We start from the raw sequence: 57,671 nt of genomic DNA, 5'->3' as shown, positions 1-57,671 counted from the left end.
AGATGTTAAAAAAGCTATTTTAGGCAATATTTGTCGTTGTACAGGTTATGTGAAAATTGAAGAAGGCATTATGCTAGCAGCAAAAATGATTCGTGAGAATTTACCTGTTCCGGAAAAGGATACTAATGCTGCTGTAGGAGCTCGTTTACATCGTGTCGATGCGGAGGAAAAAGCTTTAGGTACGGGAAAATATGCCGATGATATTCATATGGATGGTATGATTTACGCTAAAGCATTGCGTTCTAAATATCCACGGGCTAGAGTGGATCGCGTTGATGTGTCTAAAGCTCTTGAACACCCAGCCTGTGTAACGGCTTTGACTGCTGCTGATGTACCATTCAATAAAACTGGTCATTTAGTGCCGGATTGGGATGTACTTATCGCAGAAGGTGATATTACACGTTATGTAGGCGATGCAGTTGCACTTGTTGCAACTACAGAAAAGAAATATTTAGACGAAGTATTGGCTCTAGTTGAAGTTGATTATACTGAATTAGAACCCGTATTAGATCCATTGGAAGCACTAAAACCAGATGCTCCTCAGTTACATCCAGACGGAAATGTATTATCTCGTCAAACATTATCTCGTGGCGATGTAGATAAGGCTATTGCAGAGGCTGCTTTTGTAGTAACAAATCATTATTCCACACCTCAAACCGACCATGCATTTATGGAACCAGAATGTGCCGTTGCATATCGTGAGGGAGATGAAATTCATCTGCATTCAGGTAGCCAAAATGTTTATGATGATCGTCGTGAAGTTGCTCGTATGCTTGGTATTCCGAATGAGGCTGTAAAGGTTCACAGTATGCTCGTAGGTGGTGGCTTTGGTGGTAAAGAAGATATGACCGTACAACATCATGCATCACTCGTAGCTTGGCTTACAGGTAAACCAACTAAGGTTCTATTCTCTCGTCAAGAAAGTCTCAATATCCATACTAAACGTCATGCGATGGAAATGGATATTACAACAGCTTGTGATGCGGAAGGTAATTTGGTAGCAAGTAAGGTAAATATCGTTTCTAATTGTGGCGCGTATGCATCTTTAGGTGGTCCTGTACTTCAACGTGCTGGTACCCATTCTTGTGGCCCTTATCACTTTGATAATTTTGCTTTTGATGGTGTATGTGTTTATACAAATACTGTTCCTGGCGGTGCATTCCGTGGATTCGGCGTAACACAAACTATCTTTGGACAAGAACAAAATATTGATGAATTAGCTGCGTTGGTAGGCATGGATCCTTGGGAGTTCCGCTATAAAAATGTTGTGCGCCCTGGTGACTCATTACCAAACGGACAAATCTGTTCCAAAGAAACCGCTTTAGTAGAATGTTTGGAAGCCGTAAAAGACGCATATTATGCATCTAACCGTACCGGTCTTGCGGTATGTTTGAAAAATAGTGGTATTGGTGTAGGATTACCTGATACGGGTCGCGTTATTTTAGAAGTACGTGATGGTAAAGTTCGTATTCGTACGGGTGCCGCTTGTATTGGTCAAGGCATGGCTACTATGGCAACACAAGTACTTTGTGAAACGACAGGCTTAACGGCGGATAAAGTATTTGTAGAACGACCTGATACAGTACGTACACCAGATTCTGGTACAACTACTGCATCTCGTCAAACACTCTTTACCGGTGAAGCAACTCGCAAAGCAAGTCTTCGATTAAAAGAAATGTTAGATACTAAAACATTAGAAGAACTGAATGGTGTAGAGATTTATGAAGAGTTCCTCGGTGAAACAGATCCATTCAATTCTGATAAACCACATCCAAAAAATCATGTTGCCTATGGTTATGGTGCATGTGTAGCAACAATCGGTGAAGACAATAAGGTTGCTAATTTACATGTAGCATACGATGTAGGCCGTGTAGTGAACCCTCAATCCTGTACAGGTCAGGCCGAAGGTGGTGCCATTATGGGAATGGGGTATGCCGTTACAGAAGACTTCCCTTATAAAGAAGGGTATGTAACATCTAAATACGGTACGCTAGGACTTCTTAGAGCTACCCAATGTCCTCCAATTCATGTAAGTCTTATCGAAAAAGGGACACCAGAACAATATGCATACGGTGCTAAAGGTATTGGCGAAATCTCTAGCATTCCGATTGCACCGGCTATTGCAAATGCGTATCGTCGTATCGACGGAGAACCACGTAGGTCCTTGCCGATTAAACATACAGGTTATAAAAAATAGAATATTTGCTTAATGGTAGGGGCTTTTGCCCCTAGCCATCAAGGTTCCCACGTGAAGTCGATGAGATTTCTAAACTCTATCATGTACGATAGTATGACTATATTGTTTAACTAGTAACTAAAACGTAAGATATGAGGTGATTCTTATGAGTAAAGGTGCATCTGGTGTCGACCATGTAGATGGTATGCTGCCAATCCCGCAGTTATTCGCTTATGGTTTACAGCACGTTCTGGCTATGTATGCTGGGGCAGTAGCTGTACCAATTATTATTGCACAAGCTATGCATTTGCCAATTGAAGATTTAATTCGTTTGATTACAGCTGACTTATTTACATGTGGTGTAGCTACATTGATTCAAACATTAGGGTTCGGACCTGTCGGTGGTCGCATTCCTCTTATTCAAGGTGTAACATTTGCTTCTGTAGGTCCAATGATTCTGATTGGTCAGCAGCATGATATTACTACCATTTACGGTGCGATTATCGTAGCTGGTCTCTTTACATTCCTTGTGGCACCATTCTTCAGTCGTTTGATTCGGCTATTCCCACCTGTAGTAACAGGTACTATCATTACTATTATTGGTATCAACTTGATGCCAGTAGCTGTTAACTGGATGGGGGGTGGCGTAGGCAATAAAAACTTTGGCGATCCACTATACATAGCTCTTGGTGTAGCTACATTTGTTCTCGTTGTATTAACTTATCGATTTGGTAAAGGTTTCCTTGGTAATTTGGCAATCTTAGTTGGGCTTATTCTCGGTACAGCCTTAGCTATGATTGTTGGTATTACAGATTTTTCAGAAGTAGGGCGTTCTCAATGGATTTCTGTTGTGACACCATTCTATTTTGGCCTTCCAACCTTTGACTTTGCTTCTATTGTATCTATGATTATTGTAATGCTCGTAGTTATGGTAGAAACAACTGGTGATAGTATTGCAGTTGGAGAAATCGTAGATAAACCTATTGGTCAAAAAGAGTTGGCTGCGGTACTTCGTGCGGATGGCTTGTCCACTATTATTGGTGGTATCCTTAATAGTTTTCCGTATACAGCATTTGCTCAAAACGTAGGTCTTATTGCTGTAACACGTGTTAAGAGTCGTTTCGTTGTAGCAGCATCTGGTGTAATTTTAATTTTATTAGGCCTTTTCCCTAAATTAGCCGCTATCGTAGCTTGTATTCCAAATGCTGTATTAGGCGGTGCTGGGATAGCTATGTTCGGCATGATTATCGCCAGTGGGATTCGTTCTCTTGGTAAAGTTAGTTTCGATGGTAACTATAACCTGATGCTAGTTGCCATTAGTATTGGGGTATCCATGATTCCTCTTGCAGCACCTCAATTCTATACACACTTTCCAGCATGGGCTCAAATTCTTTTGAAGTCTGGTATCACAGCTGGTAGTATAGTCGCTGTTATTTTAAATGTAATGTTTAATGGTTTTGGTTATAAAACTGTTAACGAACCTAATCGTGCGACTCGTAAATATCGTCACTTTACACGATTCAAAGGTTATCCTAAACATTTCTACCAATAAGATATAGTTAGACGAGTTTACTCTCATACGATTATATGTATTGTCTCTCACAGTAGAAACCTTGTTAGTATAGGTAAAACATCAATATATATGTTTTCGTTTGTTAAAAAGACCTCACTCTAATTTGGAGTGAGGTCTTTTTTTATGGAATCGTATACTACTTTGGTATATAATTAAATAATATTATTGCAAAGGAGACGCATTATGAAAGACGAGCGATTTATAGTTACATATAGAATAGAAGCGAGTACATATGAAGAAGCAAAATCAATTGCTTGGGCGGTTCAAGTAGAGCAAACCATAGAATTTCCCTATGAGTTTGTAACGGATCCATACATTAAGGAAACTATTACTGGTCGACTAGAATCTCTTGGACCTATGGTGGAAGATTCTCCATATATCAATGTAGGTGTGATGTCAAATGCTGTAATTGATACCTCTCGTTACTATTTGGCTCGTATTTCATATCATGTAGATACTACAGCTTTAGAAGCAACACAATTTTTAAATGTTGTCTTTGGCAATTCTTCGTTACAGCCTCATATTTGGGTGGTGGATATTGAGCTATGTCCAACACTTTACGATGTGTTTAAGGGCCCACGATTTGGCTTACAGGGGATTCGTCGTTTAGTGGAAACTCCGACGCGCCCAATGATTCAAGCCGTTGTAAAGCCGATGGGAACACCAAATGAGGAATTGGCTCGCATGTGTGGAGCCTATACACGTGGTGGGGCAGATGTCATAAAGGATGATCATGGTATTTCTAATCAGTCCTTCTCTCAATATAAAGATCGTGTAAAACGATGTGCTGCTATGGTACAGGAAATGAATGCTGCACATGGTACACATACTTTATATGCTGCAAACGTATCTGGTGATGGTACAGATGTGTTAGAACGTGCTTATTTTGCTAAAGAGGTTGGTGCTACTGCTCTCATGGTGGCCGCAGGTCTCGTTGGTTTCGGTTGGTTACACAAATTAGCTACTGATGAAAAATTACGATTGCCTATTATTCATCATCCCGCTTATTCTGGTGGATTTGTGAGCTCTGGTGTATCTGGTGTAGCCGATTACTTACAACTAGGTTTATTACCTCGTATTTTTGGGGCTGATATGCCAATCTTCGTATCTTATGGTGGACGCTTTACTTTTACAGAGAAGCAATGCAAGAGAATTTCCTCTTACATTAAACGACCAATGGGCTTGATGAAAGCGGCTTGCCCTGCACCAGGTGGTGGCGTTACAGATGCTCGTCTTAATGAACTTGTTGAGCTGTACGGAAATGATACGATGTTCCTTGTTGGAGGCGATATGTTCCGCAGAGGGCCAGATATTGAGGTTAATATGTCGTATTTTGTAGAGCGTCTGACTAAATTATCTGAAAGAACGTAATAATAGCTTGAATTTAAATGAGTTAATACAATATTTAACTAAATAAATAAGCTATTGACTTTTACAGAAAAAATAGATTTATGATTAAGTATATGGAGTGTTTTGATGAGTGAATCCTCACCGTTGGAGGTCCATGTCCTTGCCAGTGGTAGTAAGGGTAATTGTACAGTGATAAAAAAAGGGAACTCCGTAATATTGCATGATGTAGGCATCAGTTGTCGGCGCATTGTCAATGGGTTAAAAGAATTACATATTGATATGGCACAGGTAGAGGGTATATTTGTCAGTCATGAACATAGTGATCACATTGCGGGACTACAACAATTACTAAAACGATTTGATATTCCTGTGTATACGAAGCAAGGCACCTGGCGTGAAATCCAAGATAAGTTAATCGTACCAAAGAATCGATTAATCGAGCTTACAAAGGGCAGTTTAACGTTGGGGAGTCTAATTGTGGAACCTTTTTCGGTAAGTCATGATGCGGCTGATCCAATTGGTATAAATGTGTTTGCTGGGAACAATAAGGCAACTATTGTCACTGATACAGGCGTGATTTCAGATAATATTTTACGTAGAATTGATGATACGACTCTGTTAGTGCTAGAGGCGAATTATGATCCTCATATGTTGCGATTCGGACCATATCAGCCGTTTTTGAAACAAAGGGTGGCTAGTGATGAAGGTCATTTGAGTAATGAAATGGCTGCGCAAGCACTACTCATGATGAAACGTCCTGATTTTATGCAAGTTATATTGGCCCATCGTTCTGAAAATAATAATAACGCTGTCCTCGTTACCCAAACCATTGGCAAAATGCTTGTTGATGGTGGTGTTCGTATTGGACCTGAAATGAAGTTACAACATGGTCAGCCTAATGAAATTGTGTCCATCCAATCTGTGGAGAGGTAAAAATGAGATTTTATGTAGTCTGTATCGGCAAATTGAAGGATGCTTATTTACGTGAGGGCGTAGCAGAGTTTGTGAAACGTATGCGCCCCTATGGTGGCATTACAATTACAGAGCTGAATGAAAGTAAAATTGGAGATAAGCCGAGTGATGCGGATCGCAAACAAGTCGTTGCAGAAGAAGGAGACCGTTTATTAAAAGCGGTCCCTAAAAATGCGTATACTGTATTACTTGACGTGTATGGCAAACCAATGTCCTCTGAAGAACTCGCTAAGACGGTATCTAAGCTTGAGGTGGATGGTATTAGCGATATGGCTTTCATTATTGGTGGTGCCTTTGGGGTGAGTGATACATTACGTCAGGCTGTAAATTATAAATTATCTTTTAGCCCTATGACTTTTACTCATCAAATGGTTCGATTGCTACTTGTAGAACAAATTTATCGAGCATCAAAAATCAATCGTAATGAACCTTATCATTGGTAGAAGACGTAGACTTAAAAATTATTTGTATAATACTTTCAGAAAAAAAGGAGTTTTATTATACTGTGGCGAATAGTATAATAAAGCAAGATGTATTTGTAAGGAGGAATTCACTATGAAAATCCAAGAAGTAATGAATAAATACCCTGTTACTGTTGGCAAAGATGCGCCGATTTCTGATGTAGCTGATTTATTGGTTAAATATAATTTAACAGCTGTGTCCGTAGTGGATGATGATAATAAGTTGTTAGGTATTATCTCTGAAGGTGATTTACTTTATAAAAAAGTACGTCCTCATGTGCCTCATTATGTTAATGTATTAGGCGCTAGCATCTATTACAATGGCATCGGTGAATATAATGCTCAATTTAAAAAATTATTGGCATCTCACGTTCATGAGTTGATGACTGATGAAGTAATTACAACCACACCGGATAAAGATGTAGAAGAAATTGTATCTGTTATGCTTGATCAACATTTGAAAAATGTGCCAGTTGTAGATAAAGAGTACCGTTTGATTGGAATTTTGTCTCGTCGGGACATTATCAAATTGATTGCTAAAGATAACTAATTGGCATAATTATGTAAAATATGTAAAGACCACCCGTTTTGGGGTGGTCTTTTAGTGCATATTGAGAAGAATTGCATTGACCTTGCATTTATGTTATTATTAGGAGTGCATAATATACTACAGAAATTTGGGCATATTGCCCTTCAAGGAGGACATATTTTAAATGAAAGCAACTGTAAATCCTGTTGATCAACACGTAGTAACGTTAACTATTGAAGTACCTGCAGCAGAAGTAGATAAGGGCATTAAACAAGCTGTAAAACGCATTGCAGGTCAAGTGAACATCCCTGGCTTCCGCAAAGGACATGCGCCTCGCCGTATTTTGGAAATGAACTTCGGTAAAGAAGCTATCTTGGAAGAAGCGTTTGAAGTATTGGCTAGCCAAAACTATAGTACTGCACTTCGTGAAAATGATATCGTGCCTGTATCTGAACCTGAAATCGAACGCGAACAATTCGAAGAAGGCAAAGATTTGATTTTCAAAGCTACTGTAACTAAACGCCCTGAAGTTAAACTTGGCGATTACAAAGGCTTAGAAGCAGATAAACAAGATGCTACAGTATCTGATGAACAAATCGAAGAACAGTTGAACAATATTCGTGAACAACAAGCAAAAATGGTTGTTGCTGAAGAAGGCGCTACAATTCAAAAAGACGACTTTGCAGTAATCGACTTTGCTGGTTCCGTTGATGGTAAACCATTTGATGGTGGTGAAGGTAAATCCTACCCATTACAAATCGGTTCTGGTAGCTTCATTCCTGGCTTCGAAGATCAATTGATTGGCGCTAAAGCTGGTGATGATGTAACTGTAAAAGTAACATTCCCTGAAGACTACTTTGTAGCAGAACTTGCTGGTAAAGAAGCAGAATTCAAAACTCATATCCATGATATTAAACGTAAAGAATTGCCTGAGTTGAATGACGAATTCGCCAAAGAAGCAAGCTCTTACGAAACTATTGAAGAATTGAAAAAAGATCTTCGCACTAAAATGGAAGAAGAGGCTTCCCGTCGTGCAATCGATACTTACAATGCGGACTTGATTCAAACAGCTGTTAAAAATGCAACTGTAGAAATCCCAGAAGTAATGATTGAAGATCGCGTAGAACAAATGATTCAAGAGTTGGCTATGAATATGGAAGGCCGTGGCTTGAAACTTGATGACTACTTGAAATTCTCCAACAAAACTATCGAAGATTTACGCTCTGAATATAAAGATTCCGCAGCTGAAAACGTACGTGCTGATTTAGTATTGGACGCTATCGCAACTGCTGAAGGTATCGAAGTAACTCCAGATGATATGAACCGTGAAATCTTCATTATGGCTCAAAACTTTGGAGCAGATCCTAAAGAAGTTTGGGATATTATTGCAAAAGAAGGTCGTGTAGCTATGTTGGCAGGCTCTGTAGCTCGCAAAAAAGCAGCTCGATTCATTATTGATAATGCAAAAGGCGCTGAAGCGGCAGAATAATAGTTTGCTCAACTAGGTACATGAAAAGGTGATTATATGTATGTACCAATTGTAGTTGAACAAGGTGAACGTGGAGAGCGTTCCTATGATATTTACTCTCGCTTGTTAAAGGATCGCATTATTTTCCTTGGTGGGCCCATCGATGATAATGTGGCAAATGCGGTTATTGCGCAAATGTTATTCTTGGAAGCAGAGGATCCTGATAAGGATATCCATTTGTATATCAATAGCCCTGGCGGTGTTGTAACCGCAGGTATGGCTATTTATGATACAATGCAATATATCAAACCAGATGTGTCTACTATTTGTGTAGGCTCTGCGGCGAGCATGGGTGCTGTACTTTTAACAGCTGGCACTAAAGGTAAACGCTATGCGTTGCCTCATGCACGCATTATGATTCACCAACCATTAGGTGGTGTGCAAGGACAAGCATCTGAAATTGAAATCCATGCCCGTGAGATTCTTCGCATGCGTGAAGAGTTAAATGGTATCTTAGCTTCTCGCAGTGGACAAGATATTGAAGTAGTAGCTCGCGATACAGATCGCGATAACTTCATGAGTGCTCAGGATGCCGTTGAATACGGCTTAATCGATGAGGTACTCACAAGAGAATCTGTAGAAAGCAAGTAATGGAGGCGCCCCTTGGCAAAAGATAAAGATACTATGCGCTGCAGTTTTTGTGGACGCACAAGCGAAGAAGTCCGCAAATTAGTGGCGGGTCCTAACGTGTATATTTGTGACGAATGCGTTGAAGTTTGTGAACGCATCATTGCAGATGAGTTGGGTGCGGTTGAGACGGACGACTTCAATTTAAAAGAATTGCCAACGCCTAGAGAAATTAAAGCTCATCTTGACGAATATGTCATTGGTCAAGATGATGCTAAAATCTCTTTAGCTGTGGCCGTATATAATCACTACAAACGCTTACAAACAGATAATGTAGTAGATGATGTAGAATTACAAAAGGCTAATGTATTGTTCATTGGTCCTACTGGTAGTGGTAAAACACTATTGGCTCAAACCTTAGCGAAAATGCTAGAAGTACCATTTGCTATTGCAGATGCTACAAGCTTAACTGAAGCTGGGTATGTGGGGGAAGATGTAGAAAACATCTTACTCAAAATTATTCAAGCTGCAGATTATGATATAGCTCGGGCTGAACGGGGCATTATCTATATCGATGAAATCGATAAAATTGCTCGTAAGTCTGAAAATCCTTCTATTACACGTGATGTGTCTGGTGAAGGTGTACAACAAGCATTGCTTAAAATCTTAGAAGGTACCGTTGCTTCTGTTCCTCCTCAAGGTGGTAGAAAGCATCCTAATCAAGAAATGCTTCAAATCGACACTACGAATATTCTCTTTATTTGTGGTGGAGCATTTGATGGTATGGACAAGGTTATTACTAAGCGTACCGCTAAGAAAACACTTGGTTTTGGTGCAGATGTACAGCGTAAAGAAGAACGTAATGTATCGGCTATCTTAAAAGATGTTGTACCTGAAGATTTATTAAAATTTGGTTTGATCCCTGAGTTTATTGGACGTTTGCCTGTAATGGTGACATTAGATCAATTAGACAGAGATGCATTAATTCAAATTTTGACAAAGCCTAAAAATGCATTAACAAAACAATATGAAAAAATTCTATCCCTTGATGGTGTAGAGTTAACTTTCACTGAAGATGCATTAGAAGAAATCGCTGATGAAGCATTACAGCGAAAAACAGGTGCTCGTGGTTTGCGTGCTATCATTGAAAAGGTGATGAAACGCGTAATGTTTGAGGTTCCTTCCATGCCGGAAGTAACTAAGTGCATTGTGAATCGTGAATCCGTATTAAGCACAGGTGAACCTATACTCAAAAATGAGGCAGACCAAGACATCCAGTTGAAATCGTAATTCGAAGAAACTCATTTCTGTGTAGGAATGAGTTTCTTTTCATAATATATATACCTGGAGGAAGTATGAATTTACTCGAAGTTGGGATCCCTACCGTACCTCTCAGAGGCATGGTAGTATACCCGAATATCGTGATTCACCTCGATATCGGTCGAGACAAATCCATTAAGGCGGTGGAAGCCGCAATGAATGAGGACCGCATTTTAGCCGTCGTAACTCAAAAAGATGATGCTGTAGATGCACCAACAGTTCATGATTTAGCCCAAATGGGTACATTAGTAAAAATTAAACAAATGTTGCGCTTACCAGGTGGTATAGTACGTGTTCTTGTAGAGGGTATCACTCGTATTCGTCTTATGAATATTACTAGCATGGACCCTTATTATATAGGAGACTATGAACGAGTGGCGTCTGAATTTGAAGACGATGTAGAGCTTGAAGCTTATCGTCGTTTGGTTCAAGCTAAATTTGGCGAATGGGCAGAAGAAGCTAAATCAGTTACTGATGAAGGTGTAACGCGCGTTATGGAATTACGCAATCCTTGTGAATTAGCTGACCAAGTTGCATTTCTATTGCCTATTAATAATTTGAAACGTCAAGAGTTACTTGAAGAATTATCTGTGGCTCGTCGTCTTAACATGATTGTAGGCATTTTAAATATGGAATTACAAATCTCTGATTTGGAAAATTCCATCAATAATCAAGTGCGTCAATCTATGGAAAAAGCGCAGAAGGAATATTTCTTGCGCGAAAAAATCCGCGTTATCCACGATGAGTTGGGTGATAAAGGAGATCCTGAGGAGGAGGCAGAAGAACTACGAGTTAAGTTAAAAGCACTTAACCTAAGTGAAGACGTACATACGCGTATTGATAAAGAAATTTCTCGTTACAGCCGCATGCCTCAATTGATGCCGGAAGCAACAATTTTGCGCAATTACCTAGATTGGGTATTGGCATTACCGTGGAACGAATTAACGGAAGACCGTTTGGATATTAAGGGCGCTCATGCTATGCTCGAGACCGATCATTATGGCCTTGAAAAGGTCAAGAAACGCATTTTAGAATTTTTAGCGGTTCGTAAATTAACTGGTAAAAATAGTGGCTCTATTCTTTGTTTAGTAGGCCCACCAGGCGTTGGTAAAACCTCTTTGGCTACCTCTATTGCTAAAGCAATGAATCGTAAGTTTATCCGTGCATCCTTAGGTGGTGTTCGTGATGAAGCTGAAATTCGTGGACATCGACGTACTTATATTGGTGCTTTACCTGGTCGTATGATTCAGGGGTTAAAAAATGTAGGTACTAAGAATCCTGTATTTTTATTGGATGAAATTGATAAATTAGCATCTGATTATAAAGGCGATCCATCTTCAGCGTTATTAGAGGTATTGGATCCAGAACAAAATAGCACATTTAGTGATCACTTTATTGAAGTACCGTTCGACTTCTCTGAAGTTTTCTGGATTACTACGGCTAACGTAGCATCTAATATTCCTGGTCCATTGTTAGATCGTATGGAAATTATTGAGTTGTCCAGCTATATGGAAGAAGAAAAACTAGAAATTGCTAAGCGTTACTTAACACCTAAGCAAATTAAGAAAAATGGCCTTGAAGATTACAAGGTTAAATTATCTGATGCTGTGTTAAGAAAGGTAATTTCTGAATATACTCGCGAAGCAGGTGTTCGTACTTTAGAGAAAACAATTGCTAAGATTTGCCGTAAGATTGCTTTCAAAGTAGTTGAAGAAGGCGGAGACGCACCAAAAGTCACTACTAAGAATCTTCACGAATTCTTAGGCGCACCAATCTTTGTTGACCAAGAGCGAGAAAAGAAGGCACAAGTTGGCTATGTAAATGGATTAGCTTGGACATCTGTTGGTGGTGTAGTATTACCATGTGAAGCTACAACTATGAATGGTACCGGCAAATTGGCTTTAACTGGTAGTCTCGGCAAGGTTATGCAAGAGTCTGGTCAAGCGGCTATGAGTTATATTCGCCATAATGCAAAAGCCTTAAAGATTGAAGAAGATTTTTATAAAAAGCTTGATATTCACGTTCACTTGCCAGAAGGGGCAACCCCTAAAGATGGTCCTTCTGCAGGTATTACAATGACATTAGCTATGGTATCTATTTTGACTAACCGCAAGGTTCGTTCTGATATTGCCATGACTGGTGAAATCACATTGCGTGGCCGCGTATTACCAATAGGCGGCTTAAAAGAAAAATTATTAGCAGCCTTGTCTCATGGTATTAAAGAGGTGTTGATTCCAAAAGGCAATGAAAAGGATATTGCAGAATTACCTGACATTGTGAAAGAAGGCCTCATCATTACGCCAGTTAAGACAATGGATGAAGTATTAGCAAAGGCACTTGTGTAATGCAAAAGAAGAAAAAATCCACTAAACCAATGGGCCCCAAACCACAATATATACGAAAAGAAGCAAAGGGGCCTCGTATTATAGCTGCAAAATATAATACTTCCTGTGTGAAGGCGGATCAATATCCTGAAGGGGATACCGTAGAAATCGCCTTCCTTGGACGCTCTAATGTGGGCAAGTCTTCGTTGATTAATTCTTTATGTAACTATCGTGGGTTAGCCCTCGTTAGTGGTCAGCCAGGTAAGACTAAGACGATAAACTACTTTGATATTGAATCAAAAGAGGATATTTCTGAAACCGAGGAACGCAGATATAACTGGTTTCTCGTTGACCTTCCTGGTTATGGTTTTGCAAAGACAAATAAAGGAAACCGCAATCTGTGGTCTTCCTTTATTGCCGATTATATTTTACATTCTGAACGATTGATGTTGTTGTGTTTACTTATCGATGGTCGCCATCCTGAAATGGCCATTGATAAGGTGGCCTTTGATTGGCTCGTCGAAGCCGGTGTTCCGTTACAAATTGTAGTGACCAAGGCCGATAAATTGACGGCTAAAGAAAAGTCTGTAAACTTGTCTATTATTAAAGAGCTATATCCAACGGCTACCCCGCCGATTTTGTACAGCTCTTTAAAGCATACTGGACGTGAGCTTTTACAACAACGAATCAATAAAATTTTGGTAGGAGATGAAGCATGAGTCAAACGAACGAATTAGAGATTATGGAACGCATTGCTCTAGATTTAGAGCGTGTCGAAGAGTCTCTTGCATCATCTTTTAATACCGGTGCAGAGGACTTCAATGCACTGATTCGACCGTTATCAGCAGCAGGTGGTAAGCGTTTGCGCGCTCAATTGTGTCTATTGATTGCCAATGCAGGTACATCTATAGAGCGTCAACGCATTAAAATTGCTGAGGCTGTTGAAATGCTTCATTTAGCAACACTTATCCATGACGATGTTTTAGATCAAGCTGAAATTCGCCGTGGGGAGGATACAATTCACATGCATAAAGGTAATAAGGTAGCTATCCTTAGTGGTGATTATTTATTTGCCAAAGCATTTAAAATCGTATCTGAAATGACGAATATGAAGTATCTTCAAGTATTCTCTCATATTATTACATGCCTCGTAGAAGGTGAGTTCATGCAAATGGAAGATGTATATCGCATTGATCAAGGCATAGAGCGTTATATGATAAAGACGCAAAAGAAAACAGCAGACTTTATGGAAGGCTGTATGGAGCTTGGTGGTCTCTTAGGAGATTGGCAAGAGGATGAAATCATAGAGTTGAAAAAATATGGTCATGCATTAGGCATGGCATTCCAAATTACAGACGATATTATGGATTATCGTGAAACAACGGAAACGACAGGAAAGCCTGTAGGGAACGATCTTCGAGAAGGACTATTGACGTATCCGTTATTAAGTATCGTTAACGATGGTAATAAAGATAAATTGCTTGAAGATATTAAAGGCTTAAATAATGGTGGTAATGAGCAAGACATTATTGATTATGTTATTGCTCAAGGTGGAATTGATAATACATTAGCTGTAGCTGATAAATATTGTAAAGATGCTCTAGCGGCACTCGCTGCAGTGCGTGATTTCCCAGGGAAGGAATTCCTTGTGATGGCTGTAGAAAATCTGGCTGATAGAAAGGTATAATATGGAACCATTCGAACCAAAATCGGATTTCGAATATCCCATGCAAAAACCTTCTTTTGATAGTGTAGTTCGTCAAAAACGGCGTGAAGCAGAACAAAAGTCTGAGCAAGAACGATATAAGGTGGCAACTCAACACATTCCTGAGGATGTGGAAGATGAACCAGTTTATACGGCTATAGAGCAGAAGATGATGGATGAAGCAAGGGAATTGTCTCTTGTAGGACATCTTTCAGAGCTGCGAAAACGATTGATTATAATAGCTGTAGCGGTTATTGTGGGAACTTGTATTTCTTATTATTATGTAGACTTATTATTGGAAATACTCCTAAAACCGGCTGGCAAGCTCTATTATATGAGACCTACTGAAGCATTTTTTACATATATGAAGGTGTCTGTTGTAGGTGGCTTAGTCATAGCCGCTCCCATTATATTGCATCAGATTTGGCTATTTGTTAAGCCTGCACTAACTGTGCGAGAAAAGCAGCTATCTAACTGGATCTTACCAGTAGCAATTGGTCTATTCGGGATAGGTATTGTATTTTCTTATTTTCTCGTATTGCCTGCAGCGGTGAAGTTCTTTATGGGCTTTGCTACAGATGAATTACAACCGATGTTTTCTATTGGTCAGTATATGGACTTTGTATTATCCTTTGTACTGCCCTTTGGATTTATCTTTGAGTTGCCGTTGATCTTAATTATTTTGGGATATTTCAACTTAATCACATCACGCTTTTTAAAAACGAAGCGAAAGATATTTATTCTTATATCCTTTATCATAGGTGCTGTCATTTCACCTACACCAGATATGTTTTCTCAAACGATGATTGCATTACCTATGATATTGCTATATGAAACAAGCCTATTTGTATTGGCTAAGATTATGAAGCGCTAAGGAGTCTTTTAGGAGGAACGATGAAAACCTACGAAAATTTAACCACATATAATCCTGGTGAAATAGAAGGCAAATGGTATTCTTATTGGGAAAATCAAGGATACTTTCACGAAGAAGTAGACACGAATAAAGAGCCATTTAGTATCGTATTACCACCTCCTAATGTAACTGGTATGTTGCATATGGGGCATGCCCTTGATAACACATTACAAGACATCCTCATCCGTTTCAAACGCATGCAAGGCTACAATGTATTGTGGATGCCAGGTACAGACCACGCTGGTATTGCTACACAAATCAAAGTAGAAGAGATGCTTGCTAAAGAAGAAGGAAAATCTCGCTATGATTTGGGCCGTGAAAAATTCGTAGAGCGCGTGTGGGAATGGAAAAAAGAATATGGTGATACTATTGTAAAACAAATCCGTAGCCTTGGCGCATCCTGTGATTGGACCCGTGAGCGATTTACTTTGGATGAAGGGTATTACCATGCAGTGCGCGAAGTATTTGTAAGCCTTTATGAAAAAGGGTTGATCTATCGCGGTGAACGCATCATCAACTGGTGTCCTCGTTGTGCCACTGCGTTATCTGATGTTGAAGTTGAGCATGAAGACGAACATGGCCATTTATGGCATATTAAATATCCTGTAAAAGGTGAAGATAATCGTTTTGTTGTTGTTGCTACAACTCGTCCAGAAACAATGTTTGGTGACGTAGCAGTAGCAGTAAATCCTGATGATGATCGTTATAAAGATCTCATTGGTAAAACATTGATCTTGCCATTTGTTAATCGAGAAATTCCTGTAATTGCCGATGACTATGTAGATGCTAGCTTCGGTACAGGCTGTGTAAAAATTACACCTGCTCATGACCCTAATGACTTTGAAATGGGCCAACGTCATAATTTGGAATCCATCGTTGTTATGAACAATGATGCAACAATGAATGAAGGTGCTGGCAAATTTAATGGCTTACCTCGTGAAGAAGCGCGTAAACAAGTAGTAGCAGAACTCAAAGAATTAGGCCTACTTGAAAAAATTGATGATCATGACCATGCAGTAGGTCATTGCTCCCGTTGTAATACAATCATCGAACCAATGGTATCTAAACAATGGTTCGTAGATATGAAACCATTAGCAGAGCCAGCTCTTAAGGTTGTTAAAGACCACGAAGTAGAGTTCGTTCCTGAACGTTTTACAAAAACATATGTGAACTGGCTTGAAAATATCCGCGATTGGACTATTTCTCGTCAATTGTGGTGGGGCCATCGCATTCCTGCATGGTATTGTGATGACTGTGGTGAAACTATCGTTAGTCGTGAAGATATTACAGAATGTCCTCATTGCCACGGTCATGTTACACAAGATCCAGATGTTCTTGATACATGGTTTAGCTCTGGTTTATGGCCATTTGCTACAATGGGGTGGCCTAAGCAAACTCCAGAACTTAAGCAATGGTATCCAACAAGTGTGCTTGTAACTGGTTACGATATCATCTTCTTCTGGGTTGCTCGTATGATCTTTATGGCTCTTGAGTTTGAACATGAAATCCCATTTAAACATGTATTTATTCATGGCCTTGTTCGCGACAGCCAGGGCCGTAAAATGAGTAAATCCTTGGGTAATGGTATTAATCCGCTTGAAGTTATCGACCAATATGGTGCTGATGCATTGCGCTTTACTCTTGTAACTGGCAACACACCTGGTAACGATATGCGTTTCTATATGGAACGTGTTGAGGCTAACCGTAACTTTGCCAATAAGATTTGGAATGCATCAAAATTTGTATTGATGAACCTTACAAATTATGATGAAAGTTTCGTTCCAACAGCAGATGATTTGACATTAGCAGACCAATGGATTGTTCAGAAATACAATGAAACAGTACAAAGCGTAACATCTAATCTCGATAAATTCGAACTTGGTGAAGCTGCGAGTTCCGTATATGACTTCATTTGGAATACGTACTGCGATTGGTACATTGAATTAGCGAAACCTCGTTTGTATAGTGAAAGCAACGAACGTGATCGTCGTACAGTTCAATATTTACTTGTAACAATCTTACGTCACATGCTCGAATTATTGCATCCATTCATGCCGTTTGTAACTGAACATATTTGGCAACATTTGCCACATGAAGGGGACAGCATCGTTGTTACTAAATGGCCTGAAGCATTGAAATTCGATAATCTTGAAGGGGCAGCACGTCAAATGGAAGTTATGATGGATGCTATCAAAGGTATTCGTAACATGCGTGCTGAAATGAATGTGCCTTTAGGTAAAAAAGCTGAGGTTATCGTAGCGCCAACAGATGAAGCATTAGCTAAAACTGTAGCAGAACATAGTGACTACTTTGTAACATTGGCTTGGGCTGAGAAAGTAACAATTCTTGGTACCGATGATCCAAAACCAGAAAATGCGACTGTAACCGTTGTCAATGGTATGGAAGTATATCTCTTACTTAAAGACTTGATCGACGGTGAAAAAGAAAGAGAGCGTATTGCAAAGGAAAAAATTCAAATGAAAAAAGAAATTTCTCGTTTGGAAGGTAAATTGTCTAACCAAGGCTTCTTAGCAAAAGCTCCTGAAGCTGTAGTAGCAAAAGAAAAAGAAAAGTTAGAAGAATATAAACAAAAACAACAAGCGTTATTGGAACGTGAAGCGTTCCTTGAAACCTTATAATAGGAGGTTTATATGACATATCAGGAGGCCTTAGCCTATTTGGAGCAGGCATCTTCATTTGGTATTAAACCTGGCCTTGAACGAATTACGGCTCTTATGGATGTGTTAGGGAATCCACAAGAAGATTATAAAATTGTTCATGTTACAGGTACAAATGGTAAGGGCTCGGTTACCTCATATATTTCCTACGCACTGTTTACAAGTGGATTACGGGTGGGGCGATTTACATCGCCTCACCTTCAATCCTATACGGAGCGTATTCAAATTAATGATGGAAATATAACAGAGGAAGCCTTTGGGGAATTAATCAGTCGTGTTAAAGGTGCAGTAGACACTATTGTTAGTAATGGCATAGAAGCGCCTACACAATTTGAAATGCTGACGGCTGCTGCATTCTTGTTCTTTAAAGAACAAGGTGTAGATTATGCTGTGGTAGAAGTCGGATTAGGTGGCTTACTAGACTCTACGAACATCGTTACTCCTAAAGTATCTGTTATTACTAATGTAACAATAGATCATCAAGCATATTGTGGTGATACTGTCGAGGAAATTGCACGCCATAAAGCGGGGATTATTAAACCTAAGGTGCCTGTAGTGACAGCTGCACAAGATACACCTCTTAATATCATTGAGGACGTAGCTAAAAAACAACATGCCAAGCTTTATGTTTTTAATAAAGATTTTGGTATTGATAGCCGCAGCGCTGTAACGGGTGGTCAAATGATTACGGTTAGTACTAACGATGCTGCACCTGCTATGTTGTTTACGACGATGGCTGGCATTCACCAATCTGTAAATCTCGCTTGTGCATTGATGGCGGTACGCCTGTTAATGAAAGAGGATACGAACATCAGTGAAGAAACGATGCGTGAAGGCTTTGCCCGCACTACGTGGGCGGGGCGCTTTGAAGTTAAACGAGGCTTAGATCGTACCTTTATATTTGATGGTGCTCATAATGCGGCAGGGGCTGAGTCTTTTGCCATGACGTATGACGAGTTGTTTAAGGATAGCCCAAAAACGATTGTAATGGCTATTCTTAAAGATAAAGATCAAGAGGCTATTATCCGTGAAGTGGTTAAAGTGGGTGACACAGTGCTCGTTGTGCCCGCACCAACCGATAGAACGGAAGTACCGGAAACCTTGGTTGAAATGATTCGCCGTACTGTACCAAAGGCGACGGCTCAAACTGCAGACTCTATTGAGGCTGCATTAGCATTGGCTTACAAACATACAAAGACTGGTGATATCATTGCTGTATGTGGTTCTTTATATATTCTAGGGGATGCTCGTCAGTGGTTTTTCCATGAGATGAGTCATTGAGGTGAGAATATGGAACTCTCACTCATTCCTAATCAGAAACGACTTACCTTTTATATTGAACGATTAATCTATGGTGTCGTTATTGCGATGCCTCTTCAACCAATGGTGGGAGATGTACTTCTCTGGTTGGCTATAGGTCTAGCATTATATGATTTGATTTCTAGTAAATCATTGAGTTTGCCAACAGGCTATCTATCTTGGACTGTTATGATCTTTGTTATCTGGACAGGTATATCGTCATTAATGTCCCCAAACTGGGATTGGTCAATTCAGAGCTGGTTCTACCAAATTGTAGCGGGTGGGGGCATGTACTATTTAGTTCGTACCTATATCCGAACACCTAAACAGTGGAACTATTTTCTTCGTGCCTTTTTAGGTACAGCCGTTCTTGTATGCATTATTGGGGCCTATCAGTATATATTTGTTCCCAATATACATATAAAAGAATGGGTTGATGCAGCACAATTCCCTAAATTGATGCGTCGAATGGCGTCTACATTGCAAAATCCTAACTTGTTAGGGGCTTATCTATTGATGGTACTAAGTGTATGTATTAGCTATATTCTTGTTTATATGAAAGAGAATCGTACTCGTGAAGTTGTTACAATGCTGATTATTGGTGTTGTATTATTTTTAACGATGTTGTTAACCTATTCGCGTGGTATTTGGATTAGTTTTGCGGCCATGATTCTGTATTGGGCTATTTTCGTAGAACGAAGACTATTCTTATCCTTGTTAGTGGTACCGTTAATTCTATACTTCTATGAAGGGGAAGTTGCTTCGCGACTTTGGTCTATATTCCAAGGTCATGATACGTCATCAGATCTTCGCTGGGCTCTATGGGACAGCACAATGTATATCGTACGAGAAAATCCAATCTTTGGTATTGGGTGGAATACATTCTACTTAGTTTATCCAGAGTATAACTATTACATTCAAGGTCCTAATGTGTTGATGTATCATGCCCATAATTTATATTTAAATATATTGGCTGAAACAGGTATTCCTGGCTTGCTATCATTCCTAGCAGTTATCGTCGGTCATGTTGTTACATCTGTTCGTTTGAAAGGGGATATGTTCCGACAAGCTGCACAGATAGGTATAGGTGCTTTAGCTATCGGAGTTCTTTTTAGTGGATTGTCTGATTTTGAGCTCTATAGCCATCAAGTTACTATTGTTTTTTGGCAGCTCCTTGGTTGGGTTGGGGCCTTTGTGAAAGTACAACTCTCCACGAAGAATCATATGTAAAAAGTATATTTTGTATAATCAGTAAGTTTTATGGTAGCGATACAATTTCATAGTATGGTATAATTTATACATACCTTAGCAGGGTAAGCTTACGTATATTTAACCGGTTTTCTAATGTTAGAATAATTGAACATTATTGCTTGCATTTGAAAACCGGTTTTTTGTATATCTATATCTTTATAGGAGGTGTAGCGGTCAGTTTTTGTATATATTATTTTTTTTATATTGATAAGACTCTATATGTTGTATTGAGATAGTTCGATATACATAAAAAACAACAATATATACTATTAAATTGATAATTCCTGTGAGTTATATCGGTGTGAATAAAACTTATGTGAAAATGTAAAAACCTATGCGTTTTAGTCATAATGTACGGTCGAGGTGTGATAAAAAATACATTTTAGTCATATAAGTTGACAATACATTGGATGTGGACTACGATGAAGTCGGTTTAAGGAACGTATTAGACCAAAGAGATTCAATTGTCGTTTAACAATGTTACTCTTAAAGGAGATGGTTATGGTGATAGACATCAAAGACCGCGTAAAAAATGTGGACCTGCAAGGTAAAATTGTCACTGCTTATGATGCAGCTCAGTTGATTAACCCTAATGATAAAGTTGGTATTTCCGGCTTTACACCATCGGGTTATGCAAAAGTTGTGCCATTGGCATTGGCAGAAAGAATGGAAAAAGAACCATTCAAAATTGATTTGTGGACAGGTGCTTCCGTAGGTGATGAAGCTGATGGTGCGTTAACTCGTGCTAATGGTATTAATCGCCGCTTTCCATATCAAACCAATAAAGATATGAGAAAGGCTTTAAATGGTGGAGATGTTAAATACATCGATATGCATTTAAGCACAATGGCACAAAATATTCGTTATGGATTTTTCGGGGATTTAGATGTAGCAATTATTGAAGTATGTCAAATCAACGAAGATGGTTCTTTAGTACCGACTACTTCTGTTGGTAATTCTCCAACATTTGTTAGTCAAGCTAAAAAGGTTATCGTAGAGGTAAATGTATCTCAACCATTATCTTTAGTTGGTATGCATGATATCTATGAACCGTTGGATCCACCACATCGTAAACCAATTCCGTTGGAACAGGCCGGCGATCGTATCGGTACAGAAGCAATACCTTGTGATCCTAGCAAAATCATTGCTGTGGTTCCAAGTGATGTACCTGATACAACAAGACCTTTAGCTGCTATTGATGATGATGCAAAGGCAATGAGTCAACATCTTATCAAATTCTTTGAACAAGAAATTGCAGAAGGTCGTTTGCCTAAAAACTTGCTTCCATTGCAATCCGGCGTGGGCTCTGTAGCAAATGCGGTAATCAGTGGCTTGGCTCAAGGGCCTTTCACAGATTTATCTATTTATACAGAAGTAATTCAAGACGGTATGTTTGACTTAATCGATGCTGGTAAAGTAACTGTATGTTCCGGTACTGCATTGAGTCCCTCTCCAGATGGATTGAAACGTTTCTATGCGAATATTGATGAATATCGTAAAAAAATAATTCTTCGTCCGCAAGAAATTTCCAATAACCCTGGTATTGCTCGTCGTATTGGTGTCATTGCCATGAATACCGCTATCGAATTTGATATTTTTGGCAATGTAAATTCTACTCATATTATGGGTAGCAAAATGATGAATGGTGTTGGTGGTTCTGGTGATTTTGCACGTAGTGCATATCTCACTATCTTCTGTACTAACTCCGTTGCTAAAAATGGCGACATCAGTTCTATCGTTCCATATGTATCCCATGTGGATCATCCAGAACATGACACTATGATTTTCTGTACAGAACAAGGTGTTGCTGACTGTCGTGGTTTAAGTCCAGTGGAAAGAGCTCGTTTGATTATTGAAAAATGTGCTCACCCAGACTACAAACCTATGTTAACTGAATACCTAGAAAAAGCATTAGCTGCAACAAAGAATGCCCATACACCAATGTTGCTTGATGAAGCTCTTTCTTGGCATAAACGCTTCACAGAAACTGGAAGCATGAAAAAATAACCTGTTTTTTTTAGGAGGATGATGAAAACATGGCTTACGAAAACTTAAAAGCCCAAATTGCTGAGTACAACAAACTTTGTGACGAAAAATGCGCAAAAACTCCAGAACGTCAAAACTTAAAATACAACCGTGTGTATACACCAGTTGATATTGAAGGCTTTGACTATGAACGCGATTTGGGAATGCCTGGCGAATTCCCTTATACTCGTGGCGTACAACCTACTATGTACCGTGGTCGTTTCTGGACAATGCGTATGTATGCAGGCTTCGCTACAGCTGAAGAATCTAACAAACGTTACCGCTACCTAATCGAATCTGGTGCAACAGGCTTGTCCTGTGCATTCGATTTGCCAACTCAAATCGGTTATGACTCTGATGATGTTATGGCTGAAGGCGAAGTTGGTAAAGTAGGTGTAGCGATTGACTCTTTGGCAGATATGGAAATCTTGTTCGATGGCATCGACCTTGGCAAAGTATCCACTTCCATGACAATCAACGCTCCAGCATCCGTTTTGTTGGCAATGTATATCGCAGTAGCTGAAAAACAAGGTGTACCTTCCACAGAATTGAAAGGTACTATTCAAAATGATATTTTGAAAGAATATGCAGCTCGTGGTACTTACATTTTCCCTCCAAAACCATCTATGCGTTTGATCACTAATATCTTCGAATATTGTTCTCAATACGTTCCAAAATGGAATACAATTTCTATTTCCGGTTACCACATCCGTGAAGCAGGTTCCACAGCAGCACAAGAAATCGCATTCACAATTGCTGATGGTATCGCATACGTAGAAGCAGCTTTGAAAGCTGGTCTTGATGTTGATACATTTGCTGGTCGTCTTTCCTTCTTCTGGAATGCTCATAATAATGTACTTGAAGAAGTTGCTAAATTCCGCGCATCTCGTCGCTTATGGGCAACAATCATGAAAGAACGTTTTGGTGCTAAAAAACCAAAATCCATGATGCTTCGTGTACATACTCAAACAGCTGGCTCCATGTTGACTGCACAACAAGTTGATAACAACATTGTTCGTGTTGCTCTTCAAACTGCAGCTGCTGTAATGGGCGGTACTCAATCCTTACATACAAACTCTCGTGACGAAGCTTTGGCTCTTCCTACAGAAGCATCTGTACAAGTAGCTCTTCGTACTCAACAAATCGTGGCTTACGAATCTGGTTTGGCTGACGTAGTTGACCCATTGGGCGGCTCCTACTATGTTGAAGCTATGACTAACGCTATCTATGACGAAGCTATGGCATACATCAAGAAAATTGATGAAATGGGCGGCGCTGTAGTAGCAATCGAAAAAGGCTACATCCAAAAAGAAATTCAAGAATCCGCTTACAAATGGCAAATGGAAGTTGAATCTGGCTTGCGCACAATCGTTGGCGTAAACAAATTCCAAGTTGAAGAAGAAGCTCCAAAAGACTTGCTTCGCGTAGACGCTTCCGTAGGTGCTAACCAATCTAAGAAAACTCAAGCAGTTCGTGCTAACCGCGATCAAGCCGCAGTTGATAAAGCCTTAGCTGATTTGAAAGCTGGCGCAGCTGACGAATCTGTTAACTTGATGCCATTAATTCTTGCAGCAGTTAAAACATATGCTACTTTGGGTGAAATTTGTAATGTATTGCGCGAAGTATTCGGTGAATACGAAGCTCATTCTACATTATAATATCGGCTGATTTCGGAGGTAATATATCATGGCAGAAAAACGTATTAGAGTAATTGTAGCAAAACCAGGTCTTGATGGTCATGACCGTGGTGCAAAAGTAGTAGCACGCGCACTTCGCGATGCTGGTTTCGAAGTAATCTACACTGGTCTTCGTCAAACACCAGAACAAATCGTTGAAGCAGCGCTTTCTGAAGACGTTAATGTAGTTGCATTATCTCTTCTTTCCGGTGCTCACAATACATTGTTCCCTAAAATTGTTGAACTTTTGAAAGAAAAAGGCATGGGGGATGTTCTTGTAATCGGTGGTGGCGTTATTCCTGACGCTGATATCCCTGGCTTGAAAAAAGCTGGCGTAGCGGCAGTATTCACACCTGGCACACCAACTAGCGATATCGTTAACTTTATTAAAGAAAACGTAAAATAATTGCTTGGGCAAAGAGGGGTGCAACTCTAATAGTTGGCTCCCCTCTATTCCCATATTCGAAGATAGGTGGTGAGGCGAATGGATTTAGTTAAAGGCCTTTTTGAAGGTTCTAGACTAGCCTTAGCACGGTCCATAACAGCTGTAGAAAACGAGTATGATAATGCCATCGATATTATGAAGGCAATTTACCCTAAAACGGGGAACGCACGTATTCTCGGTATTACAGGGGCCCCTGGTGCTGGTAAAAGTACTTTGACCGATAAGGTGGTTAAACATTATTTAGATCAAGGTAAAAAAATCGGCATCGTTGCCATCGACCCAACTAGCCCATTCTCTGGAGGTGCTATCTTGGGGGACCGTATTCGAATGAATGATTTAACATTAAATGAAAATGTATTCATTCGAAGCATGGGCACGCGTGGTAGTCTTGGTGGATTATCTAAAAAGACTGCAGACGTTGTAAAACTCATGGATGCCTTTGGCATGGATTTAGTAATTATTGAAACTGTAGGCGTAGGTCAATCTGAAGTAGATATTGTAAAAAATGCTGATACTACATTGGTTGTACTGGTTCCTGGTCTCGGTGATGATATCCAAGCTATCAAGGCGGGTATTCTTGAAATTGGCGATGTATTTGCTATCAACAAAGCTGACCGAGATGGTTGCGATCGTTTGAATGTAGAAATTGAAATGATGCTTGACCTAGATTCTCGTGAAGTAAAATGGCGCCCACCAATTAAGCGCACAATTGCTAGTAAAGACCAAGGCGTAGATGAACTTATCGACGCTTTAGATGAACATTTTGAGTATCTTGAAGATTCTGGTGAATTGGAATCTCGTCGGGCAGAACGTACTCGTGATGAAATCATCGCAATGATTAATGAACAAATTGGTCGTTATGTAGCTGATAAAATTGTTACAAGCGACGAATTTAATAGCCAAGTGGCAGCTGTTAATGAACGCGAAAGCGATCCATATACAGTTGTTAATGGCGTAATGACAAGCGTGCTAAAGTAGACGGCGACTACATAGCATTAGAGATTTAGCCTTGAAAAGGAGATAATCAAAATGGCTTTTAAAGTATTACAAGTGGATCACATCGGTATTGGTGTTAATGATTTAGCGGCAACTAAAGAATTCTATAAAAATGCATTAGGCATTGAACATCTTCCTGAAGACGAAATCGTAGAAGAACAAAAGGTAAAAGTATCCTTCTTCCCTTGTGGTGATGCTGAACTTGAATTCTTAGAAACTACAACTCCAGATGGCCCTATTGGTAAATTTATCGAGAAAAATGGCGGTCGTGATGGTATCCAACACGTTGCATTGCGCGTTGATAATATTGAAAATGCTATTGCTGATTTGATGGCTAAAGGCGTTCGTATGATTGACGAAAAACCTCGTTATGGTGCAGGCGGCTCCTCAATTGCTTTCTTACATCCAAAAGCAACTGGCGGTGTTTTGCTTGAATTATGTCAACGTATGAAATAATACAGTATCCAATTCACATCATTATATATGAGTTGTAGATATACATATACATATAATCCTACGTTATATATTAAATATGTATGCTTCTTGAACTTTATTCATTTATGAAATAAAATGATACTGTAACAAGTTTTATTTGGAGGTGCTATAATGGCAACAGTGCAGGAAAAAATCGAGTTATTGCACGAAAAACTAGCTAAAGTTAAAGCTGGTGGCGGTGAAAAACGCGTTGAGAAACAACATGCTCAAGGTAAAATGACTGCTCGCGAACGCTTGGCTAAATTGTTCGATGATAATTCCTTCGTTGAACTTGATCAATTTGTTAAACATCGTTGTGTTAACTTCGGTCAAGAAAAGAAAGAATTACCAGGCGAAGGTGTAGTAACAGGTTATGGTACTATCGATGGTCGTTTAGTATATGCATTCGCACAAGATTTCACTGTAGAAGGTGGCTCTCTTGGTGAAATGCATGCTGCTAAAATCGTTAAAGTACAACGTTTAGCAATGAAAATGGGTGCTCCTATTGTTGGTATCAACGATTCTGGCGGTGCTCGTATTCAAGAAGCAGTAGATGCCCTTGCTGGTTACGGTAAAATTTTCTTTGAAAATACAAATGCATCTGGTGTTATTCCACAAATTTCCGTAATCATGGGTCCATGTGCAGGCGGTGCTGTATATTCTCCAGCATTGACTGACTTCATCTACATGGTTAAAAATACTTCTCAAATGTTCGTCACTGGTCCTGCAGTAATCAAATCTGTAACTGGTGAAGAAGTAACTGCTGAAGATCTTGGTGGTGCAATGGCTCACAACTCCGTGTCTGGTGTTGCTCACTTTGCAGCTGAAAATGAAGATGATTGTATCGCTCAAATTCGTTACTTATTAGGCTTCTTGCCATCCAACAATATGGAAGATGCTCCATTGGTAGATACTGGTGACGATCCAACTCGTGAGGATGAAAGCTTGAATAGCTTGTTGCCAGATAACAGTAACATGCCTTACGATATGAAAGATGTTATCGCAGCTACTGTAGATAATGGCGAATACTATGAAGTACAACCATTCTATGCTACAAATATCATTACTTGCTTCGCTCGTTTTGATGGTCAATCCGTTGGTATCATTGCTAACCAACCAAAAGTAATGGCTGGTTGCTTGGACATTAACGCTTCTGACAAATCTTCCCGTTTCATCCGTTTCTGTGATGCTTTCAATATTCCAATCGTTAACTTTGTTGACGTTCCTGGTTTCTTGCCTGGCACAAATCAAGAATGGGGCGGTATCATTCGTCATGGTGCTAAAATGTTATATGCTTACTCTGAAGCTACAGTACCAAAAATTACTGTTATCACTCGTAAAGCATATGGCGGTTCCTACCTCGCTATGTGTTCCCAAGATTTAGGCGCAGACCAAGTATATGCTTGGCCTACATCCGAAATCGCTGTAATGGGTCCTGCTGGTGCAGCTAATATCATCTTCAAGAAAGACGAAGATAAAGATGCTAAAACAGCTAAATATGTAGAAGAGTTTGCGACTCCTTACAAAGCTGCCGAACGTGGCTTCGTAGATGTTGTAATCGAACCTAAACAAACTCGTCCAGCAGTTATCAACGCTTTGGCAATGCTTGCAAGTAAACGCGAAAACCGTGCTCCAAAGAAACATGGTAATATTCCATTATAATTCGATTCGGTAAACATATCATCGAATTTGGGAGATACCTTTCTTTACTACTTTTTTAGAAAGGGGAATGATTATGGAAGGACAAGCAGTTACTACCAATCCTTGGTTAATCATGGCGATTAATATGACAGTTGTATTTGCTGTATTGATAGCTTTAGGTATTCTTATGGAAATCGTACATTTAATCGATCCTACTAAGAAGAAAAAAGAAGCACCAGCAGCAACTGCTCCTGTTGCTACTCCAACAGCTACTCCTGTAGCGCCAGCAAATGCATCTGCTCAAAATGAGGATGAAGTAGTAGCAGCTATCGTAGGTGCCATTGTGGCGATGGGGTACTCATCTGAACAAATTGCATCTATTCGACCTACAGCAACCAGTGCTAAATGGCGCTTGGAAGGTCGCTTAAGCGGTAGAGGTTAAAATATTTTTAGGAGGCATTTGTAATGAGCAATGCTACAACAACTAACGGTAAAACTCCATCTCAAGATGTAGTAGCAGTAATCGTTGGTGCATTAGCGGCAATGGGTTATTCCGCTGATCAAATCGCGCATATCCGTCCAATCGTAAGCTACAATTGGAAAATGGAAGGCCGTTTGCGTGGTAATCGATAAGATAATTGGCTAATTTGATAATCCATGGGATTACTCAATTTATATGTGTAAAAATATTTATAAATTTTGTGTAGAAACTACACATTTTGGAGGAATTTAAGATGAAAAAATTCAACGTTACAGTAAATGGTACAGCATATGATGTAGAAGTTAATGAAGTGAAAGCAGCGGCTCCTGCAGCAGCTCCTAAAGCAGCTCCAGCAGCAGCTCCAGCTCCTAAAGCAGCTCCTGCACCAGCTCCTGCTGCAGCAGCAGCTCCAGTTCCAGCAGGTGCTGAAACTGTAAAAGCTCCAATGCCTGGTAAAATCTTATCTGTAGCAGTATCTGCTGGTCAAGCAGTTAAAAAAGGCGAAACTTTGTTGATTCTTGAAGCTATGAAAATGCAAAATGAAATCGCAGCTCCACATGATGCTGTAGTTTCCGAAGTTCGCGTATCTGCTAACCAAACTGTATCCACTGGCGATGACATGGTTGTTCTTGGCTAATACCAAGTGTTGTATGACGTGGCTGCGCCACGTCATCTAACAATTTTATATTTGTGAAAGGGGAACGCATATGGAGGCTTTTGCTGTTGCGATACAATCTGTTATTAACGATAGCGGGTTCCTCGCATTTACAACAGGCAATGCTATTATGATTCTTGTAGGTTTGATCCTATTGTATTTAGCATTTGCTCGTGAGTTCGAACCATTATTGTTGGGTCCGATTGCGTTTGGTTGTTTACTTGCCAATATTCCTCGTAACGGTTTCGAAGAAGGCGTTATGGCGCTTATTAGTGCAGGTATCTCCCAAGAAATCTTCCCACCTTTAATTTTCCTTGGTGTAGGTGCAATGACTGACTTTGGTCCACTCATTGCCAATCCTAAAACATTGCTTTTAGGGGCTGCAGCTCAAATTGGTGTATTTGCTGCCTTAGGTGGCGCAATGATGCTTGGCTTTACAGCTCAAGAAGCGGCTGCTATTGGTATCATCGGCGGTGCTGATGGTCCTACATCCATTTACTTAGCTACTAAGCTAGCTCCTCATTTATTAGGTGCTATCGCGGTTGCCGCATATTCCTATATGTCCTTGGTACCGTTGATTCAACCACCTGTAATGAAACTCTTCACTACTCAAAAAGAACGTGAAATTGTTATGGAACAATTGCGCGAAGTAACACGTTTTGAAAAAATCGTGTTCCCAATCGTTGCAACGATCTTCATTTCCTTATTGCTTCCTTCCATTACATCCCTTTTAGGTATGTTGATGTTAGGTAACTTGTTCCGTGAATCTGGCGTAACTGATCGTTTATCCGATACTTCTCAAAACGCATTGATCAATACAGTTACAATTTTCTTAGCAACTGGTACTGGCTTGACAATGAGTGCGGAACACTTCTTAAGCTTAGAAACCATCAAAATTATTCTTTTAGGCTTATTCGCATTTATTTGCGGTACAGCTGGTGGCGTATTGTTCGGTAAATTGATGAGCTTAGTAGATGGTGGTAAAACAAATCCACTTATTGGTTCTGCCGGTGTATCTGCGGTTCCAATGGCAGCTCGCGTATCTCAAGTAGTAGGTGCGAAAGCTAACCCAGCTAACTTCTTGCTCATGCATGCTATGGGACCTAACGTAGCTGGCGTTATCGGTACAGCAGTAGCTGCAGGTACAATGCTTGCTATGTTGTCCAACCACTAATAATTTAATAATTATTCACCCAGGTGTACCTAAATAGGTACACCTATTGGTGAATCAAAAAGCCCTTGGTCATTATGTAATCATACATAAAAAGGGTATATTTGCAATAAATGCTTTTCAGATCGGTCATTAGGTGATTAGCAAGATTTCACAGAATAACCTTCTAGTGCTTTAAATATAGTAGAGGTGGTCACTTGTTATCAATTGAATTAAAAATACTGATTTGTTTTGTTTGGGCATTTATTGTTTTTTTTATTACTGCACTGATTATCGGTGCTGAAGGTAAAGCTAAATGGTTTCAGCAGAGAACTAAATATTCTTGGTTTAACCGCCGAGGTTTTCTTGGTGAAACTTTATTATTTGGGTATCCTAAAACAAGAGAGGGATATGGGATTACTTTTATAATGGCCTCTGCCATTGGTATCGTAGGTTATATTTTATATCTCTTATAATTATGTCAGTGCATTTCTCTGAAGGGAGATGATGATGTATGGGTACTGCAGAACAAACCTTAATCGTCCTTGCAGTCATGGCTGTTTTATTCGTTACGGAAATTATTCCTCTAGCTATTACTTCTTTAGGCGGCGCAATTACTCTAGGCCTTATGGGTATTATTACTCCTAAGGTTGTATTCTCTGGTTTATCTGATAGTACAGTTGTGTTGTTTGCTGGCATGTTCGTTGTTGGTGCTGCATTGTTCTATACCGGTTTAGCTCAAAAAATTGGGGAAACCGTAGTAAAACGTGCAGGTACTAGCGAAAATGGCTTAATGCTTGCAATTATGGTTGTTACAGCTACCATGTCCGCATTCTTGTCTAACACTGGTACAACAGCTGCATTACTTCCAGTAGTTGTTGGTATCTGTGCTGTTGCGAAGATTCCTGCATCTCGCCAATTGATGCCATTAGCATTTGCTGCTGGTATCGGTGGTATCATTACAATGGTTGGTACACCTCCAAATATTATCGTAAGTGGTACATTAACTAAATTTGGTCTTGCACCTTTTGGTTTCTTTGAATTTGCTTGGATCGGTATTCCTTTGACTATTGCTACTATCATTTTCATGATGCTCATTGGTAAACACTTATTACCTAAACATGAAATCACTGATGCTGGTGAAGTTGAACAAGAAGTAGCTGCTGAAGATATTTCTAACGATCCCAAGAAACAATTGTTCTCTGGTCTTATTCTTTTAGGCGTTATCATCGCTATGATTTTAGGTGACTTCCTAAAAGGTTTTGGTATTAACTTACCATTGAGCATGGTTGCCGTTATCGGTGCAATGCTTTGCGTATTAACTGGTTGCTTGAACGAAAAACAAGCTTACACATCCATTGACTGGGTAACAATCTTCTTGTTTGCTGGTATGATGCCAGTGGCAACTGCACTTGACCAATCTGGTGCAGGTAAAATGATTGCCGATGCAGTAATTGGCGTTATGGGGTCCGATCCTAGCCCTTACTTTGCAACAGGCGTATTGTTTGTTTTGTCTTGTGTTATGACTCAATTTATGTCTAACACTGCATCTTGTGCATTATTGGCTCCTATCGGTATCTCCATTGCCCAAGGTATGGGTGCTGATCCCCATGCTGTATTGATGGCTATCGGCGTTGCTGCATCTTGTGCATTTGGTACACCTGTAGGTACACCTCCAAATACATTAGTACTTGGTCCTGGTCAATACAGATTTATGGATTATGTAAAAGCCGGTGTTCCATTGACTTTAGTTTGCTTCGTAGTAAGCTTAATTATTATACCGATGGTATGGCCATTCTTCCCTGGTAAATAATAGGGGATAGGTTACTCTACTATAAGCGCACATATTATGAGGTCGAATCGTAAGATTCGACCTCTTTTTTATAATTATTTTTTGTCAAAGTTGCACTCGGCAAATCAATAAATATAGGATCTGACTTAGTTATATGAAAATATGCTACGTGGATTAAATTATTTTAATTAAATTGAGCAATAAAAATCAATGATAATAAATATTGATAATTGAATTCCTAGTATAGTAGTACGTATTTTGATTGAAATGATAATTAGTATATTCTCAATTATTGATTATTAAACTCAATTATATAAATGAAAAGAAATATCAAAATACATATAAATATAGGCTTTTTATGATAAAAAGGAACAATTATTATGCAAAATATTATATAATTTTTTATCATTTTCATTTGACTTTCAATTTGAACTGTGTGATAATGAGAACATAAGTTGAGGCAAGTGCCTTTCTAAATGATAATAAAAAGTTCTGATCTATATTTTGATGGAGGTCCTAATTATGAGAGTTATTGCTGATGGTTGCATTAAATGTGGTTCTTGCGCATCTGTTTGCCCAGTTTCCTGCATTACTGAAGGCGAAACTAAATACGAAATTGGCGATGCTTGCATCGATTGCGGTTCTTGCGAATCCGTTTGCCCAGTTTCTGTAATTTCCGCTGAGTAATCACAAATAAAATACGCCCCTCATTGAGGGGCTTTTTATTTTGCCTAAATTTGCGTAACTTAGTATAATAGGACTATTAAGAATTATATTATAGTAAGGGAGTTAATCTTGTTTTATACAGTACTTATCATTTGGTTATTATTGGACCAATTAACTAAATATTATGTAATGAATCATTTTTTGTTAGGTGAATCTTTGCCTGTTATTCCTAATGTATTTCACCTTACCTATATTATTAATCGCGGTGCAGCCTTTGGTATGTTAGCGAATCAACGATGGTTTTTCTTACTAGTAGCTATTATTCTATTAGCCGTTTGTGCCTTTTACTGGAAGCGACTAGCTAAGGGTCATTGGACTTTGCAAATCGGATCCGCCTTATTAGTTTCAGGTGCTATTGGTAATGGTATTGACCGATACATGATTCATGGAGTAGTGGATTTTTTTGATTTCCGCATATGGCCTATTTTTAATGTAGCAGATATTGGTATTTGTATAGGTGTAGCTTTTGTTGTATTTTATTTATTTACATTGAAAGAGGACCATGAGTAACTTTCACTAAGAGAATTATATAGGTCATCGACTTGGTTAATAGGTAATTTTGTTATATACATAATACTTAACTCATAGAGGAGTAGGGGATGAATGAATATATTGTAAGTGCTGAGCAAGAAGGCATGAGACTAGATGTATTTTTAACTGAACAGATGGAAGGATCTCGTAGCTATATTCAAAGTTTAATTAAAGGTGGTCATGTTACAGTAGGTGGTAAAGTAGGGAAGGCTAATCTTCGGCTTACACCTGATACTGTAATTCGTGTAGAGATCCCAGAGCCTGAATCAATTGAGGTTAAACCCGAGGATATTCCTTTAGATTATTTATATGAAGATCACGATATTGTTATTGTTAATAAACCTCGTGGCATGGTGGTGCATCCTGCAGTAGGAAATTATTCTGGTACACTTGTAAATGCTTTATTATTCCATTGTAAGGACCTATCAGGTATTAATGGTGAAATTAGACCGGGTATTGTGCATCGCTTAGATAAAGATACGTCTGGTGTTATGATGGTTGCAAAAAATGATGCAGCGCACATTGGTCTAGCAGAACAAGTAAAGGCACATTCTGCAAGACGTACGTACTGGGCGCTAGTACAGGGTAATATTGTAGAAGAAAAGGGGACTATTAAGGCGCCTATTGGGCGCCATCCAAAAGACCGTATGAAAATGGCTGTAGTCTTTGAAAACAGTAAAGATGCAGTAACACATTTCAAAGTATTAGCGCGTTATGGTCATCAAACCTTGGTAGAGTGTAATTTAGAAACAGGTCGAACACATCAAATTCGTGTTCACTTTGTTTATATTGGACATCCTGTTGTTAATGATCCGTTTTATGGATATAGACGTATGGATTTTCCTATAGAAGGGCAAGCATTACATTCTAAATCGTTAGATGTTAAACACCCTATTACAGGTGAAGAGATGCATTTTGAAGCACCGGTACCAGCTGATTTTAAGGCATGCTTAGAATTTGCTAAGACCTATCGTGAAGATAAATGAAAATAGTCTAAATGTTTACATTGATTGTTTAAGTACATATTTTTACTAGTTATTTGGATATAGGGGCATAGAACAATCCTATGCTGTAAAGGGCGTATATATGGAGAAGAAACGCTTATTAATGGATCAAGACGCTATAATGCGTGCGATTCGTCGTATTAGTCATGAAATTTTAGAACGCAATAAAGGTTTATCTAATGCGTTAATTGTAGGTATTGAACGGCGTGGTGTCATTTTGGCAAAACGTTTACAAGCTGAAATTGAGCGTATAGAAGGTATTCATATTGATTGTGAGTCTTTGAACGTTGCAGTGTATCGTGATGATCGTGATGCTCGTCCTAAAGAGGGGAAACCGTGTACGATCGATACAACGGAAAAGACAATTATCCTTGTAGATGATGTTTTGTATACGGGCCGTACTATTCGTGCTGCTTTAAATGCATTAATGACGGCTGGTAGACCTAGATCTATTCAATTGGCCGTTCTCGTCGATCGTGGTCATCGTGAATTGCCTATACGAGCAGACTATGTAGGTAAAAATATTCCTACATCGCATCTTGAAAGTGTACGCGTTGCCGTCGCTGATCTGGATGGTGAAGAAGGGGTTACAATACAGGAATAACCTGTATTGTAACCCCTTTTTGAGTATTAGCATATAATAAGATGGTTTATCTTAATAAACTTAAATTATTCGACTCTTATATTTATGTGCAGAATGTTTCTACCAGATCGTAGTTCTGCTTATCTTATGTATTGTGGCGTATAGGTGTAGTCCATATGGCCCATTCGTTTGATTTCATTATGTAAGCATAAGGCCTGTACATCTGTAGCTAATGTATCGATTTGATGCATCGTTTGCCCCAATGTATTTAATTCATTAGGTGCTTTGGCCCATTTTTGAATAAGTGGTATTTCAAAATCATTTCGAAGCCATTGACGACCTCTATCGTTGAAGGCAAGTAAACGAGCATATTGTGGATCTTCTTGCATAGCATTTTGCAATACATCTTTTTGGATTCCTAGAGCGAGATAGGCTCCCATCCGTTGTAAACGTGCATAGGTATAGCGCTTTGATTTTATATGCTCCATAGCCAAGTTCCACGTAGGTTGTTGAGCTGCTTTAGACCATAAGTGTTCAATACCTTCGTTGAACTCCCCAAAGCTTTCCAGCTTGGTTGTTGATGTACGACGACTTAAGGAATGGATTATATCATAGTAGCGGTTATAGTTTACATAGGCACCATTAGAAATTATATTAGTCATATCGTCTGCAATAGTCTTAGGAACGATACTGTTTATATTACAATTGTTACTACTCGTAGCCATATCTGTTATGAGTTTACGCAATGCTGTACCAGAAGGAAAATCTTTTGTAATATTTGCTTCGTGATGATCTGATGTGCGTAAGATTGGCATGTATTTTAAGGTAGGATGATAGTTAAGTCCTGCCCGAATATATTCAAGTCCTAATAGTGCATTGGGTGTGTTTAGTATCTCTGTATCGAGGGCTTTACGAAAGGCAGAGCCATAGGACATGCCTTCGTTAATATAGGTGCGTAATACTGCTTGAGTACTTTCACAATCCATACGTTTAGCTATATCTACGAGTGCATCTAGATTAGCCGTTTCAGAACCAAAGGAAAGGGCGTCGATATGTAAAGCTTTTACCATACGAATAGCACCTGTTCCAAAGAGTTGTGCGCTACCCAAAGAATAGAGCGTAGGTAGCTCAATAACAATATCTGCACCACCGAGAATGGCCCAACGAGCACGATCAAATTTAGAAAAAATAGCAGGTTCACCTCGTTGTACAAAGGAACCACTCATGATACAAATGCGCAGCGCATCTGAATGCTCTTGTGCTAAGGTATATAATTGATGGGCATGTCCATTGTGAAATGGATTATATTCACAGATAATACCGATTGTTTTCATAGTGTCTCCTTTCATTAGTGTTAGTGTAACAAAGCGAGGAAATACTGTAAACAACATTTCATTATATCTAAATTAAAGGCTTATTTAGATAGGTAATATTGTGTGTAAATATTAAGTTTAGTATAGATTTTCTTGTCTCTATAGGCTATAATTAACTATAAATGCTGAATTGATGTGAGGTATATGATGAAACAAAATTGGAAACGCACATTACAAGGGGCTCTACTCGGTGTTGCTCTACTAGCAATGACGGGATGTGGCTCAAATAATGTAATGGATACATATAGTTTTGGCCATCAAGTTATCCGTGTTGGTCAATCTGAGGTTACCATTGCTTTGCCTTATGAAATGGGTAAAAGCACAAAAAATATGACTGATGATGGATATCCAATCGATATTTATGGATCCGTTACAGAGCATATGGTGATTGAAGTTGAAGCTTTGCGTGCTGGTGATAACAAGCCATTGCCTACGGTTGATGAGTTTTTGCATCGTAGTAAGTCTGAGTTCACTAAGATGGGCGCAACCATCAAGGAAGAATCTGTAGCTTTACAAGGTACATCTGCAAAGAAGCTTGATGTGACGTATACAACACAAGGGCAAACATTTAGATTTTCTCAATACGTATTCTTAGATCATGGCGTATTGTGGAATATAATCTATCAATATCCTGAAAAGGATCAGGTAGGTGCTGATATCAGCAAAGAAATTCAAAACAAGATTCAAGTTACACAACAGAAAGAGGGTTAATCGATGAACGTATTAGTAGTTAACTGCGGTAGTTCTTCCTTGAAATATCAATTACTTGATATGACAACTGAAACAGAATTGGCAAAAGGCCTTTTTGAAAAGATTGGTGATCAAGATGCTATTTTCACTCACAAACGTCCTAATGCAGATAAATTAGAACGCGTTGAGCCAATTTTGAACCATAAAGAAGCGCTTCGCATTTTGCTAGATATTTTAGTTGATGCTGAATTTGGTGTTATCTCTTCCATGGATGAAATCGATGCTGTTGGTCACCGTGTAGTACACAGCGGTGAAAAATTTGCTGACTCCGTATTGATTACACCAGCAGTTATGGAAGCGTTGGAAGAATGTGCTTCTCTTGCACCATTGCATAACCCACCAAACATTCAAGGTATTGAAGCTTGTGAAGCAATTATGCCAAATGTACCTCAAGTTGCTGTATTTGATACTGCATTCCATCAAACTATGCCAAAAGAAGCATATATGTATGCGCTTCCTTACTCTTATTATGAAGATTATGGCATTCGTCGTTATGGCTTCCATGGTACATCCCATAAATATGTAGCACAACGTTGTGCAGAATTAATGGGTAAACATATGACTGATCTTCGTATCATCACATGTCACTTGGGGAATGGTTCCTCTGTGGCTGCTATTAAAGGTGGTCGCTCCATCGATACTACAATGGGCTTCACTCCATTGTCTGGTTTGATCATGGGTACTCGTACAGGTGATATTGACCCTGCTATTGTTCCATTCTTGATGGAAAAAACAGGTATGACCTATGAAGAAATTGATAGAGTTATGAATAAAGAATCCGGTGTATTAGGGATTTCTGGTGTATCCAATGACTTCCGTGTGATTGAAGAAGCTGCTGCTAATGGCAATAAACGCGCACAATTGGCATTGAACATGTTCCATTACAAAGTTCGTCGTGTAATCGGTGCCTTTGCTGCTGTTATGGGCGGTGTAGATGCTATCATCTTTACTGCTGGTATTGGTGAAAACGGTATTGGTAACCGCGATGCAATCTGTAATGGTTTGGAATACTTAGGTACTCGTATTGATTCTGAACGCAATAATGTTCGTGGTAAAGAACAAGAAATCAGTGCTGATGGCTCTAAAGTTAAAATCTTCGTAATTCCTACAAACGAAGAAATCATGATTGCTCGTGATACTCAACGTATTACTGCAGCATTGAAAAAATAATATAGTTCGTATCTGAACTGAGTGACTAATAGAGTCATAAAACCCCGCCTATATCTTAGATATGGACGGGGTTTTTGTAGTTTTTATGCATAGAATATCTTATAATAGTATGTATAGTTATTAATTAGTGATTTCTTTAAAAGGGGTAAAGCATGACGGTATTATATGAAGAAAAATCTCAGCGCACCAGAAGTGCAGAGTTATTGGTAGTATTTTTTGTGATTTTATTGCTGTGTGCAGCAGCTTATACAACGTATCGCAGTATTCAATTACATACGGTTTTATTAGCTGAGTACTTTATTGAAATCATGGCCATCATTGTTATGGTTAAACAGGCTGTTAGTCGATATACCTATATTTTGACAGATACAAAGCTTGTAATTGAAGAAAACTCTATCTTTAGAAATCGTCATTTTGAAGTAGATTATGACATGATTGATGGGGTGTTCAAGTTTGAACGTGAGTTGTTGACAAATATTAAATACCGCTATAAATATAGAAAATGCTCTACCTCTGATCCACGTCCTATTTGGTCCCTTGTGTATTCTATTGTAGATGGAAATAAGATTAAAAATGGCCGTTTGCTGTTGAAAGCAGATGATAGATTCTTTGAAATGTTAGAAGAATATGTACCTGGTCGTATTCGGGTACCTCAAGCGGATATCGTGTTTTATGCAGCGGTGCGAGCTGATGCGGTGAAGCATGGGGAAGATGTACAAGAATATTATGAAAAATTAATTTCTTCTGAAGAAGATAAAGAAACAACTATTTAAGGGACGGTCAGTTTTAGGGTAATAGGTAGATATAACTTTTGTGCACCAAGAATTTTATGTACAAGAATTTTAATGTAAAGGAGTGTATATGGCTGGATTGTATTTGGCGAGCCAATCACCACGTAGAACTGAATTATTAACACAGGTCGGGATTGATCATACTGTTGTATCCAGTACTTATGAGGAGTCTAATGAAGGTTACGACAACCCTATTGAAATGGTGAAAGCCCAAGCATTAGGTAAGGCTCGTTGTGCTGTAGGTGTTCCAGATGGAAGTATTGTGTTAGGAGCAGATACTATTGTTGTCCTTGATAATAAAGTATTAGGTAAACCTTATGATGAGTCTGATGCACGCCATATGTTGGAGCATTTATCGGGTAGAGCGCATTCTGTAATTACTGGAGTCGCGTTACTCATCAAAGGAAAAGAGGTAGTTTTTTACAATGAAACAAAGGTCTATTTTAAACATTTAGCACCTTTTGAAATCGAGTCTTATATTGCTAGTGGGGAACCGATGGATAAGGCTGGAGCTTATGGCATCCAAGGAAAGGGCGCACTATGGGTAGATAAAATAGAGGGCTCTTATACTAATGTGGTAGGGTTACCAGTTGAACATGTATACGATGAACTTTGCAAGGCGTTAGGGGCTAAATAACACTAGCGCATCAGATGAATCGTGTTATAATTGGCTGTGCTGTGCTGTGCTGTGCTGTGCTGTGCTGTGCTGTGCTGTGCTGTGCTGTGCTGTGCTGTGCTGTGCTGTGCTAAATAAATTTTAAGAGAGTAGATGTGTTTGTTGCTTGATTTACAAATGGTGTTATCTATTTGAATGGAGAGATTCTATGGAAGTACCAACAGTAAGTGTAAAAGATATGTTACCATTCCAGCGACCTCGAGAAAAATTTCTCGCCTTAGGTCCATCACATATGGCGATGGAGGAGTTGTTGGCTATTTTATTACGTACAGGGGTAAAGGGGCAATCTGCGATTTCTTTGGCAAGTGATATTGTACAATCCTTTGATGATGGTGTTTATGGTCTTAACCGAATGACCGTAGATAATCTGATCAAAATCAAGGGTATTGGTAGAGATAAAGCAGTGACGCTATGTGCAGCACTTGAAATGGGTAGGCGATTAGGGGAGTTAAAGATTAAAGAGACTTATGAAGATTTTTCGCAACCTTTTGTAATAGCTCAATATGTGATGGAGCGACTGCGTCACGAAGATGTGGAACATGTGTGGGCTGCCATGCTAACATCTCGAAATAAGCTTATTCAGTTGGAACATATCTCTAATGGTGGATTAGTATCAAGTCTTGTAGAGCAAAGAGCAGTATTTAAAAAAGCTATAGCATGCAATGCGGCGGCTATTATTCTAATCCATAACCACCCGTCAGGCGATAGTAGACCAAGTGATGAAGATATACGGCTAACGAAAATGTTTGTTAGTGCTGGTCAATTTATGGGGATTCCTGTACTCGATCATATCGTTATAGGGGATAATGAATTTACGAGCCTCAGCGAAATTGGTAAATTGAGCTGAGCCTAAATAAACTGAACAAAGCCAAATAAGATTATTAAAAGCACTCATTTTGAACTATACCTAATTTTGATGCATGGGTAAGTTCCTATAAATGAGTGCTTTTCCTTATTGAATATGAGATTTTATGTATGAAGTTATGTAATTTTTATGTATGACTTATGAGTACAGGAATTATGCATTATCAGTGCTTTTAACAAAAGGAAAGGTACTGATATCAATGGAAAAAGTCGCGTTATATATGGTAAAATGGAATGATGATGTAATGAAGGAGAAATTACTATGAGTTCCATTTTACCTACTCTAGGAAAAGATGTAAGTATAGATATTGGTTCCATACAAACGCGCCTCATGGGGGGGACGCGAGGGACTGTTATAAGCGAACCATCGATTATAGCAACTGATACAAAACAAGAAAAAGTAGTAGCCGTTGGTGATGAAGCGGCGCGCCTCGTATTGCGCATGCCCGATATGTGGCGTCCGTTAACGCCTTTAAAGGATGGATTTATAGTTGACTATCGCGTTATGCATACTATGCTTAGCTACTTTCTTAATAAGGTGTCTAATGCATTGCGTCGAGCTCGGGTTGTGGTAGGGGTTCCTTGTGGGATGACCGATGTTGAGCAACGAGCCATGATGGATGCTGTTATTCAAGCTGGTGCTAGAGAGGTATTTCTTATCGAACGACCTGTGGCGGCTGCTATTGGTTGTGGTGTGCCTATCTTTGAAGCGCAAGGATCTATGGTCATTGATATCGGCGGTGGCACTATTGATATGGGGATTGTTTCTTTAGGTGGTATCGTGGATAGCAAAACAATTCGTTTTGGTGGTTCTGATATTAATAATGCCTTATTGCGCTATGTGCGTGAGTGTTTTGGCATTATCGTATCTGATGAAACTATAATAGATATTAAGCATACATTAGGAACAGCTGTCGCTCCATTAGAGGATGCAGAGTATGCCTTTCAAGGGCGCGATATGATGAACGGCTTAGGTAGACGTTGTGTGATTCACCAATCTGAAGTGTACCAAGTTATAAATGAATGTTTGATTGGGCTCTTGGATGAGGTTAAGCAAATGATTCGTGCTACTGCACCAGAAATCGTGGCTGATATTATGCAACATGGCATATGGCTTACTGGCGGTACAGCAAGACTATCTGGTTTAGCGGACCGGATTGGTACTGAATTAGGGGTACCTGTTCACGTTCCTGAAGCACCTGAAACAAAAGTTGTGGTAGGCCTTAATGGGGCCTCATCTGATTTAGTGAGCTTATCGCGTTTTATTGTAAATTCTAAGAATAGAAAGGGCCGAGATTAGCATGATACAGTCAGATAAAAAGTTAATTATCATCGTTGTCATTGGTTGTATCCTAATGGCATTGCTCGGCTTTGCGTGGAAGCAACGGACTAGTATTCCCTTTGTTACGGTTACCCTCGAAGGAATTACAACGCCTTTCGCTTATGGGTCAGCCCGTTTATTAGAGGGTGTTCAAACTAGCTTTACAGTACTTAATAATGCTATTTTCTCTAATATTGAAAGTGAAGAGGAAGCATCTCGTAAAGCTACATTGGAACAAAAGGTAGTTAACTACGATGAAGTAGTGGCAGAGAATATTCGTCTTCGTCAGCTTTTAAACTATAAAAGTAGCCATCCAGAATTCTCCATGACCTTAGCGGGTATCATTACAAAGGATTACGGTACTTGGACAAATACTTTCACCATTGATAAAGGGAGTGATGAAGGTATGGCAGTTAACATGGCTGTTGTGGTACCTAGTGGTGTCGTTGGTTTTATTACAGATGTATATCCGCATTCTGCTCGCGTTCAAACCATTCTTGATCCTCGTAGCGCAATAGGTATTCTTGTACAACGACCTGAATCTCGTTTGTCTGGCGTTGTAAAAGGTAATGGAAATACACCTCGTACACCTTCTATGGTAAATATTGCTCGCGATGGGGACGTATTGGTAGGGGATAAGTTGATTACCTCCGGTTATGGTGGTATCTATCCAAAAGGTTTACCTGTTGGCAACGTGCAATCTATCGAAAATGATTCGGAAGGATTTGTTAAAAATGCGGTAGTCACACCGAGTGTAGACTTTTATCGTTTAGAAGAAGTTTTTGTGCTTACCTCGTCTTCTCTAAGTGCACCACAAAAACCAGAACTTGAACCTAAACTTGTACCTCAAACACAACGAGATCAAGTAGAGGGGGCAAAGGGGGCCGTTAAACAATGATGCGTCTAGCTTTAGCTCTCTGTGGATTTTTAATATATTTTATACAAGCGCAATTATTGCCTACTATTTTCCATACAAATTGGTTACCAAACTTAATTTTGACGATAATTGTTATGATTACTTTATTTAAAGGTCGTCGTATGGGGTTGATATCTGCTGTTATTGGAGGTATCGTACACGATGTATTGATATCTAACTTTTTTGGGCTCCATCTATTCCCATACGTAATTGTGGTATACCTATTATCTGCCGTAAAGCATCGTATCTATGAAGAACGCTGGTATTGGTCTAGCGGTATAGTAGCTATTTGTACATTGCTAGATGGCGTTATTCGTAGCTTTATGATATTAGCTAGTGGTGGCGATTTGCACTTTGGACTATACTTGTGGCATATGGTATTACCCGTGATGTTCTGGAATGGCTTGTTAGGCGCTATTTTACATGGTTTGTTATGGCGTAAGGATGATGAACAACAAGGTTATATTTGGTAAGGATTAAGGGGGTGAAAGAGTGCTTGAAGGCCTCTATAAACGAAGAAAAACGAATCGCTTTGATGTACTCTTTTACATTGTAGCCGGCATATTTATAGTTTTGGCTTTACGTCTGATGACGTTGCAAATCTTGTCTGGTGGTTATTACCAAGCTAAGGCAGAAGGTAACCGTTTGCGCATGGTATCCATGACAGCTGCTCGTGGTATTATGTACGATCGAAATGGTCAAATCTTGGTAGGTTCTAGACCGGCCTACACCATCTCGATTTTGCCTACGGGTAAGGCTTTAGATGAAGGCGAAGTTGCTAAGTTGGCAGCCTTGCTGAAAATTAAACCTGAAGATATTACAAAAAAGGTAAATGATCATAAATATGGTTATGAGCCGATTCGTATTGCTAATGATATTTCTATGGATGTAGTTACAACCATAGAAGAGCATCGTCATGAATTACCAGGTGTTACCATAGATGTAGAACCACTTCGTTATTATCCATATGAAACGATGGCTTCTCAGCTCTTTGGTTATGTGGGTGAAGTGAGCGAAGAAGAATTAGAAGAGCTAAAACAGCAAGATCCAAATACTCTTATTAGTGGTGGTACTATTTTAGGCCGTTCTGGCCTTGAGAAATTATATGATTCCATCTTGCGTGGTACTGATGGTGGTAAACAGGTAGAGGTTGATGCTACAGGCCGACCGGTTGCGGAGGTAGATAGAAAGCATACAGTGCCTGGAGCTAATATCCATTTGACAATAGATGCAAATTTACAAAAGGCTGCTGAAGAAGCTGTTAAGAACCAATTAGAGCAGTTGCGTGCCCAAGGTATTCCAGCTCAAGGAGCTGCGGTAGTAGCAATGGATCCAAATACGGGTGCCATTTTGGCTATGGTCAGTGCGCCTGAATTTAATCCTAACTGGTTCGCGAAAGGGATTACAACTGCGCAGTGGAATCAATTGAATAATGATAAGAACCATCCGTTTGATAATAAGGTTATTTCTGGTGAATATCCACCAGGTTCGCCGTTCAAGATTATCACTGGTACGGCGGCTTTAGATCTTAAAAAGGTTACCCCTGAAGAAATGATTTTTGATAGTGGTAAACATTGGCTTATCGATAAACGAAATGCAGAAGGCGAAGCATTGGGGTGGCTCAACTTTAATAAAGCTCTTGCAAAATCAGATAATGTTTACTTCTATGAAATGGGCAATCGCGTTGGCATAGAAGGACTTGTAAAATATGCTGGCTACTTTGGTATTGGTGAAAAGACCGGCATCAATCTTGTTGGTGAGGCCTCTGGTAATATGGCAAGTCCTGCTTATAAACGCAAAGTGTATGATGAAGATTGGTATTTAGGTGAAACCTTTGATGCGGCCATAGGTCAGTCTTTTACCTTGGTGACGCCATTACAAATGGCTGTTATGCTCAGTGAAGTAGCAAATGGTGGAATTAAATACCGCCCATATGTGGTGAGCCGTATTGATAATAAGGATGGTACGCCAAAAGAAATCTTTGGCCCAGACAAACTCGGTATTTTACCTGTACCAAAAAATATTATGGATCTTGTTCGCGAAGGCTTGCGTGACGTTACTAATGAAGGTGGTACAGCAGGGGAGTTGTTTAAAGGATTCCCTATTGATGTAGCTGGTAAAACGGGTACTTCAGAGAATGCACATGGTAGAGATCACGGCTGGTTTGTCGCCTATGCACCATATGATAAGCCACAAATTGTAGTGGTTGCACTTGTTGAGCAAGGTAGCTTTGGTGCTGGGTCGGCAGGGCCTATCGTACGAGATATATTGGCTGCGTACTTCAATGTACCAGTGAATAAGAAATCTAATGATACAAATAGTAAAGGTAATAAAGAAACCGCTGCGGGAACAAGCTCTAATAATGGGCAAAAACCTCAGAATGCGGTAACTAGTGGGCAACCAAGAAAGGATTAGTATGGGCGAGATAATCGGCATTGTATCTGGTAAGGGTGGCGTAGGTAAGACTACGATTACCGCTTGCTTGGGTTCAGCCTTAAGCTATGCAGGGCATCGCGTATTGCTTTGTGATGGAGATTTTGGATTGCGCGACTTAGATCTTGTGTTAGGAGTGGCAAATGAAATTATTTACGACGCACTAGATGCGAGCGAAGATAAAGACTATATGGATGATGCCGTCGTATCAATTGCTGAAAACTTAGATTTTCTACCAGCTAGTCAAAGTGCTCGTTGGGAAGATATAGGTCGTAAGAAATATAAAAAATTAGTCCGTCGTCTCTGTGAGGAATATGATTATATTTTAATCGATGCTCCTGCTGGTATCGGCAAGGGCATAGAGGCTATTTTAGAATTAGTAAATCGCTGTATCGTAGTGACACATCCTTTATGGGTGTCTTTACGTAATGGGGCGCGGATGATTCAAGTATGTCAAGAACATAATATTCGTGATTATGCTATTGTTTTTAATGCGGTACCTATCGATGGAGAGGATATCCATTTATATGATATGTTAGAAGTCCTTCGCGCTGAATATGTAGGGGCCATGATTCCTTATGACGAGGATGTTCAGGTGTATACGCAAGATGGTCGTTTGTTAGAATTTGTTTCTAGTGAACTAAAAGCTGTGTTAGCACCTCTTGTAGATTATGTAACGACCGGTGACTGTTGGGAAGACTACGATGTACAAAAGCACTTTGATGCTTATGTAACTAAGAAAAAAGCATCGAAGGGGCAAGCTAGCACACCAAGTCTTGCAACAGTAGGTGATTCTATTTTTGATGATTCTAACAATGTTCATTACATTAATCGTGGTGGTTGGACCACGCATCGCTTGTTGGTGCAAGGTAAACAAAGCTTGTGGCGCCGTAGCAAGTTGAAATAGGTGATATGATGTGGCGTAAAATATGGACAGATAGTGATTGGACTATCATCATATGTACTATATTACTTGTCGGAATTGGTCTTACAGCTATTGGTAGTGCTACCCATGTGAATCACGAGGCTATTAGTTTTGGTAGTCTAGTGATAAAACAACTCGTATTCTTTTTAGCAAATATAGCTGTCGTTATAGGTATGCAATTTCTAGATTACCATCGTCTTAAAGGGTGGGGGAATATGATTTATGTGATTACCATGCTTATGTTAATCGCAGTCATGGTAGTTGGTACCTCTGCACTAGGTGCACAGCGTTGGATTCAATTGGGGCCAATTACTATTCAGCCTTCAGAGTTTTCTAAACTATTGATGATTATCTGTATGGCTAAAATGCTAGAACCGCACATTGGCAAGTTAGATACCTTTAAATCTCTATTAATGCCAGTGTTATATGTAGGGATTCCTATCCTACTCGTATTCTTACAACCTGACTTGGGGACATCCCTGGTATATATTGCTATATTTGTAGGGATGCTCTTTATATCTGGTATCAAAACAAAGCTTATAAAAATCATTGCGAGTGTGGCTTTATTCTTGATGCCTTTGGGTTGGTTTGTGCTAAAAGAATATCAAAAACAACGTATTCTAGTATTTTTAAATCCAGATATTGATCCTTTCGGTTCTGGCTATCATATCATTCAGTCTAAGATTGCTATCGGGTCGGGTATGATTTTTGGTAAAGGTATCTTTAATGGCACTCAAAGTCAGTTGAACTTTTTACCAGAAAATCATACGGACTTTATCTTCTCTGTAATTGGCGAAGAATTTGGTTTTGTAGGATGCATTGTAGTATTGCTATTATTGTTTATGCTTATTTATCGCAGTATTCAAATAGCATATACCTGCAATGATAATTTTGGTATGTTATTAGCAACGGGTATCGGTACGATGTTTGCCTTCGAGGTGCTCGTAAACGTAGGCATGACGATTGGTATCATGCCTGTAACGGGGATTCCGTTGCCATTCCTTAGCTATGGCGTTAGTGCGCTAACAACTAATATGCTGAGCATTGGTATTTTATTAAATATCGCTAGACAGCGGACAAAATATATATTTTAATAGCCTTTCATAGGATTGATTGTGAAAGAAGTCTTTCATTAAAGACGGAGGATGTATGATTCAATTAGATACGTCATGGTTACAACATGTCCAAAAGCCAGCTCGTTATACGGGCGGCGAATACAATAGTATCGTGAAAGATCACAGTACTGTTGATGTAACTATGGCTTTAGGTTTTCCCGATGTGTACGAAGTGGCCATGAGTCATTTGGGCATCAAGATTTTGTATGGTCTCGTAAACCGTCGTGAAGATGCGGTAGCAGAGCGTGTATTTGCACCGTGGCATGATATGGAAGAGGAAATGCGTAAGCGTAATATTCCATTATTTTCCTTAGAAACACGTACGCCTATTAAAGATTTTGATGTGTTAGCATTTACGCTTCAATATGAAATGAGCTTTACTAACATTTTAAATATGCTCGATTTAGCAGGCATTCCTATGTATGCTAAGGATCGTGATTTAGAATTCCCACTACTTGTATGCGGTGGCCCTTGTGCGTATAACGTAGAGCCTATTGCAGATTTCTTTGATATCGTATCCCTCGGGGAATCTGAAGAGTGGGGTGATGAGTTTATCGACCTATTCAAAGCAGAAAAAGCAAAAGGCTTCCCAGGTGGTAAAGAAGGCTTCTTGCGTAAAGTAGCTCAAATTCCTGGTACCTATTGTCCAGCTCTATACGATGTTGAATATACAGAACAAGGCGATTTTAAATCGATTATGCCGCGTTTTGAAGACGTACCAGCAGCCGTTGAGAAACGTATTATAGAGGATGTAGAGAATATATTCTATCCAACAAAGCCTGTTGTACCATTCCTTGATATAGTGCATGATCGCGCTGTATTGGAGCTATTCCGTGGCTGTACACGTGGCTGTCGTTTCTGTCAGGCAGGTATGCTTTACCGTCCAGTTCGTGAAAAGACACCAGAACGTTTGTTGCAAATTGCTAAAGATACGATTGCCAATACTGGGTATAATGAAATATCCTTGATGAGTTTAAGCTCTGCAGACTACTCCAAATTACCTGAGCTTGTAGATATGCTTATGGAAGAGTTTAAAGATAAACAAGTTAGCGTTAGCTTACCGTCCTTGCGTATCGACAGTTTCTCTATCGATATTGCGAAAAAGGTACAGCAAGTGCGCAAGAGCGGTCTTACCTTTGCTCCTGAAGCAGGTACGCAACGAATGCGTGACGTTATCAATAAAGGCGTTAGTGAAGAAGACTTATTGGCGGCCTGTACTAATGCTTTCAAATCTGGTTGGAATACAGTTAAATTATATTTTATGATGGGCCTTCCTACAGAAACAGACGAAGATTTGGCTGGTATTGCGGATCTTGCTTACAAGGTACTCGATTTACACCGTGAAATTACAGGGAAGCGAAATGGTTCTGTAACGGTGAGCGTATCCTTTTTCGTACCAAAAACACATTCTCCATATCAATGGTATGGTCAACAAGATGTAGAGGAAATTCATCGCAAACAACGTTACTTGAAGTCCCTCATCAATAATCGTAACATTTCCTACCACTACCATGATGGCTATACTGGCTACATGGAAGCCGCTTTTGCTCGTGGAGACCGCAGATTGTCAAAAGTTCTCGTAGAGGCTTGGAAGGCAGGTTGTAAATTCGATGGTTGGACCGAGTTCTTTAACTATGAAACTTGGTTGAAAGCATTTGCTGACTGTGGATTGGATCCTGCGTACTATGCACGTCGTACTCGTGATTTCGATGAGCCATTGCCTTGGGATCATTTAGATTGCACTGTAAGTAAAGCCTTCTTAAAACGCGAGTGGGAACAAGCAGTAGAAGCGAACCTTACAGGCGATTGTCGTCGAGCTCCATGTAAGGGCTGTAATGTATGTCCAGAGCTCAATACAGCTATTATTGACTATAAGGAGGGTGGCAGAGTTGAAAAAGTTACGTTTGGCCTTAAATAAGGGCGAAGAATTACGATTCCTGTCACACCTTGATTATGCTCAAGCTGTAGAGCGGATGATACGTCGAGCAGAAATTAAAATGGCGTACTCTGAAGGGTTTAACCCTCACATGAAAATTAGCTTCTCCTCTGCACTCGCCTTAGGCGTAACCGCAGCAGCTGAATATATCGATATGGATGTGCTTGAAGAGGATAGTTTAGAGTCCATTATGGACCGTTTAAACCGTGTAGCGCCTCCTGGTCTTGAGGTTCTAGATGGTAAAGAAATGCCTGAAAAGGTGAAAAAGATGATGGCCATCTGTAACTTTGCTATCTATGAGGTAACAGGCCCTATGACAGATGAAAATGCTGATTGGGCTGCGTTACTCAAACCTTTTAATGAAGCAATGGAAATTTCTTATGAAAAGGTAACACCTAAGAAAACTCGTACCATTGATGTAAAAGAGTTTGTAAAAGAACCGATCGTAGCCTCTGTTAAAGAGGGTATGGTGACCCTTACAATGGGCATCGGCATTTATCCGCAAGGCACAATCAAACCTAGCGAAGTGTGGAATTTAGGTAAGGATCAATATAATTGGCCTATTACAACTAGCTACGAAATTCATCGTAAAGCAATTATGGTAGAAAACGAAAAAGGCCGCTATACGCCTTTAGAGATTAATTACTAATTATAATTTAGATGACAAAGAAGGGAGGGATAGGATGCATAAAATTTTGGTCAATGTTATGCGTGAAGAAATTCGTATGGCTGTTATCGACGAAGAAGGCCAGCTAGTGGATTTTGTCTTGGAGCGTACCGATGATTCTCATATGGCAAATCATATGTACAAAGGCACAGTAAAGAATGTATTAAATGGTATGCAAGCGGCCTTTGTTGATATTGGGGGCTCTCAAAATGCGTATTTGAACCTTCAACAAGGGAAGGAACAGAAAATTTTGCCACGTCTATCTGTGGGGCAACAAATTCTCGTTCAAGTAGTGAAAGAAGAAATGCTCGGTAAAGGTGCCCGCGTGACTGCAGACGTCAGTTTGGCTGGTCGTTTTATGGTACTATTACCATATTCTGAAGGCATGCATATTTCCAAGAAAATTACTGATGAGGCCTTGCGTAGTAAACTACAAGAATTGGCAGCCCCTTATGTACAAGAAGGTTGCGGTTTTATCATTCGTACTGCAGCAGCTAAGGCCAGTGCCGATGAAATCGGTCGTGATATGGAGTATCTGTGGCGGACCTGGCAACATGTGTTGAAGCGCTTTAAGGTGGCGAAGAGCGGTACTGATTTATATAGTGACGCGGATTTCTGGTTCCGCCTTGTACGGGACTATGCGCATCGCAATGTAGAGGAAATTATTGTCGATTCCGATATGGGAGAATCCCGATTGCTGGACCTCTTAGGGCATGGACCTACGTCACAACAAATTAAAGTAACACGTCATCGTGATAGCACACCGATTTTTAAAGCAAATCACATTGAACCTCAATTGGAAGATCTTATCTCTCGCGATATTAATCTTCCTTCTGGTGGTTCAATCCGTATCGATCATACTGAAGCTCTCACCGTGTTTGATGTAAACTCTGCTCATTATACTGGCAAGTCTAATAAGCTGGAAGATTTAGCTTTCACAGTCAATAAAGAGGCAGCAAAAGAAATCTGTCGTCAATTGCGTTTGCGCGATATTGGCGGTATTATTGTGGTCGATTTTATTGATATGAAAGATAAAGAGCATCAACAAGAATTGTTAAAATTGTTGGGAGTACAAGCTAAGTTAGATAAAATGAAAACGGTTGTATGCGGCATTAGTTCGCTTGGCCTCGTAGAGATGACCCGAAAGCGAGCTCGCCAAGGCTTGCAAACCTTGATGTTTGATACATGCCCTCAATGCGGTGGTACGGGTTATATGTTGTCAGGGCGTACTGTATATATGCAGATTGTGCGTCGTATCCGCGAGTTATTTAAGTCGGGACGTATTAAAACGAATCTAGAAATCGAAGTTCATCCGGAGGTGGCTCAGTATTTAACAAAGGCTGTTCTCGAGGATTTAGGTGAGTCCATAGGTCGCAAGATTTCTATTGTGGTAAATCCACAAATTAGTCGAGAAGGGTATTCCTTGATGGCTATAGCTGAATAAGTAAGTAGTTTGTTTATAGGTGAGTATAGTGTCTATATTTGAAATTATATTAATTAGTATAGGCCTAGCGATGGATGCCTTTGGTGTATCTATCGGTAAGGGGCTGACAATGCCTGTAGGTGAGAATGGTCGCAAGGTAACCTTGGCATTTCTTTTTGGTTTGTTCCAGTTTCTTATGCCTCTTATTGGTTGGCTCATCGGTCGTCAATTTATCGATGTGATTGCTGATTGGGATCACTGGATTATCTTTGGCCTTCTTGGTTATTTAGGTATCGCTATGATCAGAGAGGGACTTAGCGATGATGATGAAGATGACGATGATAAGCAATTCTTGGGTGTCTGGGAAATGATGATGCTCTCCGTAGCGACTAGCCTTGATGCAATGGCTGTAGGACTGACCTTTGCATTCTTACCTATCAATGTATGGGAAGCATCCACGATGATTGGTGTTATTACCTTTGGTATATCTTTAGTGGGTGTTTACTTAGGTAAATTTATGGGCCGATTTGTTGGAAAATATGCAGATATAGTGGGTGGCGGTGTATTAATCCTCATCGGTACAAAGATACTTTTACAACATCTTGGGATCATTGGAGAATTTTAAGGCTTATATATATGAAAGTGTCAGAAACTGAGCGGATTCTGTTCATTTTTGTTTGACATGACTGTGTAAATAGGATATACTATATCAGTATTAGTTCGGTTTACTGAACTTTGCAATCCGCGTGAAGTAGGTTTAAACGCCCGACCGAAGTTCGGGTCGGGATACCGAATTCAGCGAGTTCGATAACAAGGAGGTGTTCTCATGTACGCAATTATTAAAACTGGTGGTAAACAATATCGCGTTGCTGAAGGCGATGTAATTACTATCGAAAAATTGGAAGCAGCTGCTGACGAGTCCGTTACATTCGAAGAAGTTTTGACTGTAGTGAATGACGGCGACGTTAAAGTTGGCGCTCCTCTTGTAAACGGTGCAAAAGTTACAGGTACAGTTCTTGAGCATGGTAAAGGTAAAAAAATCTTAGTATTCAAATACAAAGCTAAATCCAACTACCGTCGTCGTCAAGGCCATCGTCAACCGTTCACAAAAGTTCGTATTGAATCTATCCAAGCTTAATTATGGTTTCCATTGGAATCCAGCGGAATAGTGATGGTCAAGTAGTTGGTTGTCATATGTCCGGTCATGCAGGATATGATGAACATGGCTTCGATATCGTATGTGCCGCAGTGTCTGCCTTATCGGCAACGGCAATGTTAGGACTCACCCAAATTGCTCGACAAGAAGGGGAGTATACGAATAGCGAAGGTCAATGTGATATAGTTCTCTCTGGTACGATTAATCAGAGTGGACAGGATATTCTGGGGACTATGCTTCTTGGTTTGGAGGAAATTAGCCGTCAATATCCAGAGTTTGTCCAAATTCACGAAATATAGGAGGTGAACTTAATGTTTACTTTTGATTTGCAATTGTTCGCACATAAAAAAGGTGTGTCCAGTACTCGTAACGGTCGTGACAGTGAATCTAAACGTCTTGGTGTTAAATGCCATGATGGTTCCATCGTAAAGAGCGGTAACATCATCGTTCGTCAACGTGGTACTCACTTCCACCCTGGTACTAACGTAGGTATCGGTAAAGATGACACTTTATTTGCACTTGTGCCTGGTAAAGTAGCATTTGAACGTGCTGGTCGTTATAACCGTAAAGTTAGCGTATACCCTGTAGAAGCTTAATTTTATAAGACTATTAATCCCTAGTGGTTTCCACTAGGGATTTTTTGTTGTTTACAGGTGATCGTAATTGAATGAATAAACCATATACATTTTAGTCATATTCGATATAGATAATCGATATAGATTAGAAATTCCCATGATATAAAGGTTGTTTCCTCTTGGGAGGGGACAACCTTTTAGCATGTATCAAATTCCTGTGCTTTTTAGTAGGAATAGTGGTATACTATGTACAGTATCAGTGAAATACCAGAAGACTGGTTGTCATATACTTTCATAAACCTAAAGAGGGGTGGTATTGCCACTAGAAAGATTTGAGGTAAGTACTATGTATGATGTAAAATCTCCAAAGGCGGAGGAATTTATTTCCCATCAGGAAATCCTTGACACACTTGCCTATGCAGAGGAAAACAAGGAAAATCGGGAGTTGTTAGATGCTATTTTAGCGAAAGCTGCTACATTTAAGGGATTAAACCACCGAGAAGCAGCAGTTCTCTTAGAATGTCCGTTACCTGAATATAAGGAAAAGCTTTTTGCTTTAGCAAAGGAAATCAAGAAGGCTATCTACGGCGATCGTATTGTTCTATTTGCACCGTTATACTTGTCTAACTATTGTATCAATGGATGTGTGTATTGTCCGTACCACTCCAAAAACCGCGATATTAAACGTAAAAAATTAACGCAAGACCAAATCAGAGAAGAGGTTATTGCGTTAGAAGCGATGGGCCATAAGCGTATTGTAATTGAGTCTGGTGAGGATCCATTAAATAATCCTCTTGAATATATTTTGGAATCCATCAAGACAATTTACGGTATCAAAAATAAAAATGGTGAAATCCGCCGTGTAAACGTAAATATTGCAGCTTGTTCCGTTGAGGACTACAAAAAATTACATGAAGCTGGTATTGGCACATATACATTATTCCAAGAAACATATAACAAAGAAAACTATGAAGCTTTACATCCTACAGGCCCTAAGAGCGACTACGCCTACCATACAGAGGCGATGGACCGCGCTATGCAAGGTGGTATTGATGATGTAGGCATCGGAGTGCTTTATGGTTTGGAACATTACAAATATGATTTTGTAGGCTTGTTGATGCATGCAGAGCATTTAGAAGAGGTTTTTGGCGTAGGTCCACATACCATTTCTGTGCCTCGTATTTGTCCAGCCGATGACATCGATGTAGATGATTTCAGTAATGCTGTGCCTGATGATGTATTTGAAAAAATTGTTGCTCTTATCCGCGTCTCCACACCGTATACAGGTATGATTATGTCCACTCGTGAAAGTCAATCCATGCGTGAACGTGGCTTGGCATTAGGTATCTCCCAAATTAGTGGTGGATCTCGTACTAGCGTAGGTGGTTACAAAGAAGAAGAAAAGCCAGAAGATAATACGGCACAATTCGATCGTAGTGATACGCGTACATTAGATGAAATCGTTAACTGGTTGCTAGATCTTGGGTATGTTCCAAGTTTCTGTACTGCATGTTATCGTGCTGGCAGAACAGGGGACCGTTTCATGGCCCTTGCTAAATCCGGTCAAATTCACAATTGTTGCCAACCTAATGCGTTGATGACATTAAACGAATATATCATGGATTACGGTGATGAAAAGACTAAGGCTCATGGTGCTAAGGTCATCGAACAACAGTTAGAAAATATTAAAAATGATTTAGTTAAAGAAAAAGCTAAAGCTTATATTGCACAGATGAAAGACGGCGAACGAGACTTCCGGTTCTAAGGAATTCACTGATATGGAGCCTCCTATTGATAATGGGAGGCTCTTTCTTGTTGAGAAAATAGCAAAGTTTAAATGAGAATAAAATATATAAAATGGTTTATTTTATTTGCGTTTTAAGGTATAATAAATAAAAATGATAATGATAATACGTTGAATTCTAGAATAATATTGATTATAAACTACTGAGGGATATGATGATTAAGAAAAAACGTTGGCGCCTTTGTGAAGGTGACAGGGAGAAAGAGAATATCTTAATCCGTGAACTTGGTGTGAACCCTATTGTGGCTAAATTAATGGTGAATCGTCATATTGATGTTGACGAAGGTCGTCGATTTTTGCAAGGTACTTTGTCAGATTTGTTAGACCCATTCACTTTGAAAGATATGGATGTGGCTGTTTCACTAGTTCTGGAAACAATTGAAAGTCACAAACCAATCGTCATTTATGGTGATTATGATGTGGATGGTATTACTGCAACCTCTGTACTCTATCGATTTTTAAAGAAATTAGGTGCTGATGTTACATATTACATACCAGAACGTCAAAGCGAAGGGTATGGTCTCAATTTAGAGGCTTTAAAGCACCTTATTGAACGGGGAACGGATTTGGTAATTACCGTAGACTGCGGCATTAGCTCTTACGATATTGTAGAGGCTGTACGGGACCGCATCAATATGATTATTACGGATCACCATACGGCTCCAGATGTGATTCCACGAGCGAAGGCCGTCATAAATCATAAGCAAAAGGACTGTCCTTATAAGGATAAAAACTTATCTGGCGTAGGGGTTGCTTTCAAATTATGCCAAGCTTTGTGGCTTACAAAGCACGGAGAATGGTACTTAGATGATTTAGATATCGTTGCACTTGGCACTGTGGCCGATGTAGTACCTTTGGTCGGTGAGAACCGCATCATTGTGAAATCGGGCCTTGAGAAGATGAATAGCTATCCTAATTTGGGGATTAATAAGCTAATTGATGTAGCGGGGCTTCATGAACGAACTATCACCTCTGGACATATTGGCTATACTTTAGCACCTCGCCTTAATGCAGCTGGTCGCGTAACGCATGCAACGCGTGCTGTTGAACTACTCGTGACCGATGATGCAGATATAGCAGAGGCAATTGCAGAGGAATTAAACGAAACGAATCGTGAACGACAAGAGCTAGAACGAAATATTCACGAGTTGGCTCGTATAGATGTAGCTAATCAAGGACATAAAGCTGATTATGTAACTATTGTGGCCGGCGAAGAGTGGCATCCCGGTGTCATTGGTATTGTTGCTTCTCGTCTAGTAGAGGAGTTTTACAAACCAACCTTAGTTATCAGTATTCATGATGGCGTTGGTAAAGGCTCGTGCCGTAGTATAGATGGCTTTAACATATATGATGCATTAAAATCTTGCGAGGATATCTTGCTACAGTTTGGCGGACACTCTGCGGCGGCAGGTTTTAGCATCGATGCAAATCGTATTGATGAGTTACGATACCGTTTAACTAAGTATTGTAAAGAAGTTGTTACTGCTGAGGAATATATTCCCGTTGTGGCCATTGATGCGGAACTACCTGTTGATGATATCGATGTCGATATCATTGACCGCGTATCAGACCTTGAGCCTTATGGGATGGCCAATAGCACGCCAGTCTTTGCCATTATGGAAGCTACTGTGCAAGATATTATGCTCATGGGGCAATTAAAAAATCACTGTAAGGTAATTTTTGCAACTTCGAATGGTACATTAGATGCTATAGCTTGGAATTGTCCAGATTTATTTAGATCTATCTTCGTGGGAACTGTGGTAAAAGTGGCATTTTCTTTGCAAAAGAATGAATGGCAAGGTCTGGTTTCTCCGCAGCTTATGATTCAAGCTATTGAACCATTGACTGAAGAGCCGATTAAGCTTTCTACAGAAGGACTTAGACAAATGTATGTCATAATAAAACAGTCCATGCGAGGTCGCAGTCAGTCGGTTTATAATGTTGAACAAGATATATTGCGTCGCAAGCCGGCAGATCAGAATAATCGCAGTGCTCTAACATCTATCGATGTATTTAAAGAATTGGGCATTGTTGAAGAATATACAAGTGATGATGGTCAATTAATGCTGAGATGGAATGCCATTGAAGGAAAATTAGATCTTGTCACATCCGTAACATTCCTTACTTATAGTGTATAGGAGGTGACATCATGACAACTGTAAATGAAGAAGGCAAAGCTTTGGTGGAACAAAGTACATTTGATAAAAGTAAAGCCTTAGCCGAGTTTATGGAGTATATCCATACGTATTTAACAGATGATGAGTGTGACCAAGTATTGAAAGCTTTTGAGCTTGCTGATAAGGCTCACGAAGGTCAGTTTAGAGCTTCCGGTGAGCCGTATATCATGCATCCGCTGGCTGTAGCTGATATTTTGGCACATTTACAAATCGACCATATTACACTCATGGCAGCTCTTATGCATGATGTGGTCGAAGATACATCTTACTCGAAGGAAGACCTAGAGGAGATGTTTGGTTCTGAAGTAGCATTCCTCGTTGATGGGGTAACAAAATTAAACCAATTCCAGTATGAAACAAAAGAAGATCGTCAAATGGAAAACTATCGAAAGATGATTTTAGCCATGGCGAAGGATGTACGTGTCGTAGTTATTAAATTGGGTGACCGCTTACACAACATGCGCACATTAAAGCATATGCGTAGTGACAAACAAAAACGTATTGCTAAGGAAACCCTAGAAATCTTTGCACCTTTGGCACATCGTCTCGGTATCTTCAATGTGAAATGGGAGTTGGAAGATTTATCCTTCCGTTATTTAGAGCCGGAAAAATACTATGATCTAGTTGATCAAATGAAACAAAAACGTCAAGTCCGGGAAGACATCGTTAATGATACGATGAGTCAACTTACAAAGGCTTTAAGCGAAGCTCATATCAAGGCGGATATCAAAGGTCGTCCAAAACATTTCTACAGTATTTATAAGAAGATGAAAA

General features: G+C 39.6%; 54 protein-coding genes (2 of these 54 only partly in view). 53 read left to right on the top strand and 1 reads right to left on the bottom strand.

The window, feature by feature from the left end; genetic code table 11:
• The 32 genes from xdh to pyrR all read left to right on the top strand — a co-directional run.
• On the top strand, positions 1-2,197 hold the 3' portion of the coding sequence (xdh, locus tag VPAR_RS06380) for a selenium-dependent xanthine dehydrogenase (protein WP_012864616.1). It extends 353 nt beyond the left edge of the window; only the last 2,197 of its 2,550 coding nucleotides appear in the window; its start codon lies off the left edge, out of view; the stop codon is at positions 2,195-2,197.
• A 145-nt stretch (positions 2,198-2,342) separates the two neighbouring features.
• Complete coding sequence (locus VPAR_RS06375) at positions 2,343-3,728, top strand: nucleobase:cation symporter-2 family protein (protein WP_004696527.1); 1,386 nt, start codon at positions 2,343-2,345, stop codon at positions 3,726-3,728.
• 204 nt (positions 3,729-3,932) lie between these two features.
• On the top strand, positions 3,933-5,120 hold the full coding sequence (locus VPAR_RS06370; protein WP_012864615.1) for a RuBisCO large subunit C-terminal-like domain-containing protein: 1,188 nt from the start codon (positions 3,933-3,935) through the stop codon (positions 5,118-5,120).
• A 105-nt stretch (positions 5,121-5,225) separates the two neighbouring features.
• Positions 5,226-6,032 carry an MBL fold metallo-hydrolase gene (locus VPAR_RS06365; protein ID WP_012864614.1) on the top strand — a complete coding sequence of 269 codons (807 nt, stop codon included), beginning with the start codon at positions 5,226-5,228 and terminating at the stop codon, positions 6,030-6,032.
• 2 nt (positions 6,033-6,034) lie between these two features.
• Entirely contained in the window at positions 6,035-6,514 is a 480-nt protein-coding gene (gene rlmH / locus VPAR_RS06360; protein ID WP_012864613.1) for a 23S rRNA (pseudouridine(1915)-N(3))-methyltransferase RlmH, read from the top strand.
• Positions 6,515-6,626: 112 nt separating this feature from the next.
• Positions 6,627-7,082 carry a CBS domain-containing protein gene (locus VPAR_RS06355; protein ID WP_004696521.1) on the top strand — a complete coding sequence of 152 codons (456 nt, stop codon included), beginning with the start codon at positions 6,627-6,629 and terminating at the stop codon, positions 7,080-7,082.
• 163 nt (positions 7,083-7,245) lie between these two features.
• Positions 7,246-8,550 carry a trigger factor gene (gene tig / locus VPAR_RS06350; protein WP_012864612.1) on the top strand — a complete coding sequence of 435 codons (1,305 nt, stop codon included), beginning with the start codon at positions 7,246-7,248 and terminating at the stop codon, positions 8,548-8,550.
• Positions 8,551-8,586: 36 nt separating this feature from the next.
• Positions 8,587-9,180, top strand: a complete 594-nt coding sequence (gene clpP, locus VPAR_RS06345; RefSeq protein WP_012864611.1) for an ATP-dependent Clp endopeptidase proteolytic subunit ClpP — start codon at positions 8,587-8,589, stop codon at positions 9,178-9,180.
• Positions 9,181-9,192: 12 nt separating this feature from the next.
• Positions 9,193-10,446, top strand: a complete 1,254-nt coding sequence (gene clpX / locus VPAR_RS06340) for an ATP-dependent protease ATP-binding subunit ClpX (protein WP_008601448.1) — start codon at positions 9,193-9,195, stop codon at positions 10,444-10,446.
• 65 nt (positions 10,447-10,511) lie between these two features.
• On the top strand, positions 10,512-12,821 hold the full coding sequence (gene lon, locus VPAR_RS06335) for an endopeptidase La (RefSeq protein WP_012864610.1): 2,310 nt from the start codon (positions 10,512-10,514) through the stop codon (positions 12,819-12,821).
• Entirely contained in the window at positions 12,821-13,519 is a 699-nt protein-coding gene (gene yihA / locus VPAR_RS06330; protein WP_012864609.1) for a ribosome biogenesis GTP-binding protein YihA/YsxC, read from the top strand. The genes lon and yihA overlap by 1 nt, the downstream gene beginning before the upstream one ends.
• Positions 13,516-14,487 (top strand): polyprenyl synthetase family protein, encoded by a 972-nt coding sequence (locus VPAR_RS06325; RefSeq protein WP_012864608.1) that lies wholly within the window; start codon positions 13,516-13,518, stop codon positions 14,485-14,487. The genes yihA and VPAR_RS06325 overlap by 4 nt, the downstream gene beginning before the upstream one ends.
• A gap of 1 nt (position 14,488) precedes the next feature.
• Positions 14,489-15,379 carry a twin-arginine translocase subunit TatC gene (gene tatC / locus VPAR_RS06320; protein WP_012864607.1) on the top strand — a complete coding sequence of 297 codons (891 nt, stop codon included), beginning with the start codon at positions 14,489-14,491 and terminating at the stop codon, positions 15,377-15,379.
• Between the two features lie 20 nt (positions 15,380-15,399).
• The gene (locus tag VPAR_RS06315; RefSeq protein WP_012864606.1) at positions 15,400-18,057 is read left to right on the top strand and encodes a valine--tRNA ligase; all 2,658 of its coding nucleotides are present in this window, start codon (positions 15,400-15,402) and stop codon (positions 18,055-18,057) included.
• Positions 18,058-18,069: 12 nt separating this feature from the next.
• Entirely contained in the window at positions 18,070-19,377 is a 1,308-nt protein-coding gene (locus VPAR_RS06310; RefSeq protein WP_012864605.1) for a bifunctional folylpolyglutamate synthase/dihydrofolate synthase, read from the top strand.
• A 9-nt stretch (positions 19,378-19,386) separates the two neighbouring features.
• Positions 19,387-20,625, top strand: a complete 1,239-nt coding sequence (locus VPAR_RS06305; RefSeq protein ID WP_012864604.1) for an O-antigen ligase family protein — start codon at positions 19,387-19,389, stop codon at positions 20,623-20,625.
• A gap of 522 nt (positions 20,626-21,147) precedes the next feature.
• Positions 21,148-22,653 carry a succinyl-CoA:acetate CoA-transferase ScpC gene (gene scpC, locus VPAR_RS06300; RefSeq protein ID WP_012864603.1) on the top strand — a complete coding sequence of 502 codons (1,506 nt, stop codon included), beginning with the start codon at positions 21,148-21,150 and terminating at the stop codon, positions 22,651-22,653.
• Positions 22,654-22,682: 29 nt separating this feature from the next.
• Positions 22,683-24,329 (top strand): acyl-CoA mutase large subunit family protein, encoded by a 1,647-nt coding sequence (locus VPAR_RS06295; protein WP_004696495.1) that lies wholly within the window; start codon positions 22,683-22,685, stop codon positions 24,327-24,329.
• Between the two features lie 28 nt (positions 24,330-24,357).
• On the top strand, positions 24,358-24,753 hold the full coding sequence (locus VPAR_RS06290; protein WP_004696492.1) for a cobalamin B12-binding domain-containing protein: 396 nt from the start codon (positions 24,358-24,360) through the stop codon (positions 24,751-24,753).
• 78 nt (positions 24,754-24,831) lie between these two features.
• Positions 24,832-25,770 carry a methylmalonyl Co-A mutase-associated GTPase MeaB gene (meaB, locus tag VPAR_RS06285; RefSeq protein WP_004696489.1) on the top strand — a complete coding sequence of 313 codons (939 nt, stop codon included), beginning with the start codon at positions 24,832-24,834 and terminating at the stop codon, positions 25,768-25,770.
• A gap of 51 nt (positions 25,771-25,821) precedes the next feature.
• Positions 25,822-26,244: a methylmalonyl-CoA epimerase gene (mce, locus tag VPAR_RS06280; RefSeq protein WP_004696488.1), complete on the top strand. Its 423-nt coding sequence runs from the start codon at positions 25,822-25,824 to the stop codon at positions 26,242-26,244.
• A 150-nt stretch (positions 26,245-26,394) separates the two neighbouring features.
• Entirely contained in the window at positions 26,395-27,924 is a 1,530-nt protein-coding gene (gene mmdA / locus VPAR_RS06275) for a methylmalonyl-CoA decarboxylase subunit alpha (RefSeq protein WP_012864602.1), read from the top strand.
• Between the two features lie 73 nt (positions 27,925-27,997).
• Positions 27,998-28,345: a methylmalonyl-CoA decarboxylase subunit delta gene (mmdD, locus tag VPAR_RS06270; RefSeq protein ID WP_004696485.1), complete on the top strand. Its 348-nt coding sequence runs from the start codon at positions 27,998-28,000 to the stop codon at positions 28,343-28,345.
• Positions 28,346-28,368: 23 nt separating this feature from the next.
• A complete protein-coding gene (mmdE, locus tag VPAR_RS09650) occupies positions 28,369-28,536 on the top strand; it encodes a methylmalonyl-CoA decarboxylase subunit epsilon (RefSeq protein WP_012864601.1) in 168 nt (55 codons plus the stop codon).
• Positions 28,537-28,637: 101 nt separating this feature from the next.
• Positions 28,638-29,021: a methylmalonyl-CoA decarboxylase subunit gamma gene (gene mmdC, locus VPAR_RS06265; protein ID WP_008601436.1), complete on the top strand. Its 384-nt coding sequence runs from the start codon at positions 28,638-28,640 to the stop codon at positions 29,019-29,021.
• Between the two features lie 70 nt (positions 29,022-29,091).
• A complete protein-coding gene (gene mmdB, locus VPAR_RS06260; RefSeq protein WP_004696480.1) occupies positions 29,092-30,213 on the top strand; it encodes a methylmalonyl-CoA decarboxylase subunit beta in 1,122 nt (373 codons plus the stop codon).
• A 194-nt stretch (positions 30,214-30,407) separates the two neighbouring features.
• Positions 30,408-30,665, top strand: a complete 258-nt coding sequence (locus tag VPAR_RS06255; protein WP_004696478.1) for a hypothetical protein — start codon at positions 30,408-30,410, stop codon at positions 30,663-30,665.
• A gap of 38 nt (positions 30,666-30,703) precedes the next feature.
• Entirely contained in the window at positions 30,704-32,002 is a 1,299-nt protein-coding gene (locus VPAR_RS06250; protein WP_012864600.1) for an SLC13 family permease, read from the top strand.
• A 501-nt stretch (positions 32,003-32,503) separates the two neighbouring features.
• Positions 32,504-32,668: a 4Fe-4S ferredoxin gene (gene fdxA / locus VPAR_RS09560; protein WP_004696472.1), complete on the top strand. Its 165-nt coding sequence runs from the start codon at positions 32,504-32,506 to the stop codon at positions 32,666-32,668.
• A gap of 108 nt (positions 32,669-32,776) precedes the next feature.
• Complete coding sequence (gene lspA / locus VPAR_RS06245) at positions 32,777-33,217, top strand: signal peptidase II (RefSeq protein WP_012864599.1); 441 nt, start codon at positions 32,777-32,779, stop codon at positions 33,215-33,217.
• An 89-nt stretch (positions 33,218-33,306) separates the two neighbouring features.
• Complete coding sequence (locus tag VPAR_RS06240; RefSeq protein ID WP_012864598.1) at positions 33,307-34,224, top strand: RluA family pseudouridine synthase; 918 nt, start codon at positions 33,307-33,309, stop codon at positions 34,222-34,224.
• Between the two features lie 100 nt (positions 34,225-34,324).
• Entirely contained in the window at positions 34,325-34,846 is a 522-nt protein-coding gene (pyrR, locus tag VPAR_RS06235) for a bifunctional pyr operon transcriptional regulator/uracil phosphoribosyltransferase PyrR (RefSeq protein ID WP_012864597.1), read from the top strand.
• Positions 34,847-34,965: 119 nt separating this feature from the next.
• On the opposite strand, the gene VPAR_RS06230 is transcribed toward pyrR, so the two are convergent.
• A complete protein-coding gene (locus VPAR_RS06230; RefSeq protein ID WP_012864596.1) occupies positions 34,966-36,159 on the bottom strand; it encodes a tRNA(Met) cytidine acetate ligase in 1,194 nt (397 codons plus the stop codon).
• A 186-nt stretch (positions 36,160-36,345) separates the two neighbouring features.
• Between VPAR_RS06230 and VPAR_RS06225 the strand changes: the two genes are divergently transcribed.
• The 21 genes from VPAR_RS06225 to VPAR_RS06125 form a co-directional block, all read left to right on the top strand.
• Entirely contained in the window at positions 36,346-36,909 is a 564-nt protein-coding gene (locus tag VPAR_RS06225; RefSeq protein WP_012864595.1) for a hypothetical protein, read from the top strand.
• A gap of 3 nt (positions 36,910-36,912) precedes the next feature.
• On the top strand, positions 36,913-38,118 hold the full coding sequence (locus VPAR_RS06220; RefSeq protein WP_012864594.1) for an acetate/propionate family kinase: 1,206 nt from the start codon (positions 36,913-36,915) through the stop codon (positions 38,116-38,118).
• A 152-nt stretch (positions 38,119-38,270) separates the two neighbouring features.
• The gene (locus tag VPAR_RS06215) at positions 38,271-38,891 is read left to right on the top strand and encodes a hypothetical protein (protein WP_012864593.1); all 621 of its coding nucleotides are present in this window, start codon (positions 38,271-38,273) and stop codon (positions 38,889-38,891) included.
• An 88-nt stretch (positions 38,892-38,979) separates the two neighbouring features.
• Complete coding sequence (locus VPAR_RS06210) at positions 38,980-39,546, top strand: Maf family protein (RefSeq protein WP_012864592.1); 567 nt, start codon at positions 38,980-38,982, stop codon at positions 39,544-39,546.
• A 187-nt stretch (positions 39,547-39,733) separates the two neighbouring features.
• Positions 39,734-40,432, top strand: a complete 699-nt coding sequence (gene radC / locus VPAR_RS06205; RefSeq protein WP_008714282.1) for a RadC family protein — start codon at positions 39,734-39,736, stop codon at positions 40,430-40,432.
• Between the two features lie 279 nt (positions 40,433-40,711).
• Positions 40,712-41,749: a rod shape-determining protein gene (locus VPAR_RS06200; RefSeq protein WP_008601416.1), complete on the top strand. Its 1,038-nt coding sequence runs from the start codon at positions 40,712-40,714 to the stop codon at positions 41,747-41,749.
• 1 nt (position 41,750) lies between these two features.
• Positions 41,751-42,668, top strand: a complete 918-nt coding sequence (gene mreC, locus VPAR_RS06195) for a rod shape-determining protein MreC (RefSeq protein ID WP_012864591.1) — start codon at positions 41,751-41,753, stop codon at positions 42,666-42,668.
• The gene (gene mreD / locus VPAR_RS06190) at positions 42,665-43,159 is read left to right on the top strand and encodes a rod shape-determining protein MreD (protein ID WP_012864590.1); all 495 of its coding nucleotides are present in this window, start codon (positions 42,665-42,667) and stop codon (positions 43,157-43,159) included. Before mreC ends, mreD begins: the two co-directional genes overlap by 4 nt.
• Positions 43,160-43,178: 19 nt before the next feature.
• Positions 43,179-45,101, top strand: a complete 1,923-nt coding sequence (gene mrdA / locus VPAR_RS06185) for a penicillin-binding protein 2 (RefSeq protein WP_012864589.1) — start codon at positions 43,179-43,181, stop codon at positions 45,099-45,101.
• Between the two features lies 1 nt (position 45,102).
• Entirely contained in the window at positions 45,103-46,026 is a 924-nt protein-coding gene (locus VPAR_RS06180) for a P-loop NTPase (RefSeq protein ID WP_012864588.1), read from the top strand.
• Positions 46,027-46,034: 8 nt separating this feature from the next.
• Positions 46,035-47,138: a rod shape-determining protein RodA gene (gene rodA / locus VPAR_RS06175; RefSeq protein ID WP_012864587.1), complete on the top strand. Its 1,104-nt coding sequence runs from the start codon at positions 46,035-46,037 to the stop codon at positions 47,136-47,138.
• A gap of 55 nt (positions 47,139-47,193) precedes the next feature.
• Positions 47,194-49,077, top strand: coding sequence for a TIGR03960 family B12-binding radical SAM protein (locus tag VPAR_RS06170; RefSeq protein WP_012864586.1), 1,884 nt, complete (start codon positions 47,194-47,196; stop codon positions 49,075-49,077).
• Positions 49,049-49,744, top strand: a complete 696-nt coding sequence (locus VPAR_RS06165; RefSeq protein WP_012864585.1) for a TIGR03936 family radical SAM-associated protein — start codon at positions 49,049-49,051, stop codon at positions 49,742-49,744. The genes VPAR_RS06170 and VPAR_RS06165 overlap by 29 nt, the downstream gene beginning before the upstream one ends.
• 34 nt (positions 49,745-49,778) lie before the next feature.
• Positions 49,779-51,206, top strand: coding sequence for an Rne/Rng family ribonuclease (locus VPAR_RS06160; protein ID WP_012864584.1), 1,428 nt, complete (start codon positions 49,779-49,781; stop codon positions 51,204-51,206).
• Positions 51,207-51,234: 28 nt separating this feature from the next.
• On the top strand, positions 51,235-51,810 hold the full coding sequence (locus VPAR_RS06155) for a manganese efflux pump MntP (RefSeq protein WP_042466794.1): 576 nt from the start codon (positions 51,235-51,237) through the stop codon (positions 51,808-51,810).
• 201 nt (positions 51,811-52,011) lie between these two features.
• Positions 52,012-52,323 (top strand): 50S ribosomal protein L21, encoded by a 312-nt coding sequence (gene rplU, locus VPAR_RS06150; protein WP_004696434.1) that lies wholly within the window; start codon positions 52,012-52,014, stop codon positions 52,321-52,323.
• A gap of 2 nt (positions 52,324-52,325) precedes the next feature.
• Complete coding sequence (locus VPAR_RS06145; protein ID WP_008601403.1) at positions 52,326-52,640, top strand: ribosomal-processing cysteine protease Prp; 315 nt, start codon at positions 52,326-52,328, stop codon at positions 52,638-52,640.
• Positions 52,641-52,652: 12 nt separating this feature from the next.
• Positions 52,653-52,937: a 50S ribosomal protein L27 gene (gene rpmA, locus VPAR_RS06140; RefSeq protein ID WP_004696430.1), complete on the top strand. Its 285-nt coding sequence runs from the start codon at positions 52,653-52,655 to the stop codon at positions 52,935-52,937.
• 325 nt (positions 52,938-53,262) lie between these two features.
• Positions 53,263-54,681 carry a [FeFe] hydrogenase H-cluster radical SAM maturase HydG gene (gene hydG / locus VPAR_RS06135; protein ID WP_012864582.1) on the top strand — a complete coding sequence of 473 codons (1,419 nt, stop codon included), beginning with the start codon at positions 53,263-53,265 and terminating at the stop codon, positions 54,679-54,681.
• A gap of 194 nt (positions 54,682-54,875) precedes the next feature.
• The gene (recJ, locus tag VPAR_RS06130) at positions 54,876-56,858 is read left to right on the top strand and encodes a single-stranded-DNA-specific exonuclease RecJ (RefSeq protein WP_042466793.1); all 1,983 of its coding nucleotides are present in this window, start codon (positions 54,876-54,878) and stop codon (positions 56,856-56,858) included.
• A gap of 11 nt (positions 56,859-56,869) precedes the next feature.
• Positions 56,870-57,671, top strand: the 5' end (the start) of a protein-coding gene (locus VPAR_RS06125; protein ID WP_012864580.1) for a RelA/SpoT family protein. Its footprint extends 1,439 nt past the window's final position; 802 of the gene's 2,241 nt are visible here — the first part of the coding sequence; its start codon is at positions 56,870-56,872; its stop codon lies beyond the right edge, outside the window.

The organism is Veillonella parvula DSM 2008 (genome assembly GCF_000024945.1).
Classification (GTDB): domain Bacteria; phylum Bacillota; class Negativicutes; order Veillonellales; family Veillonellaceae; genus Veillonella; species Veillonella parvula.
Note: the sequence above shows the minus strand (reverse complement) of the source record. Positions and strands in the feature narration are given on the sequence as shown.

Excerpts from the sequence above, each read along its gene's own strand:
- VPAR_RS06295 (WP_004696495.1), top strand. The coding sequence starts at position 22,683 with ATGGCTTACGAAAACTTAAAAGCCCAAATTGCTGAGTACAACAAACTT.
- VPAR_RS06305 (WP_012864604.1), top strand. The coding sequence starts at position 19,387 with ATGGAACTCTCACTCATTCCTAATCAGAAACGACTTACCTTTTATATT.
- VPAR_RS06145 (WP_008601403.1), top strand. The coding sequence starts at position 52,326 with ATGGTTTCCATTGGAATCCAGCGGAATAGTGATGGTCAAGTAGTTGGT.
- lon (WP_012864610.1), top strand. The coding sequence starts at position 10,512 with ATGAATTTACTCGAAGTTGGGATCCCTACCGTACCTCTCAGAGGCATG.
- VPAR_RS06210 (WP_012864592.1), top strand. The coding sequence starts at position 38,980 with ATGGCTGGATTGTATTTGGCGAGCCAATCACCACGTAGAACTGAATTA.
- tatC (WP_012864607.1), top strand. The coding sequence starts at position 14,489 with ATGGAACCATTCGAACCAAAATCGGATTTCGAATATCCCATGCAAAAA.
- mmdC (WP_008601436.1), top strand. The coding sequence starts at position 28,638 with ATGAAAAAATTCAACGTTACAGTAAATGGTACAGCATATGATGTAGAA.
- VPAR_RS06370 (WP_012864615.1), top strand. The coding sequence starts at position 3,933 with ATGAAAGACGAGCGATTTATAGTTACATATAGAATAGAAGCGAGTACA.
- mce (WP_004696488.1), top strand. The coding sequence starts at position 25,822 with ATGGCTTTTAAAGTATTACAAGTGGATCACATCGGTATTGGTGTTAAT.
- VPAR_RS06365 (WP_012864614.1), top strand. The coding sequence starts at position 5,226 with ATGAGTGAATCCTCACCGTTGGAGGTCCATGTCCTTGCCAGTGGTAGT.
- VPAR_RS06250 (WP_012864600.1), top strand. The coding sequence starts at position 30,704 with ATGGGTACTGCAGAACAAACCTTAATCGTCCTTGCAGTCATGGCTGTT.
- VPAR_RS06315 (WP_012864606.1), top strand. The coding sequence starts at position 15,400 with ATGAAAACCTACGAAAATTTAACCACATATAATCCTGGTGAAATAGAA.
- VPAR_RS06225 (WP_012864595.1), top strand. The coding sequence starts at position 36,346 with ATGAAACAAAATTGGAAACGCACATTACAAGGGGCTCTACTCGGTGTT.
- rpmA (WP_004696430.1), top strand. The coding sequence starts at position 52,653 with ATGTTTACTTTTGATTTGCAATTGTTCGCACATAAAAAAGGTGTGTCC.
- rlmH (WP_012864613.1), top strand. The coding sequence starts at position 6,035 with ATGAGATTTTATGTAGTCTGTATCGGCAAATTGAAGGATGCTTATTTA.
- mreC (WP_012864591.1), top strand. The coding sequence starts at position 41,751 with ATGATACAGTCAGATAAAAAGTTAATTATCATCGTTGTCATTGGTTGT.
- rodA (WP_012864587.1), top strand. The coding sequence starts at position 46,035 with ATGTGGCGTAAAATATGGACAGATAGTGATTGGACTATCATCATATGT.
- mmdE (WP_012864601.1), top strand. The coding sequence starts at position 28,369 with ATGAGCAATGCTACAACAACTAACGGTAAAACTCCATCTCAAGATGTA.
- yihA (WP_012864609.1), top strand. The coding sequence starts at position 12,821 with ATGCAAAAGAAGAAAAAATCCACTAAACCAATGGGCCCCAAACCACAA.
- VPAR_RS06325 (WP_012864608.1), top strand. The coding sequence starts at position 13,516 with ATGAGTCAAACGAACGAATTAGAGATTATGGAACGCATTGCTCTAGAT.
- radC (WP_008714282.1), top strand. The coding sequence starts at position 39,734 with ATGGAAGTACCAACAGTAAGTGTAAAAGATATGTTACCATTCCAGCGA.
- VPAR_RS06230 (WP_012864596.1), bottom strand. The coding sequence starts at position 36,159 with ATGAAAACAATCGGTATTATCTGTGAATATAATCCATTTCACAATGGA.
- tig (WP_012864612.1), top strand. The coding sequence starts at position 7,246 with ATGAAAGCAACTGTAAATCCTGTTGATCAACACGTAGTAACGTTAACT.
- VPAR_RS06220 (WP_012864594.1), top strand. The coding sequence starts at position 36,913 with ATGAACGTATTAGTAGTTAACTGCGGTAGTTCTTCCTTGAAATATCAA.
- VPAR_RS06375 (WP_004696527.1), top strand. The coding sequence starts at position 2,343 with ATGAGTAAAGGTGCATCTGGTGTCGACCATGTAGATGGTATGCTGCCA.
- mmdA (WP_012864602.1), top strand. The coding sequence starts at position 26,395 with ATGGCAACAGTGCAGGAAAAAATCGAGTTATTGCACGAAAAACTAGCT.
- pyrR (WP_012864597.1), top strand. The coding sequence starts at position 34,325 with ATGGAGAAGAAACGCTTATTAATGGATCAAGACGCTATAATGCGTGCG.
- VPAR_RS06355 (WP_004696521.1), top strand. The coding sequence starts at position 6,627 with ATGAAAATCCAAGAAGTAATGAATAAATACCCTGTTACTGTTGGCAAA.
- fdxA (WP_004696472.1), top strand. The coding sequence starts at position 32,504 with ATGAGAGTTATTGCTGATGGTTGCATTAAATGTGGTTCTTGCGCATCT.
- mreD (WP_012864590.1), top strand. The coding sequence starts at position 42,665 with ATGATGCGTCTAGCTTTAGCTCTCTGTGGATTTTTAATATATTTTATA.
- mmdB (WP_004696480.1), top strand. The coding sequence starts at position 29,092 with ATGGAGGCTTTTGCTGTTGCGATACAATCTGTTATTAACGATAGCGGG.
- VPAR_RS06310 (WP_012864605.1), top strand. The coding sequence starts at position 18,070 with ATGACATATCAGGAGGCCTTAGCCTATTTGGAGCAGGCATCTTCATTT.
- recJ (WP_042466793.1), top strand. The coding sequence starts at position 54,876 with ATGATTAAGAAAAAACGTTGGCGCCTTTGTGAAGGTGACAGGGAGAAA.
- scpC (WP_012864603.1), top strand. The coding sequence starts at position 21,148 with ATGGTGATAGACATCAAAGACCGCGTAAAAAATGTGGACCTGCAAGGT.
- mmdD (WP_004696485.1), top strand. The coding sequence starts at position 27,998 with ATGGAAGGACAAGCAGTTACTACCAATCCTTGGTTAATCATGGCGATT.
- VPAR_RS06170 (WP_012864586.1), top strand. The coding sequence starts at position 47,194 with ATGATTCAATTAGATACGTCATGGTTACAACATGTCCAAAAGCCAGCT.
- VPAR_RS06240 (WP_012864598.1), top strand. The coding sequence starts at position 33,307 with ATGAATGAATATATTGTAAGTGCTGAGCAAGAAGGCATGAGACTAGAT.
- VPAR_RS06290 (WP_004696492.1), top strand. The coding sequence starts at position 24,358 with ATGGCAGAAAAACGTATTAGAGTAATTGTAGCAAAACCAGGTCTTGAT.
- VPAR_RS06160 (WP_012864584.1), top strand. The coding sequence starts at position 49,779 with ATGCATAAAATTTTGGTCAATGTTATGCGTGAAGAAATTCGTATGGCT.
- meaB (WP_004696489.1), top strand. The coding sequence starts at position 24,832 with ATGGATTTAGTTAAAGGCCTTTTTGAAGGTTCTAGACTAGCCTTAGCA.
- VPAR_RS06200 (WP_008601416.1), top strand. The coding sequence starts at position 40,712 with ATGAGTTCCATTTTACCTACTCTAGGAAAAGATGTAAGTATAGATATT.
- clpP (WP_012864611.1), top strand. The coding sequence starts at position 8,587 with ATGTATGTACCAATTGTAGTTGAACAAGGTGAACGTGGAGAGCGTTCC.
- hydG (WP_012864582.1), top strand. The coding sequence starts at position 53,263 with ATGTATGATGTAAAATCTCCAAAGGCGGAGGAATTTATTTCCCATCAG.
- rplU (WP_004696434.1), top strand. The coding sequence starts at position 52,012 with ATGTACGCAATTATTAAAACTGGTGGTAAACAATATCGCGTTGCTGAA.
- VPAR_RS06215 (WP_012864593.1), top strand. The coding sequence starts at position 38,271 with ATGACGGTATTATATGAAGAAAAATCTCAGCGCACCAGAAGTGCAGAG.
- VPAR_RS06180 (WP_012864588.1), top strand. The coding sequence starts at position 45,103 with ATGGGCGAGATAATCGGCATTGTATCTGGTAAGGGTGGCGTAGGTAAG.